This is a genomic window from Halorubrum aethiopicum (assembly GCF_001542905.1).
Classification (GTDB): domain Archaea; phylum Halobacteriota; class Halobacteria; order Halobacteriales; family Haloferacaceae; genus Halorubrum; species Halorubrum aethiopicum.
Genome location: NZ_LOAJ01000001.1, coordinates 1057893 through 1113003, shown reverse-complemented (window position 1 = coordinate 1113003; position 55111 = coordinate 1057893). Strand labels below are relative to the sequence as shown.

The 55111-nt window shown below is 69.6% G+C and carries 60 protein-coding genes, 1 tRNA gene and 1 pseudogene (1 of these 62 running past the window's edge); 32 read left to right on the top strand and 30 right to left on the bottom strand.

From position 1 onward, the window contains the following. The first annotated feature begins 37 nt into the window (after positions 1–37). The 6 genes from AXA68_RS05430 (at position 38) to AXA68_RS05405 (ending at position 4716) form a co-directional block, all read left to right on the top strand. A complete protein-coding gene (locus tag AXA68_RS05430) occupies positions 38–241 on the top strand; it encodes a hypothetical protein (RefSeq protein WP_066413852.1) in 204 nt (67 codons plus the stop codon). A 62-nt stretch (positions 242–303) separates the two neighbouring features. Then, positions 304–606: a glutaredoxin family protein gene (locus AXA68_RS05425; RefSeq protein ID WP_066418379.1), complete on the top strand. Its 303-nt coding sequence runs from the start codon at positions 304–306 to the stop codon at positions 604–606. 91 nt (positions 607–697) lie between these two features. After that, the gene (locus AXA68_RS05420) at positions 698–1921 is read left to right on the top strand and encodes an alanyl-tRNA editing protein (protein WP_066413850.1); all 1224 of its coding nucleotides are present in this window, start codon (positions 698–700) and stop codon (positions 1919–1921) included. Next, the gene (locus AXA68_RS05415) at positions 1918–2907 is read left to right on the top strand and encodes an AIR synthase family protein (RefSeq protein ID WP_066413847.1); all 990 of its coding nucleotides are present in this window, start codon (positions 1918–1920) and stop codon (positions 2905–2907) included. The genes AXA68_RS05420 and AXA68_RS05415 overlap by 4 nt, the downstream gene beginning before the upstream one ends. A 94-nt stretch (positions 2908–3001) precedes the next feature. Further along, on the top strand, positions 3002–4162 hold the full coding sequence (locus tag AXA68_RS05410; RefSeq protein WP_066413844.1) for an acyl-CoA dehydrogenase family protein: 1161 nt from the start codon (positions 3002–3004) through the stop codon (positions 4160–4162). Then, on the top strand, positions 4159–4716 hold the full coding sequence (locus AXA68_RS05405) for an HAD family hydrolase (RefSeq protein WP_066413842.1): 558 nt from the start codon (positions 4159–4161) through the stop codon (positions 4714–4716). The genes AXA68_RS05410 and AXA68_RS05405 overlap by 4 nt, the downstream gene beginning before the upstream one ends. Before the next feature lie 48 nt (positions 4717–4764). Here the strand turns inward: AXA68_RS05405 and AXA68_RS05400 are convergent, their stop codons facing one another. The 3 genes from AXA68_RS05400 to AXA68_RS05395 all read right to left on the bottom strand — a co-directional run bounded on the left by AXA68_RS05400 (position 4765) and on the right by AXA68_RS05395 (position 5817). After that, the gene (locus AXA68_RS05400) at positions 4765–5115 is read right to left on the bottom strand and encodes a type II toxin-antitoxin system PemK/MazF family toxin (RefSeq protein ID WP_066413841.1); all 351 of its coding nucleotides are present in this window, start codon (positions 5113–5115) and stop codon (positions 4765–4767) included. Positions 5116–5130: 15 nt separating this feature from the next. Then, entirely contained in the window at positions 5131–5400 is a 270-nt protein-coding gene (locus tag AXA68_RS15850) for an AbrB/MazE/SpoVT family DNA-binding domain-containing protein (protein WP_080505158.1), read from the bottom strand. Positions 5401–5544: 144 nt separating this feature from the next. Further along, on the bottom strand, positions 5545–5817 hold the full coding sequence (locus AXA68_RS05395) for a DUF5822 domain-containing protein (RefSeq protein ID WP_066413838.1): 273 nt from the start codon (positions 5815–5817) through the stop codon (positions 5545–5547). Positions 5818–5948: 131 nt separating this feature from the next. Here AXA68_RS05395 and panB point away from each other — a divergent pair, with 131 nt between their 5' ends. Together panB and AXA68_RS05385 are read left to right on the top strand one after the other, a co-directional pair. Next, on the top strand, positions 5949–6770 hold the full coding sequence (gene panB, locus AXA68_RS05390) for a 3-methyl-2-oxobutanoate hydroxymethyltransferase (RefSeq protein ID WP_066413835.1): 822 nt from the start codon (positions 5949–5951) through the stop codon (positions 6768–6770). 87 nt (positions 6771–6857) lie between these two features. Then, positions 6858–8435 carry an ATP-binding response regulator gene (locus tag AXA68_RS05385; protein ID WP_066413833.1) on the top strand — a complete coding sequence of 526 codons (1578 nt, stop codon included), beginning with the start codon at positions 6858–6860 and terminating at the stop codon, positions 8433–8435. A gap of 42 nt (positions 8436–8477) precedes the next feature. Here AXA68_RS05385 and AXA68_RS05380 read toward each other — a convergent pair whose 3' ends face one another. The 4 genes from AXA68_RS05380 to AXA68_RS05365 form a co-directional block, all read right to left on the bottom strand. Beyond that, a complete protein-coding gene (locus AXA68_RS05380; protein ID WP_066413832.1) occupies positions 8478–8669 on the bottom strand; it encodes a hypothetical protein in 192 nt (63 codons plus the stop codon). Between the two features lie 143 nt (positions 8670–8812). Then, positions 8813–9145 carry a 50S ribosomal protein P1 gene (gene rpl12p, locus AXA68_RS05375; protein ID WP_066413830.1) on the bottom strand — a complete coding sequence of 111 codons (333 nt, stop codon included), beginning with the start codon at positions 9143–9145 and terminating at the stop codon, positions 8813–8815. Positions 9146–9160: 15 nt separating this feature from the next. Then, positions 9161–10195: a 50S ribosomal protein L10 gene (locus AXA68_RS05370; protein ID WP_066413827.1), complete on the bottom strand. Its 1035-nt coding sequence runs from the start codon at positions 10193–10195 to the stop codon at positions 9161–9163. After that, positions 10192–10830, bottom strand: coding sequence for a 50S ribosomal protein L1 (locus AXA68_RS05365; protein ID WP_066413824.1), 639 nt, complete (start codon positions 10828–10830; stop codon positions 10192–10194). Before AXA68_RS05365 ends, AXA68_RS05370 begins: the two co-directional genes overlap by 4 nt. A 289-nt stretch (positions 10831–11119) precedes the next feature. On the opposite strand from AXA68_RS05365, the gene AXA68_RS05360 reads away from it, so the two are divergent. Beyond that, positions 11120–12664 carry an acyl-CoA carboxylase subunit beta gene (locus AXA68_RS05360; RefSeq protein WP_066413821.1) on the top strand — a complete coding sequence of 515 codons (1545 nt, stop codon included), beginning with the start codon at positions 11120–11122 and terminating at the stop codon, positions 12662–12664. A 1-nt stretch (position 12665) separates the two neighbouring features. Further along, positions 12666–12977: a hypothetical protein gene (locus AXA68_RS05355; RefSeq protein WP_066413818.1), complete on the top strand. Its 312-nt coding sequence runs from the start codon at positions 12666–12668 to the stop codon at positions 12975–12977. A gap of 33 nt (positions 12978–13010) precedes the next feature. Here AXA68_RS05355 and AXA68_RS05350 read toward each other — a convergent pair whose 3' ends face one another. Beyond that, positions 13011–13235 carry a hypothetical protein gene (locus AXA68_RS05350; RefSeq protein ID WP_066413816.1) on the bottom strand — a complete coding sequence of 75 codons (225 nt, stop codon included), beginning with the start codon at positions 13233–13235 and terminating at the stop codon, positions 13011–13013. A 111-nt stretch (positions 13236–13346) separates the two neighbouring features. On the opposite strand from AXA68_RS05350, the gene AXA68_RS05345 reads away from it, so the two are divergent. Then, entirely contained in the window at positions 13347–15239 is a 1893-nt protein-coding gene (locus AXA68_RS05345) for an ATP-binding protein (RefSeq protein WP_066413814.1), read from the top strand. A gap of 36 nt (positions 15240–15275) precedes the next feature. Here the strand turns inward: AXA68_RS05345 and AXA68_RS05340 are convergent, their stop codons facing one another. Continuing rightward, a complete protein-coding gene (locus tag AXA68_RS05340; protein ID WP_066413811.1) occupies positions 15276–15659 on the bottom strand; it encodes a hypothetical protein in 384 nt (127 codons plus the stop codon). Positions 15660–15775: 116 nt separating this feature from the next. Here AXA68_RS05340 and AXA68_RS05335 point away from each other — a divergent pair, with 116 nt between their 5' ends. From AXA68_RS05335 to pyrE, 9 genes are all read left to right on the top strand, one after another. Next, positions 15776–16846: an MBL fold metallo-hydrolase gene (locus AXA68_RS05335; RefSeq protein ID WP_066413809.1), complete on the top strand. Its 1071-nt coding sequence runs from the start codon at positions 15776–15778 to the stop codon at positions 16844–16846. A 124-nt stretch (positions 16847–16970) separates the two neighbouring features. Beyond that, a complete protein-coding gene (locus tag AXA68_RS05330) occupies positions 16971–17921 on the top strand; it encodes a DUF4129 domain-containing protein (protein WP_066413807.1) in 951 nt (316 codons plus the stop codon). Further along, a complete protein-coding gene (locus AXA68_RS05325; RefSeq protein ID WP_066413804.1) occupies positions 17921–18544 on the top strand; it encodes a DUF7269 family protein in 624 nt (207 codons plus the stop codon). The genes AXA68_RS05330 and AXA68_RS05325 overlap by 1 nt, the downstream gene beginning before the upstream one ends. After that, the gene (locus AXA68_RS05320) at positions 18541–20025 is read left to right on the top strand and encodes a DUF58 domain-containing protein (protein ID WP_080505157.1); all 1485 of its coding nucleotides are present in this window, start codon (positions 18541–18543) and stop codon (positions 20023–20025) included. The genes AXA68_RS05325 and AXA68_RS05320 overlap by 4 nt, the downstream gene beginning before the upstream one ends. A 256-nt stretch (positions 20026–20281) precedes the next feature. Beyond that, on the top strand, positions 20282–20602 hold the full coding sequence (locus AXA68_RS17510; RefSeq protein WP_321164563.1) for a DUF7519 family protein: 321 nt from the start codon (positions 20282–20284) through the stop codon (positions 20600–20602). A gap of 86 nt (positions 20603–20688) precedes the next feature. Next, on the top strand, positions 20689–21654 hold the full coding sequence (gene kdgK1 / locus AXA68_RS05310; protein ID WP_198530019.1) for a bifunctional 2-dehydro-3-deoxygluconokinase/2-dehydro-3-deoxygalactonokinase: 966 nt from the start codon (positions 20689–20691) through the stop codon (positions 21652–21654). Between the two features lie 161 nt (positions 21655–21815). Continuing rightward, positions 21816–24884, top strand: a complete 3069-nt coding sequence (locus AXA68_RS05305) for a PAS domain-containing protein (protein WP_232745052.1) — start codon at positions 21816–21818, stop codon at positions 24882–24884. Continuing rightward, a complete protein-coding gene (locus AXA68_RS17240; RefSeq protein ID WP_232745051.1) occupies positions 24881–25102 on the top strand; it encodes an ATP-binding protein in 222 nt (73 codons plus the stop codon). Before AXA68_RS05305 ends, AXA68_RS17240 begins: the two co-directional genes overlap by 4 nt. A 91-nt stretch (positions 25103–25193) precedes the next feature. Continuing rightward, complete coding sequence (gene pyrE, locus AXA68_RS05300) at positions 25194–25739, top strand: orotate phosphoribosyltransferase (protein WP_066413802.1); 546 nt, start codon at positions 25194–25196, stop codon at positions 25737–25739. A gap of 36 nt (positions 25740–25775) precedes the next feature. On the opposite strand, the gene AXA68_RS05295 is transcribed toward pyrE, so the two are convergent. After that, a complete protein-coding gene (locus AXA68_RS05295) occupies positions 25776–26744 on the bottom strand; it encodes an AAA family ATPase (protein WP_066413800.1) in 969 nt (322 codons plus the stop codon). A 118-nt stretch (positions 26745–26862) separates the two neighbouring features. Between AXA68_RS05295 and AXA68_RS05290 the strand changes: the two genes are divergently transcribed. Both AXA68_RS05290 and AXA68_RS05285 read left to right on the top strand, forming a co-directional pair. Beyond that, positions 26863–26947, top strand: a tRNA-Ser gene (locus AXA68_RS05290). Between the two features lie 116 nt (positions 26948–27063). Then, on the top strand, positions 27064–27429 hold the full coding sequence (locus AXA68_RS05285; protein WP_066413793.1) for a group I truncated hemoglobin: 366 nt from the start codon (positions 27064–27066) through the stop codon (positions 27427–27429). Between the two features lie 39 nt (positions 27430–27468). Here AXA68_RS05285 and AXA68_RS05280 read toward each other — a convergent pair whose 3' ends face one another. Continuing rightward, on the bottom strand, positions 27469–27780 hold the full coding sequence (locus AXA68_RS05280) for a hypothetical protein (protein ID WP_066413790.1): 312 nt from the start codon (positions 27778–27780) through the stop codon (positions 27469–27471). A gap of 123 nt (positions 27781–27903) precedes the next feature. Between AXA68_RS05280 and AXA68_RS05275 the strand changes: the two genes are divergently transcribed. Beyond that, complete coding sequence (locus AXA68_RS05275) at positions 27904–29550, top strand: alpha-amylase family protein (protein WP_066413787.1); 1647 nt, start codon at positions 27904–27906, stop codon at positions 29548–29550. A 464-nt stretch (positions 29551–30014) separates the two neighbouring features. Here AXA68_RS05275 and htpX read toward each other — a convergent pair whose 3' ends face one another. After that, positions 30015–30890 carry a zinc metalloprotease HtpX gene (gene htpX / locus AXA68_RS05270; RefSeq protein WP_066413785.1) on the bottom strand — a complete coding sequence of 292 codons (876 nt, stop codon included), beginning with the start codon at positions 30888–30890 and terminating at the stop codon, positions 30015–30017. 119 nt (positions 30891–31009) lie between these two features. Here htpX and AXA68_RS05265 point away from each other — a divergent pair, with 119 nt between their 5' ends. After that, positions 31010–31933, top strand: a complete 924-nt coding sequence (locus AXA68_RS05265; RefSeq protein ID WP_066413780.1) for an NAD-dependent epimerase/dehydratase family protein — start codon at positions 31010–31012, stop codon at positions 31931–31933. A 26-nt stretch (positions 31934–31959) separates the two neighbouring features. On the opposite strand, the gene flaJ is transcribed toward AXA68_RS05265, so the two are convergent. From flaJ to AXA68_RS05215, 10 genes and pseudogenes are all read right to left on the bottom strand, one after another. After that, positions 31960–33696, bottom strand: coding sequence for an archaellar assembly protein FlaJ (gene flaJ, locus AXA68_RS05260; RefSeq protein ID WP_066413778.1), 1737 nt, complete (start codon positions 33694–33696; stop codon positions 31960–31962). A gap of 27 nt (positions 33697–33723) precedes the next feature. Then, on the bottom strand, positions 33724–35397 hold the full coding sequence (locus AXA68_RS05255; RefSeq protein ID WP_066413775.1) for a type II/IV secretion system ATPase subunit: 1674 nt from the start codon (positions 35395–35397) through the stop codon (positions 33724–33726). A 54-nt stretch (positions 35398–35451) separates the two neighbouring features. Beyond that, positions 35452–36204 (bottom strand): ATPase domain-containing protein, encoded by a 753-nt coding sequence (locus AXA68_RS05250; RefSeq protein WP_066413772.1) that lies wholly within the window; start codon positions 36202–36204, stop codon positions 35452–35454. Next, positions 36205–36690, bottom strand: coding sequence for a flagellar protein G (locus tag AXA68_RS05245; RefSeq protein ID WP_066413769.1), 486 nt, complete (start codon positions 36688–36690; stop codon positions 36205–36207). After that, on the bottom strand, positions 36691–37152 hold the full coding sequence (locus tag AXA68_RS05240; protein ID WP_066413766.1) for a flagellin: 462 nt from the start codon (positions 37150–37152) through the stop codon (positions 36691–36693). Then, a pseudogene (locus tag AXA68_RS05235) lies at positions 37142–38949 on the bottom strand (FlaD/FlaE family flagellar protein). The gene AXA68_RS05240 and the pseudogene AXA68_RS05235 overlap by 11 nt, the downstream one beginning before the upstream one ends. Positions 38950–39041: 92 nt before the next feature. After that, positions 39042–39563: a chemotaxis protein CheD gene (locus AXA68_RS05230; RefSeq protein WP_066413764.1), complete on the bottom strand. Its 522-nt coding sequence runs from the start codon at positions 39561–39563 to the stop codon at positions 39042–39044. Continuing rightward, entirely contained in the window at positions 39560–40762 is a 1203-nt protein-coding gene (locus tag AXA68_RS05225) for a chemotaxis protein CheC (RefSeq protein WP_066413762.1), read from the bottom strand. The genes AXA68_RS05230 and AXA68_RS05225 overlap by 4 nt, the downstream gene beginning before the upstream one ends. Then, on the bottom strand, positions 40762–41118 hold the full coding sequence (gene cheY / locus AXA68_RS05220) for a chemotaxis protein CheY (protein ID WP_023498899.1): 357 nt from the start codon (positions 41116–41118) through the stop codon (positions 40762–40764). Before cheY ends, AXA68_RS05225 begins: the two co-directional genes overlap by 1 nt. A gap of 111 nt (positions 41119–41229) precedes the next feature. After that, the gene (locus AXA68_RS05215; RefSeq protein WP_157884782.1) at positions 41230–42852 is read right to left on the bottom strand and encodes a hypothetical protein; all 1623 of its coding nucleotides are present in this window, start codon (positions 42850–42852) and stop codon (positions 41230–41232) included. 238 nt (positions 42853–43090) lie between these two features. Here AXA68_RS05215 and AXA68_RS16635 point away from each other — a divergent pair, with 238 nt between their 5' ends. Together AXA68_RS16635 and AXA68_RS05210 are read left to right on the top strand one after the other, a co-directional pair. Beyond that, a complete protein-coding gene (locus AXA68_RS16635) occupies positions 43091–43705 on the top strand; it encodes a hypothetical protein (protein WP_157884781.1) in 615 nt (204 codons plus the stop codon). A gap of 155 nt (positions 43706–43860) precedes the next feature. Next, entirely contained in the window at positions 43861–44337 is a 477-nt protein-coding gene (locus AXA68_RS05210) for a zinc ribbon domain-containing protein (protein ID WP_066413755.1), read from the top strand. Between the two features lie 478 nt (positions 44338–44815). On the opposite strand, the gene AXA68_RS05205 is transcribed toward AXA68_RS05210, so the two are convergent. The 6 genes from AXA68_RS05205 to AXA68_RS05180 all read right to left on the bottom strand — a co-directional run bounded on the left by AXA68_RS05205 (position 44816) and on the right by AXA68_RS05180 (position 49196). Next, positions 44816–45454, bottom strand: a complete 639-nt coding sequence (locus AXA68_RS05205) for a DUF7500 family protein (RefSeq protein ID WP_066413753.1) — start codon at positions 45452–45454, stop codon at positions 44816–44818. An 84-nt stretch (positions 45455–45538) separates the two neighbouring features. After that, entirely contained in the window at positions 45539–46546 is a 1008-nt protein-coding gene (locus AXA68_RS17560; protein WP_269799187.1) for an archaellin/type IV pilin N-terminal domain-containing protein, read from the bottom strand. 2 nt (positions 46547–46548) lie between these two features. Further along, a complete protein-coding gene (locus AXA68_RS05195; protein ID WP_066413749.1) occupies positions 46549–47157 on the bottom strand; it encodes an archaellin/type IV pilin N-terminal domain-containing protein in 609 nt (202 codons plus the stop codon). 176 nt (positions 47158–47333) lie between these two features. After that, positions 47334–48059: an archaellin/type IV pilin N-terminal domain-containing protein gene (locus AXA68_RS05190; RefSeq protein ID WP_066413747.1), complete on the bottom strand. Its 726-nt coding sequence runs from the start codon at positions 48057–48059 to the stop codon at positions 47334–47336. Between the two features lie 2 nt (positions 48060–48061). Next, the gene (locus AXA68_RS05185) at positions 48062–48661 is read right to left on the bottom strand and encodes an archaellin/type IV pilin N-terminal domain-containing protein (protein ID WP_066413746.1); all 600 of its coding nucleotides are present in this window, start codon (positions 48659–48661) and stop codon (positions 48062–48064) included. 196 nt (positions 48662–48857) lie between these two features. After that, positions 48858–49196: a hypothetical protein gene (locus AXA68_RS05180; protein ID WP_066413744.1), complete on the bottom strand. Its 339-nt coding sequence runs from the start codon at positions 49194–49196 to the stop codon at positions 48858–48860. Positions 49197–49411: 215 nt separating this feature from the next. Here AXA68_RS05180 and AXA68_RS05175 point away from each other — a divergent pair, with 215 nt between their 5' ends. Further along, on the top strand, positions 49412–49753 hold the full coding sequence (locus AXA68_RS05175; protein WP_066413742.1) for a helix-turn-helix domain-containing protein: 342 nt from the start codon (positions 49412–49414) through the stop codon (positions 49751–49753). 99 nt (positions 49754–49852) lie between these two features. Here AXA68_RS05175 and AXA68_RS05170 read toward each other — a convergent pair whose 3' ends face one another. Then, a complete protein-coding gene (locus AXA68_RS05170; protein ID WP_066413738.1) occupies positions 49853–50581 on the bottom strand; it encodes an RAD55 family ATPase in 729 nt (242 codons plus the stop codon). 177 nt (positions 50582–50758) lie between these two features. Between AXA68_RS05170 and AXA68_RS05165 the strand changes: the two genes are divergently transcribed. The 5 genes from AXA68_RS05165 (at position 50759) to AXA68_RS05145 (ending at position 54689) form a co-directional block, all read left to right on the top strand. Next, positions 50759–51322: a HalX domain-containing protein gene (locus tag AXA68_RS05165; protein ID WP_066413735.1), complete on the top strand. Its 564-nt coding sequence runs from the start codon at positions 50759–50761 to the stop codon at positions 51320–51322. A 237-nt stretch (positions 51323–51559) separates the two neighbouring features. Continuing rightward, the gene (locus tag AXA68_RS05160) at positions 51560–52531 is read left to right on the top strand and encodes a spondin domain-containing protein (RefSeq protein ID WP_066413732.1); all 972 of its coding nucleotides are present in this window, start codon (positions 51560–51562) and stop codon (positions 52529–52531) included. Positions 52532–52534: 3 nt separating this feature from the next. After that, the gene (locus tag AXA68_RS05155; protein ID WP_066413730.1) at positions 52535–54028 is read left to right on the top strand and encodes a molybdopterin-dependent oxidoreductase; all 1494 of its coding nucleotides are present in this window, start codon (positions 52535–52537) and stop codon (positions 54026–54028) included. Positions 54029–54111: 83 nt separating this feature from the next. Next, on the top strand, positions 54112–54387 hold the full coding sequence (locus tag AXA68_RS05150; RefSeq protein WP_066413727.1) for a winged helix-turn-helix domain-containing protein: 276 nt from the start codon (positions 54112–54114) through the stop codon (positions 54385–54387). Between the two features lie 2 nt (positions 54388–54389). Further along, positions 54390–54689, top strand: a complete 300-nt coding sequence (locus AXA68_RS05145; RefSeq protein WP_066413725.1) for a hypothetical protein — start codon at positions 54390–54392, stop codon at positions 54687–54689. A 45-nt stretch (positions 54690–54734) separates the two neighbouring features. Here AXA68_RS05145 and AXA68_RS05140 read toward each other — a convergent pair whose 3' ends face one another. Then, a protein-coding gene (locus AXA68_RS05140; RefSeq protein ID WP_066413723.1) for a DHH family phosphoesterase crosses the window boundary here: on the bottom strand, positions 54735–55111 show its 3' portion. 1045 nt of this gene lie beyond the right edge of the window; 377 of the gene's 1422 nt are visible here — the last part of the coding sequence; its start codon lies beyond the right edge, outside the window; its stop codon occupies positions 54735–54737.

The following is a 55111-nucleotide window of genomic DNA, read 5'->3' as shown; positions in this document are numbered from 1 at the left end:
GCGAACGCTTATACCCCGCATCGGCCGATCCCACGCCATGGGCGAAGCCAACACGCTCGCCGTGCTCGCGGGCGGGGTCGGCGGCTCCGTCGGCGCGTTCGTCGGCGTCGCGATCGGCGGGAACCCGGTTCGGGTCACGCTGACCACGCTGGTCGTCGCGCTCGCCGTCGGCACCGCGGTCGTCGCCAGCGCGGTCATCGCCGGCGACGTGGAGTTCTTCGTGGACGCCGACGGCGAGTGACGAGGATCGGGCGGCGAGCGCGAACCGAAACGGACTGGCCCCTCGAGGCCCTTCTCGCGGTCGTGAGCGACACGGACGATCCGGACCGGTCCGCGTCGAACCCGAGCGACACGGACCCGGTCCCGGTCACCATCTACACCCGCGAGGACTGCTCGCTGTGCGTCGTCGCCCGCGAGACGGTCGAGCGGGTCGCGGCCGATCTGGCCGTCGAGGTCGACCTCGAGACGGTCGACGTCGACGAGGACCCCGAACTCGCCGAGGAGTACGGCGAGCGCGTCCCGTACGTGTTCGTCGACGGCACCCCGGCGTTCAAATACGAGGTCGACGAGCGGGAGCTCCGCTTGAAGCTGCTCTCGGCGTCGTGATCGGCGGGGGAACGCGCGAGGGACGGACGAGGGGGGCGAACGGCGGGCGCGACCGACCACCTATTTACCCGACCGCGACGACGACACCTCCATGACGGCATCACGCGCGCCGGCCGAGCCGGCGGTCCGCGAGTTCGAGTCGACGGTCGAACGGGTCGACGGCCGCGAGGTCGTCCTGGCGGAGACGTACTTCTACGCCGAGTCGGGCGGCCAGCCGGCCGACCGCGGCACCCTCGCGGGCGTCCTCGTCGACGACGTGGTCGAGCGCGACGGCGAGGTCGTCCACGTCCTCGCGGAGGACCCGTCCGCGGGAAGCGCAGGCGACGTGGAACCCGGAGCCACCGTGGCCGGCGTCGTCGACGACGACTTCCGCACGTACTGTATGCGCGCGCACACCGCCTCGCACGTCCTCTACGGCGCGGCCCGCCGGACCTGCGAGGACCTCGGCTACGCCGGCTTCGACATCTCGCCCGAGAAGGTCCGCGTCGACCTCACGACCGCCGACCCGCTCGACGACGAGGACCTCGTCGAGCTCGAACGGCTCTCGAACCGGGCGGTGTGGGACTCCCGACCCGTGTCCTGGGAGGTGCTCCCCGAGGCGGAGGCGCGCGACCGCGACGGGATCGCGTTCAACACCAAGACCGAGGAGGGCGCGATGAGCGGCGGCGAGTCGGTCCGCGTCGTCACCGTCGAGGACTGGGACGTGGCGGCCTGCGGCGGCACGCACGTCGAGAACACGGCCGAGATCGGTCAGATCACGGCGCTCGACCGGTCGAACCCGGGCGAGGGGGTGACCCGCGTCGAGTTCGCGGTCGGCCCGACCGCGATCGACCGCGGATCCGCGATCCACGCCGCCGCGCTGGAGGCGGCCGCCGCCGCCGACACCAACGTCGAGGACCTCCCGGAGGAGGTCCGGCGGCTCCGAAGCGAGGTCGACCGGCTCGACGCGGCGCTCCGGGAGGCGGAGTCGGACCTCCTCCGTGCCCGGCTCGGCGAGTTCCCGACGAGCGAGGTCGACGGAACGGTCTGGGCGGTCGGGACCGTCGCGGACGCCGACCCCAACGACCTCCGAGAGCCCGCGACGGCGCTGCTCGAGGCGGATCCCGACGTCGACGCGCTCGCGGCGGTCGGGGAGGGGGGCGCGCCGTTCGTCGTCGTCGCGGCCGCGCCCGACGCGGACGCGGACGCCGGCGCGGTCGTCGAGGCGGCCACCGACGAGTTCGGCGGCGGCGGCGGGGGCGGGCCGACGTTCGCGCAGGGCGGCGGACTCGACGCCGACCCCGACGAGGTCGTCGACTGGCTGCGGAGCCGATGACCGGGAAGGTCCCGCCCGACGCGCTCTCGGACCTGCTCGCGGCCACGGGGACGACGGACCCGGCGGTCGCGGTCGGCCCCGCCTACGGCGAGGATGCGGCCGCGATCGACCTCGGCGATCGGACGCTCGTCGTCGCCACCGACCCCCTGTCGCTCGCGGCCGACGCGGTCGGCCGGCTGGCGGTCCACGTCGCCTGTAACGACGTGGCCGCGAGCGGCGCGGACCCGCGGTGGCTGACGAACACCGTCCTCGTCCCCGACGACGACCCCGATCGCCTGGAGACGATCGCGGAACAGGTCGACGCGGCGGCGGCCGAGGTCGGCGCGGCGGTCGTCGGCGGCCACACCGAGACGGTGCCGGCGCTGGAGCGCCCGCTGCTCTCGATGACGGCGCTCGGGACGACCGATCGCTTCCTCTCCACCGGGGGAGCGTCGCCCGGCGACCGGCTGCTGCTCACGAAGGGCGCGGGTATCGAGGCGACCGCGATCCTCGCGACCGACTTCCGCGAGGAGTGCGCGGACGCGGGCGTCCCCGCGGAGACGCTGGAATCGGCGGCGCGCTTTCTCGAGGCGGTGAGCGTCGTCCCCGACGCCGCCGCGGTTCGGGGGGTCGCGACCGCGGCGCACGACCCGACGGAGGGCGGGGTCGCGGGCGCGCTCGTCGAGCTCGCGACGGCCAGCGACACCGTCCTCGAGGTCGAGCGCGAACGGGTGCCGGTCCGCCCGGAGACGCGCGCCTGCTGTGACGCGCTCGGGGTCGACCCGCTCCGCGCGTTCGGCTCCGGCGCGCTGCTCGCGGCGGTCCCCGAGGACCGCGTCGACGACGCGCTCGACGCGCTCGATGCGGTCGGAGTGTCGGCCGCCGGGATCGGGTCGGTCCGCGAGCCCGGAGCGGGCCCCGACGGCGAGCCGGCCGGCACCCTCCTCCTCGACGGCGAGGCGATCCGCGAGCCGCCGCGCGACGAGCTGTACCGGCTCTGGGAGTGACCGGCTTCCCCCCGCTACTCCCGACCCGCCCGACTCGCCCGACTCGCCCGACCCGCCCCGCGCGCTTTTGCCCGGCGGGGTCGAACGTCGGAACATGACTGGCGCGCGCGTGGGGTCGGCGCTCACCGACGAACAGCGGGCGGTCCGCGACCTCGTCCGCGAGTTCGCACGCGAGGAGGTTCGCCCGACCGCTCGGGAGGCGGACGCGACGGGGTCGTTCCCCGAGGACGTGTGGGACGGGCTCGCCGAGCTCGGACTCACGGGACTGGCCGTCCCCGAGGCGTACGGCGGGTTCGACGCGGACGCGACGACGTACGCCGTCGTCAACGAGGAGCTGGCGCACGGCTCGCTCGCGGTCGCGACCGCCCTCTCCGTCCACTGTCTCGTCGCGTCCTGTCTCGCCGAGTTCGCCACGGAGACCCAGCGGGAGCGGTGGCTTCCGGAGATGGCCGACGGTCGACCGGTCGGGGCGTTCTGCCTCTCCGAGCCGCACGCGGGGTCGAACCCGGCGGGCATGTCGACGACCGCCGAGCACGACCCGGACGCGGGGGAGTACGTCCTGAACGGCGAGAAACAGTGGATCACGAACGGCTCGCGCGCGGGCGTCGCCGTCGTCTTCGCGAAGGTCGACCCCGACGACCCCGACTCGATCACCCAGTTCCTCGTCCCCATGGACGCGGAGGGCGTCGCAGTCGGCCCGAAGGAGGAGAAGCTCGGTCTGCGCGCCTCCGACACGACGCCGATCACGTTCGACGGCTGTCGGATCCCCGCCGAGAACCGGCTGACTCCGGAGGGACGGGGGCTCGCGGCCGCGCTGGAGGTCCTGACCGGCGGCCGGATCGGCATCGCGGCGCAGGCCGTGGGCGTCGCGCGGGCCGCCCTCGAGGCGGCACGCGAGTACGCCGGAGAACAGGAGCAGTTCGGCGAACCGCTCTCGGAGATCGGGTCCATCCGCCACAAAGTGGCGGAGATGTCGACGGACGTCGCCGCCGCGCGGCTGCTCGTCCGGGAGGCGGCGAGGAAGGCCGAGGCGGGCGAGGACGCCCGCGTCGCCGCCGCGCGGGCGAAGTATCGGGCGAGCGAGGCCGCGATGTCGGTGACGAACGAGGCGATCCAGATCCACGGCGGCTACGGCTACACCCGCGAGTACGACGTCGAGCGGTTCTACCGCGACGCGAAGGTCACGGAGATCTACGAGGGGACGACGGAGATCCAAAAGGAAGTCATCGCTCGGGGCGTCTTCGACACACGATGACGACCGCCCTCGACGCGGCCGACGCGATCGTGTACGACCTCGACGGCACCCTCCTCGAACTCGCGGTCGACTGGGACGCCGTCGCCGACGACGTCGTCGGCGCGTACGCCGAACGCGCGTTGATCGCGCCGACGGACGACCTCTGGTCGCTGCTCGACGCCGCCGCCGACTACGACATCGAGGCGGTCGTCCACGAGACGATCGCCGACCACGAGCGGGCCGGCGCGCGCGAGTCGACGCTGCTGCCGCTCGGCGAGCGGCTCGCTGCCGACATCGACGCCGACCGCCCCGCGGCGGTCTGTTCGCTCAACTGCGAGGAGGCCTGCCGGATCGCCCTTGAGACCCACGACCTCGAGGAGGCGGTCGACGCCGTGGTCGGCCGCGACACCGTCGAGACGCACAAGCCCGAGCCGGAGTCGCTGCTCGCGGCGGTCGAGGCGCTCGGCGGCGAGCCGGAGCGCGCCGTCTTCGTCGGCGACTCCGAGAGCGACCGGGTCACCGCCGACCGCGCCGGCGTCCCCTTCGTCTCCGTCGTCGAGGCGCTCGGCGAGTAGTCACGCCGGATCGCTCAACTCAGACTATATACTGACGGAACGTTTCGCTCAAATGCCGAGGCTATCTTTGATTGCCGAGTCGATCTTCACCATATCCGATGACGGGACGGATCCAATGTTCTTTTTCACACGTTCATCGATGTCGACGACCCGGATTTGACTGAAATCTGCCACTGAATCGTGATCGAGGGGGGTATCCGAAGCCCGTACTTCCACCTCGAACGGATACGTGTCTCCGGACGTGTACTGCGTTGTGAACGGAGCGACGATGGTCGTCGGTGAGTACTGGTTCCCAACATCGTTCTGGATGACGACACAGGGCCGGCTCGTTCCTTGCTGCTCACTCCCTTTCGTGGGATTCAGTTCAACGATGACGATGTCGCCGCGGCGTATCTGCACACTTGACTCCAGTATTCATTCGCTCCAGCCGGGCGCGTCACCGAGATGCCCGGTTGCTTCTGCGGATACTTCTTCCATTTCTTCAGCCAACTCACGAGACCGCTCGGCCCTCTTTCGATATCCTTCAGCAAGTCGTTCCTCATCCGTCGGCGGTTTGAGTATGATCTCGTCATTCACTTCGACGAATTCGACTTCGTCACCGCCCTCGATGCCACGACGGTCCCGCAGTTCCTTCGGAATCGTCACCTGCCCCCGATCTCCGACTTTCCGTTTGTGTTCGGGCATATTCGTTCATACTTTTTTCATACTGATATAGATGTCGGTGACATGGTTATTCAACTCGCACGCAGGATATACTCGCTGTTTCAGAGCCGTTCACCGCGAAACGACGAGACTCGACGAATCCGGCGATCGGCCCGAACCCTCCTCTCACTCCTCGTCGTCTTCCCCGTCCGGATCCGAGTACCCGTCGCCGGCCTCGGTGCGTCTCGCGTACACTGCGACCGCGACCGCGGTGAGGAACCAGATGGGCGCGCCGACCCGGACCGCGAAGGCAGCGCGGGCCCCCCACGATTCCAGCGTGACGAAAAAAGAGAGCACGGCGACGACCGGGGCCCCGACGAGGATCGTGACGACGAACGTCGTCTGCATCACCCAGCCGTAGTCGACGCCCTCGACCTCGACCTCCTCGACGGGTTGCACGGGTGAGGTAGCGGGGCGAACGGACATATCGGTGGCGGTCGGCGCCGCGCTCGGTGGACGCCCCCGCAGGCGATCGACGCCTCGCTCGGGATCCCGGCGGTTTTAATCGGCCGGGGAACGACCGCCGATCGATGACCACGACGCGGGGACTCCGGGACCGCGAGGAGCCGATCACGATGCTCACCGCCTACGACGCACAGACCGCGGCGGTCGTCGACGAGGCGGGGATCGACGTCGTCCTCGTCGGCGACAGCATGGGCAACACCGCCCTCGGCTACGACTCGACGCTCCCGGTGACGATGGCGGACGTGCGCTCCCGGACCGCCGCCGTCGCGCGCGCGGTCGAGGACGCGCTCGTCGTCGCCGACATGCCGTTCCTCTCGTTCGGACTCGAGGAGGCGGAGTCGGTCCGCAACGCGGGGGAACTCCTCAAGGAGGCCGACGCCGACGCGGTGAAGATCGAGAGCGGGCCGCACACCGTCGAGACCACGCGGCGGATGACGGAGGTCGGAATTCCGGTGATGGCCCACCTCGGGCTCACGCCCCAGCACGTCAACCGGCTCGGCGGGTACACTCGACAGGGAACCGACGAGGAGGCCGCGGCGGAGATCCTCGATCTGGCCCGCGCCCACGAGGAGGCGGGCGCGTTCGCGCTGGTGTTGGAACACGTCCCGTCCAACCTCGCCGCCGCGGTGACGGAGGCCCTCGAGACGCCGACGATCGGGATCGGTGCGGGCTCCGACTGCGACGGGCAGGTGCTCGTGGTCGACGACGTGATCGGGCTCGGCGAGTGGTCGCCGCCCTTCTCCCGGCAGTTCGGCGACGTCCGCGGCGAGATGGAGCGGGCGATCGAGGGGTACAGGGACGCCGTCGAGAGCGGCGAGTTCCCCGCCGACGAGCACGCGCACGTCGAGGAGGACCTCGAGGACGTGTACCGTACGAACGACGAGTGAGTCCCGGCCGCGGATCCCCGGCGGCGGAGTCCCGCGTTCCCCCGATCCCGTCGAAGCGTATTTCCCTTGGAGTTCCGTGCTGTGGGCATGGACGTCCTCTGCGTCGACGGGGATCCCGACTCCTTCGAGCGGACGGCGGCGGGGTTGGAGCGGGAGCTCGCCGACGTCACGCTCCACCCGGCGTCCACGGCCGACCGGGCGCTCGAACTGCTCGCGGCCGAGCCGATCGAGTGCGTCGTCAGCGTCTACGAACTCCCCGATAGGGACGGCGTCGACCTCCTCTCGTCCGTTCGCGCGGAGTACGGCTCCCTCCCGTTCGTCCTCGCGCCGCGAGCGGGGAGCGAACGGATCGCCGCGGCGGCGGTGGCCGCCGGCGTCACCGGATACGTGCCGTCCGACGCGCCCGAGGACCGGAGCACGGCGATCGCCGCCCGCGTCGTCGAGGCGGTCGGCCGGCACGACGCCCACACGGCGGCCGACCGCGACCGACAGTTGGTCGCGCTCCACGAGGCGAGCGCGGCGCTCATCACTGCGACCACCAGAGAGGAGGTCGCGGAGGTGGCCGTCGAGGCGGTGAGCGACATCCACGGGCTGGTCGCGAGCACGGTCTACCTGTACGACGAGGAGGCGAACGTGGTCGAGCCGACCGCGTCGACGGAGGCCGCCCTGGAACTCTCCTGGGACACCGGCGAGCCGCCGACGTACGGACCCGGGGAGAGCATCGTCTGGCGCGCCTTCGAGCGGGGAGAGGCGGAACGGGTCGGGAACGTCCCGGCCGACCCCGACGCCGCCAATCCGGAGACGACGATCCGAAGCCAGCTCACCGTCCCGCTCGACGAGTACGGGGTCCTCGTGACCGGGTCGCACGCACCGAACGCGTTCGACGAGCGCGACGTGACGCTCGGACGGATCCTCGCCGGCAACGTCGTCGCCGCGCTCGAACAGGTCGACAGACGGAGGGAGTTGGCCCGCCGGAACGAGCGGCTGGACGAGTTCGCCAGCGTCGTGGGCCACGACCTCCGGAATCCGCTATCGGTCGCCAGCGGACGGCTCGACCTGGCGCGCGCGGACGTCGACCCCGACTCCCCCGCGAAGGAGCATCTGGAGGCCGCCAAGTACGCTCTGGATCGGATCGAGACGCTGATCGACGACCTGTTGCGGCTCGCCCGCGAGGCGACCGAGGAGCCCGACCTCGAGCCGATCCGACTGTCGGAGCTGGTCGACCACTGTCGCGGGGCCGTCGACACCGACGGCGCGACCCTCCGGGTGGCGACGGACCGGTCGATCTACGCGGACGAGAGCCGGATCCGCCAGTGTTTCGAGAACCTGATCCGGAACAGTGTCGAGCATGGTTCGACTGGCAGCCGGACTGCGTCCGGCGACGACGTCGAGCGCGCCGGCGACGACGTGACCGTCACCGTCGGCGAACTCGCCGACGGATCGGGTATCTATATCGAGGACGACGGACCGGGGATCGATCCGGAGCGGCGCGAGCAGATCTTCGACGCCGGCTACTCGACGAGTCACGAGGGCACCGGCTTCGGCCTGCGGATCGTCGAGCGGATCGTCGAGTCACACGGGTGGGAGATCGCGGCCGCCGAGAGCGAGACCGGCGGCGCGCGCTTCGAGATCACGGGCGTCGGGTTCGTCGACGACGCCGAGTGAGACCGCCTCCCCGCTCGAACCCGAAACCGACGTCGGCACCGGTCACCCGCCGAGATGCGTGATGTCCCGCCGCAGCGAGTACCCTCGGGGGACGCCGACGGCGTCGAGACACTCCGCACACAGCACCCGCTCGTAGTCCCGGTTCGTCTCCTTCTCGAGGAGCGACACCGCCTCGAGCGGGAGGACCGACTCGCACCGAGCGCACTCCGCCTTGTCGCCGTCGACGATCTTCATTCGACGGTCGGTTCGTCGAACCGGTATAAAAGCTCGCGGCCGAGGTTATCACTCGGCGGAACGGGACGGGTCGAAAAAAACGCGGTACTGCGGGGCGGTCTCGCCCCGGAACTCGACGCGGTGAAGCGGTGCTGGGGGCGGACTCAGCCGAAGAGCTCGCCGAGACCCTCGCCGCCGTCGCCCTCGTCCTCGTCGTCGTCGGCCTCCTCGGCCTCGGCCTCCTCCTCCTCGTCGTCGCCGTCGTCGGCCTCCTCGGCCTCGTCGGCGGAGCCGCCGGAGGCGGCGCCCGCGGCGGGGGCCGCGGCGGCCGTCTCGATGGCCTCCTCGATGTCGACGTCCTCCAGCGCGGCGACGAGCGCCTTGACGCGGGACTCCTCGACGTCGACGCCGGCGGCTTCCAGCACGCCGGTGATGTTGTCCTCGTTGATCTCTTCGCCAGTCTCGTTCAGGATGAGCGCAGCGTAAACGTATTCCATTGGTGTAACCTCGTGTTATCCGAACATCGCGCCGAGTCCCTCGCCGCCGTCGTCGCCGTCGTCGGCGTCGTCGTCGGTGGTCTCCTCGGCGTCTTCCGTCTCTTCGTCCGCCTGTTCCTCCTCGTCGTCGGCGTCGTCCGTCTCGGGAGCCGGGGCGGCTTCGACGCCCTGGAGCTCCTCGGGGAGCGCCTCCTCGTCGTCGATCTGTGCCGCGAGCGCACGGAGCTGGGCGTCGGCCTTCCCGATGAGGTCGGGCACGACGTCGGGGCTCTCGATCTCCGCGAACAGCCCGACCGACTTCGCCTCGCCGGCGGCCTTCGCGAGAAGGGTGCCGGCGGTGGCGGCCGTCGGGTAGGCGGCGTTGACGGAGAGGTTGCGCGCGGCGGCCGCGGCGGACTGGACGTCCGCGCGGTACTCGTCGACGTCGATGGCGAGCTCGTCCGGCTCGAAGAGGACACCCTCGGAGTAGACGCCCTTCAGGTCGAGCCCGACCTCCTTCGGCTCGATGCCGAGCTCGGTCAGGACGTTCGCGAGGTCGTCGTCGACGACCTCGCCCTCCTCGAGGACCTTCGAGTCCTCGGTGACCTTGATCGATCCGTCCATGATGCGCGCGGCCGCGCCGACGGTCTGGAGCTCGCCGACGAACGGTCCCGGGTCGACGCCGGTGTCGCCCTCGGGGATGATGACGTCGTTCGGGGCGACCTCGCCCGCGTTGATCGGGGCCGGCGTCTTCGAGGCCTCGAGCTGCTTGTAGAGCCCGAAGGGGTTGTCGTTGGTGCCGATGAGCGCCACCTGTCCGGCGACGTACTCGGTCAGCTCCTCGACGCCCTCGTCGACCTCCTCCAACGCGCGGACGGTGAGCGTGTTGCGGCTCATCCGGACGTCCGCGGAGCCGTGGAGCTCGCGGCGCATGGCCTGGAGCTGGCGGCTCGGAATGCCGGCGACGCCGACGATCCCGACGGAGTTGAACGAGTCGATGAACTCGACGAGCTCGTCGACCTCCTCGCGTTTCCACTGCGGGATCGTCTCGGTCTTGCGGGCGGAGCTCATACGGGCACCTCCTTGGCGGGACCCATCGTGGTCTTCACGAAGATCCCGTCGATGTTGAGCGGGCCCTTCTCGAGGTCGGCCTCGAGCCGGCGGATGATGACGTCGATGTTGCTCGAGATGTCCTCGGCGTCCATGTCCTCCGCGCCGACGCGCGTGTGGAAGGTGCGCCGGTCACGCGACCGGAGCTGCACCGTGTTCTTCATCCGGTTTACTGTCTCGACGACGTCGTCGTCCGGCTGTAGGGGAGTCGGCATCTTGCCGCGCGGACCGAGGACGGTACCGAGGTACCGACCGATGTCCTGCATCAGGTTGGCCTCCGCGACGAAGAAGTCGGTCTCGTCGGCCAGGTCCTTCGCGCGGTCGTCGTCGTCGCCGAGGTCGGCGAGCTCCTCGGCGTCGAGGACCTCGTCGGCGACTTCGGCGGCGCGGACGGCGGTTTCGCCCTCCGCGAAGACGACGATGCGTGTCTCCTGTCCAGTTCCAGCCGGCAGCACGACGGACTCGTCGACGCGATTCGACGGATCGTTGAGGTCGAGGTCTCGCAGGTTGATGGCGAGGTCCACCGTCTCGCGGAAGTTCCGCTCGGGGGCCTCATCGAGTGCGAGGGTCACGGCCTCTTGTATTGTGTCTGCCATTTTCACCTCCGTAGTACGCAGGTCGCTCCTACGGGTCAGTGAAACAGGCGAAGCCTGTCTCATCGGAGAGTGGCCCATCGGACGCTTAAAACCGTCGAAGCCCCCGTCCCCGTGTGAACCGGCGACAGTCCTCTCGGCGGCGGAACGCTGACGCGGCTCCGCTGGCGACGCGAGGGACGACCGCGGCGAATACGACGCGCGTCGAACCCGAGTCTCGTCGCGTAGGGGAACCCTTTTGGCGGCGGTCGCCGACCCGTGATCCAATGACTCAGGGTGGTCCGACGTGACGATGGACGAGCGGATCGAGGACCTCCGGGAGCGCCGCGAGCGGGCCGTGAAGGGCGGCGGCGAGGAACGGATCGCCTCCCAACACGAGAAGGGGAAGATGACCGCCCGCGAGCGGATCGACTACTTCCTCGACGACGGCACGTTCCACGAGTTCGACCGCTTCCGCACCCACCGGAACCACACGTTCGGGATGGAGGAAAAGCGGATCCCCGGCGACGGCGTGGTGACGGGGTACGGCGAGGTGAACGGGCGCAAGACGTTCGTGTTCGCACACGACTTCACCGTCTTCGGCGGCTCGCTCGGCGAGGTGTTCGCGGAGAAGGTGTGTAAGGTGATGGACAAGGCGATGGACGTCGGCGCGCCCGTGATCGGGCTCAACGACTCCGCTGGCGCGCGGATCCAGGAGGGCGTCGCCTCGCTCGGCGGCTTCGCGGAGATCTTCCGGCGCAACACGGAGGCCTCGGGCGTGATCCCGCAGATCTCGGCTATCATGGGCCCGTGTGCGGGCGGCGCGGTGTACTCGCCCGCCATCACCGACTTCACGTTCATGGTGAAGGACACCTCCCACATGTTCATCACCGGGCCGGACGTGATCGAGACGGTCACCGGCGAGGAGGTGAGCTTCGAGGAACTCGGCGGCGCGGTCACCCACACCTCGACGTCCGGCGTCGCCCACTTCGCCGAGGAGTCGGAGGAGGACGCCCTCGACGGCATCGCCCGGCTGCTCTCGTACCTCCCGCAGAACAACGTCGAGGACCCCCCGCGCGTCGAGTCGTGGGACGACCCCGAGCGCGCCGACGAGGAGCTGACCGAGATCGTCCCCGACGCCCCCCGGAAGCCGTACGACATGAAGGAGGTGATCGGGCGGGTCGTCGACGAGGGCTCCTTCTTCGAGGTACAGGAGAACTTCGCGAAGAACGTCGTCGTCGGCTTCGCCCGCCTCGACGGGCGCTCGGTGGGGATCGTCGCCAACAACCCCCGCGTGAACGCCGGCACGCTCGACATCGAGTCGAGCCAGAAGGCCGCGCGGTTCGTCCGCTTCTGTGACGCGTTCAACGTCCCGATCCTCACCTTCGAGGACGTGCCCGGCTTCATGCCCGGGACGGATCAGGAACACGGCGGGATCATCCGCCACGGCGCGAAGCTGCTGTACGCCTTCTCGGAGGCGACCGTGCCGCTTCTCACCGTGATCACCCGGAAGGCGTACGGCGGGGCCTACTGCGTGATGTCCTCGAAGCACATCGGCGGCGACGTGAACTACGCCTGGCCGACCGCGGAGATCGCGGTGATGGGACCGAAGGGAGCCGTGAACGTGCTCTACCGCGAGGAGCTGGAGGCGGCCGACGACACGGAGGCGCACAGACAGGAGCTGATAGACGAGTACCGCGAGGAGTTCGCGAACCCCTACACTGCGGCCGACCGCGGCTTCGTCGACGACGTGATCGAGCCGACCGAGACCCGCGCCCGCCTGATCGACGACCTGGAGATGCTGGCGGGGAAACGCGAGGAAGGGCCCGACAAGAAACACGGCAACATCCCGATCTGAGATGGCGACGGACGCACCCGCCGGGGAGACCGGCTCGTCGTCCGAGGATCCGCTCGCGGGGCGCGACCTGCGGATCCCCGACGACGCCGACGACGAGGAGGCCGCGGCCATCGCGGTCGCGGTCGCGGCGCACCTCCGCGACCGCGAGGTCGCCGCGGCCGACGAGGGCGAGGCGGCCGGCGACTCGGGGTGGCGCGGCGACCGCTGGGGGTTCGTCGGGCGGCTGGAGTCGGTGCGGGGCCGCCGCGCTCGCGTCCCGGAGACCGCTCCCTCGGACCCGTGGGCGGCGGCCGGCCGGCTCGACCGGTTCTGAGCTCGCGGCCCCCGGACCACCCTCGGCCCCCTCTCACTCCTCCGGGTCGGCGGCGGGATCGACCTCGGCGTCGCCCGCGTCCTCGCCGCGGACCGCCCCGACGACCCGGTTCACCACGACGGGGACGACGCCGGCGATGGCGAGGAGGACGCCGACCCGGACGAGCACGGATGCGTCGGTCAGAAACGAGAGCCCGAGGTAGACGGCCGCGCCGACGAGCACCGACGGCAACACGTAGGGGTTCCCTGCGGAGATCACATCCGGGGATCCGGGGACGATACCCCTTAACCGTCCCGGGAGCGCCCGGGGTCCCGCCGATCGCCCCGGACCGACAGAATGAGGTGCGCTTTCCGAGAAGGGTCGACAGGAATGTTCGACACGGTACTGGTCGCGAACCGCGGCGAGATCGCCGTCCGCGTGATGCGCGCCTGCGAGGAGCTGGGCGTCGACACGGTCGCCGTCTACAGCGACGCGGACAGACACGCCGGACACGTCCGCTACGCCGACGAGGCGTACAACGTGGGGCCGGCGCGCGCGGCCGACTCCTACCTCGACGGCGAGGCGGTCGTCGACGCCGCGCGCGCGGCCGACGCCGACGCGATCCACCCCGGCTACGGCTTCCTCGCCGAGAACGCCGACTTCGCGGCGCGCGTCGAGGCCGCGGAGGGGATCACCTGGATCGGCCCCGCGAGCGGCGCGATGGAGCGGCTCGGCGAGAAGACCCACGCCCGGCGCGCGATGGCCGACGCCGACGTGCCGATCGTGCCGGGGACGACGGAGCCCGTCACGGAGCCGGAAGCGGTCCGTGAGTTCGGCGCGGAGCACGGCTACCCGGTCGCGATCAAGGCCGAGGGCGGCGGCGGCGGCCGCGGGATGAAGATCGTCGAGTCGCCCGAGGAGGCCGAGGAGGCACTCGAGTCCGCCAGACGCGAGGGGGAGGCGTACTTCTCGAACGACTCCGTCTACCTCGAGCGCTACCTCGAGACGCCGCGGCACGTCGAGGTCCAGGTCGTCGCGGATTCGGGCCCGCGGGGAGACGGTCCCGCGGGCGAGAGCGACGTGGTCCACCTCGGCGAGCGCGACTGCTCGCTCCAGCGCCGCCACCAGAAGGTGATAGAGGAGGGGCCCTCCCCCGCGCTCTCCGACGAACTGCGCGAGCGGATCGGCGAGGCGGCCCGCCGCGGCGTCGCCGCCGCCGACTACACCAACGCCGGAACGGTCGAGTTCCTCGTCGAGGAGGACCCCGACCGCGACCCCGAGGAGCCGCTCGGCCCCGAGACGCCCTTCTACTTCCTCGAGGTCAACACCCGCATCCAGGTCGAACACACCGTGACGGAGGCGCTGACGGGCATCGACATCGTGAAAGAACAGCTCCGGGTCGCGAGCGGCGAGGGGCTCTCGATCGAGCAGGCGGACGTGGAACTCGAGGGGCACGCGATCGAGTTCCGGATCAACGCCGAGAACGCCGCAGAGGGGTTCCAGCCCGCCAGCGAGGGGTCGCTCGACACCTACGACCCGCCGGGCGGGATCGGCGTCCGCGTCGACGACGCGCTCCGGCAGGGCGACGACCTCGTCACCGACTACGACTCGATGATCGCGAAGCTGATCGTGTGGGGACGGGACCGCGAGGAGTGTCTCGCCCGCTCGCGGCGCGCGCTCGCCGAGTACGACCTGGAGGGGGTCGTCACGATCGTCCCGTTCCACCGGCTCATGCTCTCGGACGAGCGGTTCCTCGCCGGGACGCACACGACGAAGTACCTCGACGAGGAGGTCGACGCCGACCTGATCGCCGACGCGCAGGAGCGTTGGGGAACGGAGCCCTCGTCCTCGAGCGACGACGAGGGCGAGGAGGTGACCGAACGCGAGTTCACGGTCGAGGTGAACGGCAAGCGCTTCCGGGTCGACCTCGAGGAGCGCGGCGCGCCCGCGATCCCGACCGCCGGCGCCGGCGGATCCGCCGCGGGATCGGGCGGGGGCCGACGGCAGCGCCCCCCGCAGGCGACCGACGACGATGAGGGCGGCGACGGCGGCGTCGACGTCGCGGAGGGCGGCGAGGCGATCGAGGCGGAGATGCAGGGGACGATCCTCTCGGTGGACGTCGCGGAGGGCGACGAGGTCGCCGCCGGCGACGTGGTCTGCGTCCTCGAGGCGATGAAGATGGAGAACGACGTGGTCGCCGAGCGCGGCGGCACCGTCGCGAGCGTCCACGTCGCGGAGGGAGACGGCGTCGACATGGGCGACGTGCTCGTCGTCCTGGAGTGAGCCGTCTTGGGGTGAGCCGTTCCGGCCGGCGGCGAGCTACGGTCCCGCGACCACGACCGCGACCCCGTAGATCGCCAGCGCGCCGAGGCCGCCGGCGGCCAGCGACGTGAGGTTCAGGCGAACCGCACGCCGCCGGTCGGCCGCGAGCGCCTCCGGATCGTCGATCCGTTCCGTTCCCTCGCCCACGTCGAAGACCCCGATCCCGGCGAAGCCGACGCAGAACCGCTCGCGGTGCTGGAGGTACCCCATCGCCGTCCCGTACAGCGGGAAGACGACGAGGAGGAGCGTCCAGCGCGGCCAGCCCACGGCGACGGCCGCGACGACGTACGTGACCGCGGCCAGAAGCGAGACGACGCCGAGCAGGAGCCGTCGCCGCCGCTGGGTCGGCCCGATGTTACAGACCCCGGGTTGATACTCCATGTCGGATCGTCGGTCGCCGCGAGCAAAAGGGCGTCGCGACCGGGCGGGGGCGGTCGGCCGCGCCGACTCGAGCGCGCGGTAGCAACCCTGAAGGGTGATCCCGTCGATCGACGGACGTGAAACGGATCCAGCTCGGGAACACCGTCTTCGAGGGGGAAAACGACGCCTACCTGATCGAGGCGGACCGGACCACGCTCGTCGACACCGCCGTCGCGACCCCGGACGTACGCGCGGATCTGCGGGAGGGGCTCTCGGAGTACGGCGTCGAGTTCGCCGACGTCGACGCGGTGGTGTTGACGCACTGGCACCCCGACCACGCCGGGCTGGCCGGCGAGATCCAGGCGGAAAGCGGCGCGGCGGTGTACGTCCACGACGCGGACGCGCCGCTCGTCGACGGCCGGGAGCGCCCGTTCGCGAGGGACCCGGCGGTCCAGCGCGAGACGTTCGAGCGGTGGGGGATGCCCGCGGAGGCGCGAGAGCGCTTGACCGCGTTCTTCGAGCGCGCGGGAACGGACATCTACGGCCGCGAGGCCGACGTGACGCCGATCACGGACGGCGAGACGATCGACCTCGGCGGGGTGGCGCTGGAGACGGTCCACCTTCCCGGTCACACGGCGGGCCTTTGTGCGTTCGCGTTCGACCCGCGGACGGTTCCGGGACACGACCCCGTTCGGGGAAGCGACGGGGGGGCCGGATCGGGCGACGAGGGGGACGGCGCGAACCCCCCGGCGGAGGCGTTCACCGGCGACGCGCTGCTCCCGCGGTACACCCCGAACGTCGGCGGGGCGGACGTCCGCGTCGAGGAGCCGCTCGCCGCCTACGCCGACAGCCTCGTCCGGATGATCGAGCGCGACTGGGACGCCGCCCATCCGGGCCACCGCGAGCGGATCGACGAGCCGAGCCGGCGGGCCGCGGAGATCCTCGATCACCACCGCGACCGCACCCGGCGGGTGATCGGCGTCGTGGCGTCCGGACCGGCCACCGCCTGGGAGGTGTCGGCGGCACTGTTCGGCGACCTCGAGGGGATCCACACGCTTCACGGTCCGGGCGAGGCGTTCGCGCACCTCGACCACCTCGAGCGCGCCGGCGTCCTCGAGCGCGACGGGACCGCCTACCGCCTCGTCGATCCGGACCCGGACGTGGACGATCTGTTCCCGACGGCGACGCTCGACGCGGCGGGCCGATAGTTCGGTCACGTCGGAGGTCCGTCCGAGCGCTCCGAGCGCGACGACGAACGCGGCGGGGGCCGCCGTCGTCGAACGCGCCGCCGTCGCCGGAAAGCTATTCCCGCGCGAGCGCGCATGGTCCGTCGTGAAGCGGGAGACCCTCTCGACCGCCCTCCTCGCTCTCCTCGCGGTCGTCGCCCTCGGCGTCGCGGCCGCGACGCTCGACTCCGCGGTCGCCATCGACGGGGGCGGCGGGTTCAGCGGCGGCGTCGAGAGCGGTGCCGGGCCGACCGAGGAGTCCGGCGAGATCAGCCCCTCGGAGTCGCCTGGCGGCGCGACGACGCTGGCGCTGCCGCCGATCTGTTACCCCGTCCTGCGGCGGCCGCCGGCGCTGTTGCTCCTCGCGGCGGGCCTGCTCGCGATCGGCGCGTTCGCCTACCACGACACCGGATCGCGGTTCGCCGCGGCCGTCGTCGCGGGCACGGTCGGGTTCCCCGTCGGCGTGGTGTGGTACGGACTCGCGAGCTGTCGCGACCCCGAGACGGCCGGCGATCTCGACCTCGGGCTCGCGGGCGAGGAGGAGGGGCTGCTCCCGGCGGGCGGCGGTGGAGGAGCCGGGCTCAGCGGGGGCTCCGGAAGCGTCTCGACGCCCGAGGCGGTCTTTCTCGTCGTGATCGTGGGATCGATCCTCGTCAGCCTCCTCGTGTTGGTGACGGCCGCCGGAGACGACGACGACGCCGGGAGCGGCGGGCGCGCGGAGCCCGAGCCGGAGCCGACGGAGCCGGACCTCGCCGAGGTCGCGCGGACCGCGGGCACGGCGGCCGCCCGGATCGAGGGCGACGCCGGCGACAACGGGGTGTACCGCGCGTGGCGCGAGATGACCGAGGCGCTCGAGATCGATCGCCCCGCCTCCGCGACGCCGGCGGAGTTCGCGGCCGCCGCGGTCGAGGCCGGCGTCGACGAGGAGCCCGTCTCGGAGCTCACCGAGGTCTTCGAGCGGGTGCGGTACGGCGGCGCGGCCCCGACCGACGACCGGGAGCGGCGGGCCGCGGCCGCACTCCGCCGGATCGAGGCCGAACACGGGGGTGACGAGTAGTGCGCCCGCTCGCGGCCGTCGGGATCGCGGCGGTCGTCGCGGGCTTCCTCGTCGCCGTGGACCGGGGGCTCGCCGGGGCGCTCGACCTCTCGTTCGTCGTCGTCACGCTGATCGGGATCCTCGGCGTCCTCCAGGGCGTCCGGTACGCGAGCGCGCGGCGGGGTCGCGAGCGGCGGTCGACCGACCTCGGCGAGCCCGAGCGGCGGGAGCGGGCCGCGGTCCCCGGAAGCGACTTCGACGCCGCGGTCTCGCGCGCCGCGTCGGCCCGGCGACGGCGAGGGCGCACCGCCCGCGACGACGTGCGGTCGCGGGTGCGGGAGGCGGCGGTCCGGGCGGTCGCGCGGCGGCGGAACTGCTCGCGCGAGCGGGCCGCGGAGCTCGTCGACGACGGGACGTGGACCGACGACCGAACCGCCGCGGCCTTCCTCTCGCGGTCGACCGCGTACCCGGTCCGCGACCAGGTCCGGGGGAGCCTGCCCGGCCGGTCGACGTTCCGGATCGGGACGACCGCCGCCGTCGACGCCCTCGAGCGGACGTCGGTCGAGATCGACGGCGCGGAGGCTCCGGAGGCGCTCGACGGCGACGGACACCCCCGGACGACGGTCGAGGAGGGGAGCCGATGACGGCCGCCGAACGGGAGCGGGCCGACCCGACGGCGACCGGCCCGGTCGACGGCGGAACGGACTCGGACGACTGCGGAACGGACCCGGACGACGACGAGGGGACGACTGACGACGAGGAGATGACCGGCGACGAATCGACGGCGGTCGGCGGTCGCTCGAGCCGCGAGGCGGACCGCGACGACCGCCCGACCGACCGCCGGGCGCTTCGCCCGTTCGACACGGGGCGATGGGTGGGAGTCACCGGCGTCGCGCTCACTCTGGTCGGGTTCGGCGTCGCACTCAGGCAGCCGGCGATGGTCGTCGTCGGGGCGGCGGCGGTCGGGTACGGGCTGTACGCGCGCCTCGGCGAGGCGGGCGAGGCGGAACTCGCGCTCGACCGCGAGGTGAGCGACCGGACCCCGGACCCGGGCGACGAGGTGACCGTCACGGTCCGCGCGCGAAACGCCGGGGACGCGCCGTGTCTCGACCTCCGCATCGTCGACGGGGTGCCGCCCGGCCTCGAGGTGGTCGACGGGCCCGCGCGGGTCGCCACCGCGCTCCGTCCGGGCGCGAGCGTGACGTTCTCGTACGTCGTCCGGGCGAGCCGCGGGGACCACGAGTGGGGGACGGCGCGGGCGGTGGTCCGCAACGCCGCCGGCTCGCGCGAGCGCCTGACGGAGCTCGAGACGCCGACCCGGCTGACGTGTACGCCGGAGCTGGCGGCGGGAGCCGACCTCCCGCTGCGGGGACTCACGACCGTCTCGCACGGTCGGGTCCCGACCGACGTGGGGGGGTCCGGCGTCGAGTTCCACGCCACCCGCGAGTACCGGCGGGGCGACCCGCTCAAGCGGATCGACTGGAACCGGCGGGCGCGGACCGGGGAGCTGGCGACGCTGGAGCTCCGCGAGGAGCGCGCCGCGACGGTCGTCCTGCTCGTCGACGCCCGCGAGGAGGCGTACGTCGCGGCGCGGCCGGACGCCGACACCGCGGTGGAGGCGAGCGTCGAGGCCGCGGGGGCCGTCTTCACCGCGCTGCTCGCCGGCGGCGACCGGGTCGGGATCGCGACGATGGGGCCGCGGGACTGCTGGCTGCCGCCGGGCGCGGGGACCGACCACGAGGTCCGGGGACGCGAGACGCTGGCGACGGACCCGGCGCTCGCGCCGACGCCCGCCGAGGACCGGTTCTACCGCACCCTCTGGCGTCGCCGGTTCCGCCGGCGGCTTCCGGGCGACGCCCAGGTGCTGTTCTTCACGCCGCTCGCCGACGACGTTCCCGTCGACACCGCGCGGCGGCTCGACGCGTACGGCCACCTCGTCACGGTCCTCTCGCCGGACCCGACCGCGTCGCCGTCGGGGTCGACGACGCCCGGCCGGAGGCTCGCCGCGATCGAGCGGCGCGAGCGGATCCGGACGCTCCGGGGCGCGGGGATCCGGGTCGTCGAGTGGGGCGACCGGTCCTTCCCGGCCGCGGTCGCGAGCGCGAGCGGGCGGTGGTCGCGGTGAGCGCGGACCGCGGCCGCGGAGCGGGTTCGGGCGGGACCCGCGGCTCGGGTGCGGGCCGAGGGGGCGAACCGGACGCGGAGGGGAGCCGCGAGCGCGACTCGCGCCCCCCGATCCTCGCGGTCGTCGTGAGCCTCGTCGCCGCGGCGGTCGCGACGCTCGCCGCGCTCGTCGCCGATCCGACGGGCGGAGCGGTCGTCGGGGCGTCGATCGTCGCGTTCGCGGGCGGGTCGCTCCTCGGGTCCGCGCGCGTCCTGTCGTGGGGGCGGCCGCGGGGATCGGCGGGATCGCGCTCGCCGCGGGGTTCGGCGGGGGCGCGGAGCCGCTGCTCGTCGCCGGCGTCGCGCTCGCGGTCGCGTGGGACGTCGCCGACCACGGGCTCTCGCTCGGCCGCCAGGTCGGCCGAGGGGCCCGGAGCCGCCGGAACGTGGCCGTCCACGCCGGGACGAGCCTGCTCGCGGGGACGATCTCGGCCGGCGTCGTCTACGGGACGTACGTGACCGCGGCCGGCGGCCAGCCGATCGCCGCGCTCGCGCTGCTGTGTTTCGGCGGGGTCGTGTTGGCGTCGGCGTTCCGGTGAGGACTCCGCCGGGTCGGGATCGGCGTCGCTTTTGTACCCGGCGGTCGACGGACGGACATGGACACCGACGCGACCGCGCCGACGGGGTGGTCGGCGTGACGGACCTCGTGACGTTCGGCGAGACCATGCTCCGGCTCTCGCCGCCGCGGGGCGAGCGGCTGGAGCGGACCCGCGATCTCGACGTCCAGGCCGGCGGCGCGGAGAGCAACGTCGCGGTCGGCGCGGCCCGGCTCGGCGCGGACGCGGTCTGGTTCTCGAAGCTCCCCGACTCGCCGCTCGGCCGCCGGATCGTGAGCGAGCTCCGGAGCCACGGCGTCCGGACGGGCGTGGCGTGGGACGATGCCGACTCGAGCCGCGTCGGCACCTACTACCTCGAGCACGGCGGCGAGCCGCGGGGGACGAACGTGATCTACGACCGCGCGGACGCCGCGGTCACGACCGTCGAGCCGTCCGAACTGCCGACGGGCGCGCTGGAGTCGGCCGCGTACTTCCACACCACCGGGATCACTCCGGCCCTCTCGGAGACGACGCGGGAGACGACGCGGACGCTGTTGCGAACGGCGGGCGAGGCGGACGTGACCCGGACGTTCGACCTGAACTACCGGGCGAAGCTGTGGGACCCGGCGACCGCGCGGGAGACCTACGAGGCGCTGTTCGCGGACGTCGACGTGCTGTTCGTGCCGCGGCGGGACGCCCGCGAGGTGCTCGACCGCGAGGGCGACGCGGTCGAGATCGCCCACGGCCTCGCCTCCGAGCACGGCTTCGAGTCCGTGATCGTCACCCGCGGGAGCGGCGGGGCGATCGCGCTCCGCGACGGCTCGGTCCACGAGCAGGGCGTCTTCGAGGCGGAGACGTTCGATGCGATCGGCACCGGCGACGCGTTCGTCGCGGGCTACCTCGCCGAGCGGATCGACGGCGGCGACGTGCCCGCCGCCCTCGAGCGCGCGGCCGCGACCGCGGCTCTCAAACGCACCGTCGGCGGCGACATCGCGGTCGTGACGCCCGAGGAGGTCGACCGCGTCATCGACGGTGGAGCCGGGATCGACCGGTAGCGTCAGCCGATCGTCCGGTCGTCGGATCGCCCGGTCGTTCGATCGCTCGGTCTCCCGGTCGCCCGGTTCTCGCGTCCGCGAACCACGGGAAAACGATTAAGAGACGCTGCCGCGAGGGACGTACGTGATCGGATCGACACGTCGGCGAGCGGTTTCGAACGATGGGGCCTGAGCGTCGAATCCTCCACGTCGGCCCCGTGGCCGACGCGCCGTGGAGCGACCTTCCCGAGGGAACGCGAACTGCGGCGGCGCTTCCGGAGACGCCCGCCACCGGGAGCACGGACGCCGTCGTCGTCCGCCTCGACGGGGGCGGCGGTGACGAGAGCGACGGCACCGAGGGCGACGGAAACGGCACCGAGGACGACGAATCCGACGCCGACGGCACCGAGAACGACGAACCCGACGCCGACGGCACCGAGACCCTCCTCGATCGGGTCCGCGACCGCTTCCCGGCAGCGCCCGTCCTCGCGTACACCGTCGAGGACGACGTCGACGCCGCGATCGCCGCGGGACGCCGGGAGGCCGAGTACGTCTCCGGTCGCCGGCTCGCGGCCGACGGCGAGACGCTCGCGGACCGGGTGGGACTCGCGGTCGACGGGGGCGGGAACGACGAGTTCCTCGAGCGGTTCCTCCGGATCACGGCCGACCGCTCGGCGGACGTCGAAACGAAGGTGGACCGCCTCCTGAACCTCGGCCGCGAGCGGCTCGACCTGACGATCGGGTTCACCTCCCGGATCGACGACGGCGAGTTCGAGCTGACCCGGCAGCTGGGTGCCGACGAGCTGTTGCGGTCGTTCATCGAGGCGGGGTCCGTGGACCCCGACGGCACCCTCCCGCTCGAGACGACGTACTGTCGCCGCACGGTCGAGGACGGCGGCGTCACGGCGTTCTCGGACGCCGACGAGGCGGGCTTGGAGGACGACCCGGCCCACGAGCTGTTCGGGCTCGAGACGTACATCGGCGGCCGGGTGGTCGTGAACGGCGAGGTGCTCGGAACCCTCTGTTTCGCCGACGAGAGGCCGCGGGACCGACCGTTCGACGACGACGAGCGGCTGTTCGTCGAGCTGCTGGCCGAGTGGCTGGGCCAGGAGTTCGAACGCCGACGGGCCCGCGAGGACCGCGAGGCGGCGACCGAGCGCCTGGAGAACACCCTCGAACGGATCGACGACGCCTTCTTCGCGGTCGACGACGAGTGGCGGTTCACCTACGTCAACGGGAAGGCCGCGGCGCTGCTCGAACGCGACGCCGACGACCTCGTCGGCAGCGACGTCTGGTCGGAGTTCCCGGAGGCGCTCGGCCAGCGGTACGAGTCCGCCTACCGCGAGGCCATGGAGACGCAGCGGTCGGTCTCCTTCGAGGACCACTACGAGCCGCTGGATCTGTGGACGAAGGTCCGAGCGTACCCCTCGGAGGAGGGGCTCTCCGTCTTCTTCGCCGACGTGACCGACCGGAAGCGACGCGAGGAGCGACTCGAGCGGCTCCTCGGGACGGCCGAGGGACTCCAGCGCGCGGCGTCCACGGAGGAGATCGCGGAGCGCCTCGTCGACGCCGCCGAAGAGGTGCTCGGCTACGGGATAAACGGCGTCAGGCTGTACGACGCCGCCGCCGACGCGCTCGAGGTGGTCGCGTTGAGCGACGGGGCCGAAGCGCGGCTCGGGGTGCGGTCCGCGAGGGAGACCGGCGACGGCGTCATCGGCGAGGCGTTCGAGACGGGCGAGCCCGTGATCGCTCGGGACGTCTCGTCGCGCGACGACGGGCGGGACTACGGCGGCGTGCGCTCCGCGATCGCCGTTCCGCTCGGGGAACACGGCGTGTTCGCCGTCGCGGCGACGGAACCGGACGCGTTCGACGAGTCGGACGTCTCGATCGTCAAGCTGCTGGCGACGAACGCGGCGGCCGCCTTCGATCGGGTCGAGAGACAACGGCGGCTGCGGACCTACGAGCTGGCGCTGGAGAACGTCGACGACATGGTGTGCGTGCTCGACGCGGACGGGACGCTCACGTATGCGACGCCCCCGTTCGCCGCGTGGCTGGGCGTCGACCGCGAGGCGCTCGTCGGCCGGCCGCTCCCGGCGCACTTCGACGAGCCGGACGCCGGCGGGATCGAGGACGCGATCGGCTCCGTCGCGAACGGGGATGCCGGCGAAGGGTCGAGCGGGGGCGGCGCGACGACGGTAGACGTGCGGATCGAGGACCGCGTCGCGGAGGGCGGGGCGGGCGACCGGGGCAGGGCGGGGGACGGGAGCGGGACGGGCGACGGAGCCGGGATGGGCGAGGGGGACGCGGGCCCCCGTCGGGGCGAGCTCCGCCTCTCCGGGCTCGGCGACGAGTCCACGGGCGTCGTCGGGTCGCTCGTCGACACGACCGACCTCTACCGCGCCCGAAGCGAGCTCTCGTCGGAACGCGACCGGTTCAACCGGCTGTTCGAGCGGCTCCCCGACCCGGCGATAGAGGTGATCCACCGCGCGAACGACACGGTCATCCGGGCGATCAACCCCGCGTTCGCCTCCCGGTTCGGCTACGAGGAGTCGGGGATCCGGGGGCGGTCGGTGGCCGAGCTCGACCTCCGGTACGACACGCTCGACGACGAGGGGGAGACCGCGGAGGAGTCGCTCGACCGCCGCGTCCGCGAGGAGGGGTTCGTCACCGACGAGGTCCGCCGACGGACCGTCGACGGCCCCCGCGAGTTCCTCTTTCGCGGGTTCACCTACGAGGCGTCCGACGAGATCCACGCGTTCGGCATCTACACGGACATCACGGAGCGGAAACACCGCGAGCGCTACCTCACCGTCGTCAACCGGATCCTCAGACACAACCTCCGGAACGAGCTGAACGTCGTCTTCGGGTTCGCGAGCGAGATCAAGCGGCTCGCGGGCGACGACCGGGTGGTCGACTACGCCGAGCGGATCGAGACGACCGCGAAGCGGCTCACCAGCCTCGGCGACGGCGCGCGGGAGATCAAACGCGTCGTCGACGAGGGGCTCGAGGGCGAACCCGGACGCGTCGCGGTCGCGTCGGTCGCGGAGCGCGTCGCCGACCGCTGGAGGGAGGAGCGGCCGGACGCCCGCATCGAGACGGAGGTGCCGGCGTCGGTCGAGATCCGCGCCGACGACAGGTTCGAGCGGGTGCTCGATCACCTCGTCGAGAACGCGATCGTCCACGGGGATTCAGCGTCGCCGCGGGTGCGGATCGGGGCGGAGCGCGACCCCGACGGCGGGGGGTCACGGTGACCGTCGCCGACGACGGCCCCGGGATCGCCGAGGGGATCCGCGAGGTCGTCTCCGGCGACGCGCCGGTGACCCAGCTCCGGCACAACTCCGGGCTCGGGCTGTGGATCGTCGCCTGGGTGGTCGAGGCGTACGGCGGGAGCGTCCGGTTCGACGCCGGGATCGACGGGGAGGGAACGACGGTCCGGCTCCGCCTCCCGACCGCCGACGGATTCGAGTGAGGCGACATCCGCGTCGGCGCGCCGACGAACGGTCCCCGGCCGTCTCCGGCGTTCCGACCGGTTTATACGCCCTCCGCGTGCCGGATCGGACATGACCGACGACGACCGACGGGACGAGCTGATCGCGGCGCTGCGCGCGGCCGACGCGGTTCGGTTCGGCGAGTTCGAGCTCTCACACGGCGGCACGAGCGACTACTACGTCGACAAGTACCTCTTCGAGACCGACCCCGAGTGTCTGGGCCGCATCGCCGACGCGTTCGCCGACCGGCTGGCGGAGACGGACGCGAAGCTGGCCGGCGTCGCCCTCGGCGCGGTCCCGCTCGTGGCGGTGACCGCCGAGAAGCTCGGCCGCCCGTACGTCATCGCGCGCAAGCAGGCCAAGGAGTACGGCACCGGGAACCGGATCGAGGGGCGACTCGAGGACGGCGAGGAGGTCGTCGTCCTGGAGGACATCGCGACGACCGGGCGGTCGGCCGTCGACGCGGTCGAGGCGCTCCGGGAGGCGGGCGCGACCGTCGAGCGCGTCCTCGTCGTCGTCGACCGCGAGGAGGGCGCCGCGGAGCTGCTCGCCGACCACGACGTGGAACTCGAGGCGCTGTTGACGGCCTCGGAGCTGCTCGCCGACCGGGACGCCTGAACCCGGCTTACTTCGTCGATCGCGTCGTAGAGAGCGTCACGCCGTCGATTCCGGCGACTCCACCGTCGGCACCGCGACCCGGTCGAGCGCGTCGGCGATCACGTCGGCCTTCGCCACGTCGTTGACGGTCGCGTCCGGCGTCAACACGAGCCGGTGTGCGAGCGTCGGCTCCGCGACGCGTTTCACGTCGTCCGGGGTGAGGAAGTCGCGACCGGCGACGGTGGCGCTGGCGCGGGCGGCCTCGAAGAGCCGCTGGGTCCCGCGCGGGGAGACGCCGACCTCGACCCGGCGGTCCTCGCGGGTCCGGTGGACGATGGAGGCCATGTACGCGAGGAGATCGTCGTCGACGCGGACCGTCTCGGGGACCGTCCGGAGGTCGGCCACGTCCGCGGGGTCGAGCACGCGCTCGACCGTCGGGCTCCGGTCGGTGCGGCCGGCGCGCCGGCGGAGGATCTCGGCCTCGCCGGCCTCGTCGGGGTAGCCGAGCGACGTCTTGATCATGAACCGGTCGAGCTGCGCCTCGGGCAGCGGGAACGCCCCCTCGCTCTCGACCGGGTTCTGGGTCGCGATGACGTAGAAGGGGTCGGGGAGGTCGTGGGTCTCGCCGTCGGCGGTGACCTGGCCCTCCTCCATCGCCTCCAGGAGGGCGGCCTGCGTCTTCGGCGGGGCGCGGTTGATCTCGTCGGCGAGCACGACGTTCGCGAATATCGGCCCCGGCGAGAAGGTGAAGGAGCCGTCCCGCTCGTCGAAGACGTTCGTGCCGGTCACGTCGGAGGGGAGCAGGTCCGGCGTGAACTGGATCCGCGAGAACTCCAGGCCGAGCGCGGTCGCGAACGACCGCGCCGAGAGGGTCTTTCCGGTTCCGGGCACGTCCTCTAAGAGGACGTGGCCGCGGGCGATGATGCCGAGCGTGACCCGCTCGAGGAACTCGCGGTCGGCGACGACCGCGGATCCGATCTCGTCTATCACCCGCGAGCAGGCCTCGGCCGCGTCGGGGACGTCCATACGAGCGTCAACGGCGGAGACGGCAAAAGGGTTGTCGCGGGCGGCGGGTTCGGGGACGGGAGGACGGACCGACCGCGATCGAAACCCATAACATCGGAAGCGCCGAACCGGGAGACGAGCCGAGGTAGCCTAGCCTGGCCAAGGCGGTAGATTCGAAATCTACTGTCCATTCGGACACCGGAGTTCAAATCTCCGCCTCGGCGCTTTCTCGCGACCCTCGAACCGATAGCCACGCGGTCGAGAGGAGACGCGTGCGAGAGCGACCGTGTCCGGCTCCAGTCGGCGAAAGAGGGATACGGCCGGGACGTGACCGGACCGTATGTCCGACGGAACGCTGTACGACCGCCTCGGCGGCGAACCGGCCGTCGGGGCGGTCGTCAGCGAGTTCTACGACCGCGTGCTCGCGGACGAGCGAGTGAGTCACCACTTCGACGACGTCGACATGGCCGACCAGCGGTCACACCAGACGAAGTTCCTCTCCGCGGTCACCGGCGGCCCGATGCGGTACGAGGGCGAGGAGATGGACGTCGCCCACGAGGGGCTCGCGATCACCGACGCCGAGTTCGACGCGGTCGCGGAACACCTCGACGACGCGCTCCGGGAGTTCGACGTGGACGACGCCGACCGCGGGGCGGTGATCGAGGCGGTCGAGGAGTATCGCGACGCGACCGTCGAGGAGGCGTAGCGGGCCGGATCGGACCGGCCCGGACCCGGCCTCTCGGACTCAGAGCGGGCTCTCGAGGGACGCCTGCTCGGGGTCGGCGTCGCCGCGGAGCCGCCGCCGGCGCTTGTCGTAGGCCGCCTCGAGCTTGGCGTTCGTCGCCCGCGAGAGCAGATAGAGGTCCGCGTCCCCGTCGTCTCGGGGATGGGCGGCGGCGACCCAGACGTGGCCGTCGCCCGCCGAGAGGTCGTCCGCCCACCGCTCCGCGGCCTCGCGGCTCTCGAAGGCGTGCCGGGGGCCGTCCTCGAAGACGATCCGGCCGACCTTCGCGTTGCGCTTGCGGGCGGAGGGTTTGACCGCGACGACGACGCTCACGACCGGTACTGGGGGCTCATCGATTAAAAACCCCGTCAGACGGGGGGCGGCCCGAGGAAACCGAGCGCCCGCGGGTTCGGCGGATCGAAAGGAATCACACCCCCGGCCGCCCTAGCGGCTCGTATGAGCGATCCGGACTGGTACGAGGACGCGACCGTCTACTCGTTCGACGTGAAGACGTTCGACGACGGCGACGGGGACGGGTGGGGGGACTTCCGGGGGGCGATCGACCGGCTGCCGTACCTCGAGGAGCTCGGCGTCGACGCCGTCTGGATCCGCCCGTTCTACCCGAGTCCGCTCCGGGACAACGGGTACGACGTCGCCGACTACTACGGCGTCGACGAGCGGCTCGGGACGCTCGCGGACTTCCGCGAGTTCGCCGATCGGGCGCACGACCGCGGGATCCGCGTGATCACCGACCTCGTCTTCAACCACACCTCGATCGACCACGAGTGGTTCCGGCGGGCCCGCGAGGACCCCGACTCCGAGTACCACGACTACTACCTGTGGACGAGCCACCTCGAGGACGCCCACCACCGCGGCAACATCTTCCCGGAGTACGAGGACGGCGTCTGGTCGTACGACGAGCTCGCGGGGAAACACTACTTCCACCAGTTCTACTCCCACCAGCCCGACCTCAACGTGGCGAACCCCGCGGTCCGCGAGGAGCTGTACGACGTGCTCCGCTTCTGGCTCGACCAGGGCGCGGACGGGTTCCGGATCGACGCCGCCCACCCGATGCTCATGCCGAAGGGGCACAACGCGACGACGCTCGAGGACACCGAGCTCGACGAGCCGATCGACCTCTTCAAGCGCATGCGCGAGGTCGTCGAGGCCGAGCAATCCGACGCCGTCCTGTTGGCGGAGGCCGACGACGAGCCGGAACACCTCGACTACTACTTCGGCGACGGCGAGGCGTTCCACCTCCAGTTCAACTTCGTGATGAACGCGCACCTCACGTACGCGGTCGGCGTGCGCGACGCGTGGCCGCTCTACCGGGCCCACGAGATCCTGCCCGAGATCGAGGGGGTCGGCACGTGGGTGAACTTCCTGCGGAACCACGACGAGTGGAACCTGCTGAAGCTGCCCGAGGAGGCGTTCGAGCACGCCCGCGAGTACTTCGGCGACGACGCGGGCGACTCGTGGATCTTCGAGCGGGGCCACAGGCTCCGGCTCGCGGACCTGTACGACGGCGACCGCGACCGGATCGCGCTGGCGCACGCCCTGCTGTTCGCGCTGCCGGGATCGGTCGCGCTCCAGTCGGGCGACGAGATCGGCATGGGCGCGGACCTCTCGCTGCCCGAGCGCGAGGCGGTCCGCACGCCGATGCAGTGGGACGACTCGGCGAACGGCGGCTTCTCGACGGCCGACCCCGACGACTGTTACAACCCCGTCGTCGACGAGGGCGAGTACGCGTACGACCGGGTGAACGTCGCCGCCCAGCGCGACGACCCCGACTCGCTGCTCTCGCGGGTTCGCGAGCTCTCGCGCGCCCGCGACCGCTGCCCCGAGATCGCCCGCGGCGACTTCGGGATCGTCGACGCGGAGCCGAAGGAGGTGTGGGCTCACCGCTTCGACCGCGAGGGGACGGTCCTGCTGTGCGCGCACAACTTCGCCGCAGAGCCCCGCGACGCCGTCTTCGGGTTCGACGTCGACCCCGACGCGGCCGAGCGCGTCGTCGGCGAGGGCGACTACCGGGTCGCGGACGGCGGCATCACGGTCGAGTTGGGGCCGCACGAGTACGTCTGGCTGCGCGGCGAGAAGCGGTAAAGGGGCAGTATGAGAAGGTACCGGGGGCGAGAGCAACGGACCACGTTATACGTCCCCTGGAATCACGGTGGATCACTCAGTACAGATGAAGAAACGAGCGATCGCGGTGGCGCGCCGGTGAGCGGGCCGAAGGCCCGCGAACCGCCCGCGAGGGACGCGGTGAGCGCTCGGAGAGCGCGAACCGCGAGGCTGGGGAGGTATGAGGTGCGGGGCTGTGCGGGGTGGGACTCAAAGGGGCAGCCGTCTCCGGGAAGACGGCTGGGGCTTTGAAAGAGTTCACCGCCCCGGCAACGATCTCTTTTTCGTCACCTCGATCACCGATGAAATACCCGTTCTATAAGCACTTCGACCCTAGTGGATGATCCACTGAACGGCCTTCCGGAACGAACGTCTCGTGAACCGATCCGCGAGATCCGCGGAAATCGGTCGGTTCGTCGCGAACGAAGGAGCGCTCGCCTCCCCGATCAGGCCGTCTCCATCTCGCGTTCGAGCTCGCGGAGCCGGTCGATCCGCTTCTCGGTCGGCGGGTGCGTGGAGGCGATCCGGCTGAGGAAGCCGGCGCTGATCGGGATGATGAAGAAGGCGTTCATCTCGGCGCTGCCGTCGCGGAGGTCCTGATCCGGAACCCGATCCATCCGGCCGTCGATGCTCACGAGCGCGGACGCCAGCGCGCCGGGCTTGCCGGTGATGACCGCCGCGCCGCGGTCGGCGGTGTACTCGCGGTACCGGGAGAGCGCGCGGATGAGCAGGAACGAGACGATCCAGACGACGATCGACACCGCGATGGCGACGATCACGGGCGCGCCGCCCTGCCGGTTGTTCCCGCCGAAGAGCCACCCCCAGCGCACGATGAAGAAGGCGATGGTCGAGAGGAACGACGCGATGGTCATCACCATCACGTCGCGGTTCTTGACGTGCGCGAGCTCGTGAGCGAGCACGCCGTCGAGCTCGTCGTCGTCGAGGGTGCGGAGCAGGCCGGTCGTCACGGCGACGGTCGCGTTCTTCTTGTTCCGGCCGGTCGCGAACGCGTTCGGGACGTTCGTGTCGGCGACCGCCACCGTCGGCTTCGGGAGGTCCGCCTGCTGGGAGAGGCGCTCGATCCGACGGTGAAGCTCCGGGTACTCGTCGGCGCTCACCTCGCGCGCGCCCATCCCCCGGAGCGCGAGCTTGTCGCTGAAGAAGAACTGGGCGATCGCGAACCCGCCGAGCATGATCATCGGGAACAGGAAGTCCCCGAAGTACACGGTCAACACCCCGACGAACACGACGTAGAGGGCGAAAAGCAGGAACATGGTGAACGCCATGCGCCCACGCAGTCCCCAGTCGGTGTCCCACTGCATGCCCGGAGATAACCGCTCGGCGCGGTAAAACCTACCGGAGGCGGGCGATCCGCGGGGAGTCCCGACGCGCGCGTCCCGAACACCGTCGTCCTTTAGTCCGGCTCGGCCGAGCCTCGGGCATGGCAACGGTCCTGGTCACGGGCGGGCTCGGGGCGTCGGGGCGGTGGGTGGTCGACCGGCTCGCGGACGAGCACGCGGTCGTCGTCGTCGACCGCGAGCATCCGGGGCTCGGCGTCGACCCGGCCCCGAACGTCTCGTTCCGCGCGGCCGACCTCGCCGAGCGCGGGGAGGCGCTCGACGTCGTGGGCGCGGTCGACCCCGATGCAGTAATCCACTGGGCGGCGATCCCGGTCGCCGGCACCCACCCCGAGGGGCGCGTCTTCGAGACGAACGCGCTCGCCGCCCACAACGTCCTGACGGCCGCGGGACGCGCCGACGCCCCGGTCGTCCAGGCGTCGAGCGACGGCGCGTACGGCTTCTTCTTCGCCGACCCCACGCCGCTGCCGGACGAACTGCCGGTGACCGAGGCGCACCCGCTGCGACCCGAGGACCCCTACGGGCTCTCGAAGGTGGCCGCGGAGGAGACGGCGGCCGCGGTCGCCCGGCGGGACGGGGTCCCGGCGGTCTCGGTCCGCCCGTCGTGGATCCAGTACCCCGGCGCGTACGCCTGCCGGGAGGCGGAGTACGTGGAGGAGCTCGCGGCCGGCGCGGGCAACTTCTGGTCGTACGTCGACGCCCGCGACGTCGCCGACCTCGTCGCCGTCGCGGTCGACGACCTCCTCGGCGACGACCCCGCCGTGGATCCGGGACGCCACGAGGCGGTCAACTGCGTCGCCGCCGACAACGCGCTCGGCCGCCCCCTGCTCGACCTCCTCCGCGAGAGGTACGGCGGCGTCCCCGACGAGTGCGCGGTCGCCGAGGGCGACGACCGGGGCGCGTACGCGGTCGCGAAGGCCGAGGCGCTGTTCGGCTGGGAGCCGGATCACTCCTGGCGGGAGGCGGCGGAGGCGGACGTGGCGGAGCCGACGCTGTTCGACGCGTAGGCCGGGAGCGACCTCGAGCCGACCCGTCAGATCGAGAGGATCGCGTTCACGAGCGTCCGGGTCGCGATCGCGGTCGCCGCACCGAGCCACGTCAACAGTACGAAGTGGATGTAGCCGTTCGCGGGGTTGCCGCCGTCGATCTTGCGGATCATCTGCGAGGAGAGCGCGGCGTTGAAGAGGACGACCGTGAGGAGCAGGTACTCGATGAGCGGGATGTCGTACGCGCCGGGGTAGACGATCTGGCCGATGTCCATCTGGTCGATCCCGAAGTCCGCGGTCAGGTCCGCGAGGATGGCGACGATCTCCAGCCCGATGAAGAAGGCGAACGTCGCCGCCGCCGTGATCCCGTACAGGAGTCCGATGAACGTCACCGCCGACTGTCGGCGCTGCTCGCGGAGCTGGTTGACGGCGTTCATGTTCGCCGAGATCAGCTCGCCGAGCAGCTTCGGGTCCCCGCCCATCCGTCGGCCGACGAGGTACATCTCGGAGAACTTCTGGATGAGGTACGACCGCGTGTCACGCGAGAAGGCGCGCCAGGCCCCCTCGGTGCTGATCCGCATGTTGAGCCGGCGGTACAGCCGGGTGATGGACGGCGAGAGCGCGCCGAAGTCCTTGTCGCGGAGCGTGGTCAACACGTCGGAGGTCGTCGACTGCTTCGCGCTCTCGGTCGCGCCGAGCGCCCGGACGAACGAGGGGAACTCCGCGTCGCGGGCGGTGATGGCCCGCTCCTCGGTCCGGAGGATCACGCCGGTCAGGAAAAGCGGGGTGATCGGGACCGCGACGTACAGCGGGAGCCGCACGTCGTCGAGGAAGAAGAGGAGGCCGGGAAGTCCCGGGCCGTAGCCGAACATCCCGGCGGCGGTGAAGCCGATGAGCAGAAACGAGAGCCCGGCTCCGATCCCCAGCGACGCCCACAGCTTCAGGTCGCCGGGCGCGCGCTCCTCGGGGTGGTACCAGATCGGGTCGTACGGCGAGGTCGCCCGGATCATCGCGTAGAAGCCGAGTTGGACGAAGACGAAGAGGACGATGACGGCCGCGACCGTCGCCGTCGGGTCGTTGCCCGTCAGGATCGGGAGCACGATGGCGAACACCAACGCGAACGTCATCGAGAGGATCATCGACATGTACAGGTCCTTCATCACCTCCAGGTTCGACAGCGACGACTCGTAGAGCGTCTCGTACTTCGCGAGCATGACGTCCTGTTCGGAGACGAGGAAGTCCTCGAGCGACTGGCCGGCCCCGAGAGTGTAGCCGAGCCGGTCGAAGAAGTCGGCCATCGCGTCGGAGGGGACCTCCTTGGCGCGGCGGCGACACGCGTCGTCGAGGCTCTGGTTCCAGGTGTCGACGAGGTGGACGACGCGGGCGATCTCCTCGGCCGCGACCCCGTACTCCTCCTCGCGCGCCAGCGTGCGGAACACCTCCATGCGGTCGATGTTCGTCGTCGACAGCACCGTCATGTGGGTCATCACGAGGTGGAGCTGGTTGTCGATCCGGTTCTCGACGCCGCTGAGGTAGATCTTCGGGTAGACGACCGCCGACACGAGCGTGAGCGCGCCGAACATGGGGATCGGCACCCGGGCGGCGACGGGAAGGGGGAGGACGAACGCCCCGACCACGGTGGCGGCGAAGACGACGACCGCTGGGACGAGCACGTACCCGACGTACTGTCGCTTGGAGATGTCGAGCTTCTCGTAGGAGTCGAGCACCTCCTCCGTGAGCCGCATCGCTGTCGCGAGCCCGTCTCCCGCCGCCTTCACGTTCATCGACTCACCTGGTCCATACGCGTGAACTCACCTGACGTTCCGGTGCATCTCGAAGGGGAGCCCCTCGACGCCGTCGCGCTGGAAGGCGTCTATCGCCCCGTTGACCTCGTGGTAGCCCAAGATCCCCTCCTGGATCATCCGCTCTATCAGCTCCGCGCGGAACTCGAGGTCGTCGTAGATGTCGCGGGTGTCCGCGTACCCCAGGAGCGTCGCGATCTGCTCTTCTAACACGTAGGAGTTGTTCATCCCCTGGAAGACGATCTCGTCCTCAACGGGGTCCCAGCTGAACACCTCGCGGGTGACGACCCCCTCCATCTCCTTCGAGTACCCCTCGATCTCCTGGACGCTCGTCACCCGCCGGAGCACGTCGTCGCCCTGTTTCACCCGGTTCTGGAACAGCGCCACGTCGGCGTTGTCCATGAACGTCTCCGGGACGTTGATCGGCTCGGAGGTGAACCGCTGGATCATCGAGACGATGTCCGAGGCGTGGAACGTCAACATCACCGGGTGGCCCGTCTGGGCCGCCTGGAACGCCATGCGACCCTCCGCGCCCCGGACCTCGCCCACGATGATGTAGTCGGGACGAGACCGCAGCGCGGCGGCGACGAGGTCGAACATGTCGACATCGGAGGATCCCTCGCCGCCGCCCTCGCGGGTCAACAGCTGCTGCCAGGTGTTGTGCGGCGGGACGACCTCCGCGGTGTCCTCGGCGGTGTATATCTTCGAGTCCTGCGGGATGTACGAGAGGATGGCGTTCAGCGTCGTCGTCTTCCCGGACGCGGTCTCCCCGACGACGAAGACGGTCTGTTCGTTCTCCAGACAGAGCCAGAGGTACGCCGCGAGCTGCGGCGAGAGCGTCCCCCAGTTGGTGATCTGGTTGACCGACAGCGGAACGTCCTCGCCCTGCCGGATCGTGAGCGAGGAGCCCTTGAGCGAGACGTCGTCGGAGTAGATGATGTTGATACGCGAGCCGTCCGGCAGCGTCGAGTCGACGATGGGGTCGGAGTCGGAGAGCGGGTCGCCGATCCGCTCGCCCATGTTGCGAAGCCAGTTGTCGAACTCCTGGGGCGTCCCGAAGTCGACGGTGGTCTCGAGCATGCCGAACGTGCCGTGATCGACGTGACACTCGTGGGGGCCGATCACGTGGATGTCCTCGTTCGCCGGGTCGCGCATCACGGGTTCGAGCGGGCCGAGCCCCACGATGTCGCGGTTGAGCCGGTACCGGATGCTCTCGTAGGTCTCCTCGGTGACCGACAGCTTCCCGACGTTGAGGAGCTTCGAGACGGTCGACTTCCAGCCCGTCCGACCGTTCTGGATGTAGGTGACGTCCTCCAGCAGCTCCTCGATGAGGTCGTCGTACTCGGCCTCGGAGGCCGGCGCGGTGTGGTCGCCGCTTGCGGCGAGCAGTTTGTTCTTCACCCGGTCGAGGACGGTTGCCTGCGGCCCGGACATCTCCGGCTCGATGGCGTAGTACTTCGTCTCCTGGCCGAGGTCGCCGTACACGTGACAGTAGATCGGCCCGCCCACGGGGTAGAGCACGTTCGGCCGGTTCGACTCGTACTCGCTTTTCGGCTCCTCGATGAAGAGGGGGAACTCCCCGGTGATCTGTTTGAACTCCTTGAGGTGTTCCCGGAGGTGCGGCCGGCGCATGGCGGCCTTCCGGAGCTCGTCGGACGGTTTCGCGGTGCCGTGTTCGGTCATCGTTCGTGTCTCGTGATGTCGGTTCTCGACGGGGACGCTTCCTCGACGGGCGCCTCAGGCGACACTGCGGCTCTCGATGACGATCCCCGTCCCCGATCGGACGGAGAAGCCGATGGTGTCGCCGACCTGTTCGCCCATGCCCGCGAAGCGTTTCACGTTGATCTGCCGGCGGATGTCGTTGCCGACCTCGATCATCTGGAGCTGGATGAAGACGTCGGCGATCGACCGGAACGGCCCGATCGCGTCGTCGTCGACGGCGGACGGGTCGACCGTGAGGACGACGATCTTCCCCTGGGAGATGATCTCCCGGAAGAAGGAGATGATCTCGAGTGCCGCCTGTCGCTCCTCGTTCTTCCGGACGAGCGCCTCGAAGGTGGGGTCGTTCCGGAAGATGGCGTCGAAGGTGTCGAGGAAGATCACGTCGGAGTTCCACATCGCCTCCGCGTTCATCAGCCGCTTGAGCAGCTCCTTGCGCTCGCCGTCGTCGTCGGAGAAGGCCCCGCCGGAGTCGAAGTCGGCGTGTAAAAAGAGGAGCTCCTCGTTCAACAGCGGCTTCACCACGTCGTACTCCAGCGAGTGCATCTGGTCGATGAACCCGCGGACGGTGAGCTCCGTCGACATCAGCGTCACCGACGCCCCCTCCTGGACGAGCCCGTAGGAGAACCGCTGGGACATCGCGCTCTTCCCCGCGCCGTAGTCGCCCTCGACGAGCACGATGCTCCCGCGGGGGATCCCGCCGCCGAGCTCCTTGTTCAGCCGGTCGCGCTCGCCTAAGCCCAGAGACAGCAGGTTGTCGGCGCGGGGCATCTACGCCTCCACCCGGAACCGGAACAGCTCCTCGTCACCGTTGACCGTGAGGTACACTCGGTGGTCGCTCGTCCCGCCCGCGGGGTCGACGCCGACCACGTCGAGGTCGATAGTGAGCCGGAGCACGTCGCCGCGGCTCCAGGCGGTCGCGCCGTCGACGGAGACGACCTCGCCGGTCGTCGCGTCCGGCCGCACGTACTGGCCGTCGAAGACGACGTCGACCCCGGAGCCGTCGGGTGCCAGCCGCTGTGTACCGGTGTTCTTCACGAGAAGAGTCACGTTGTTCTCGGTCCCGTTGTACACCCCGCCGTTCGGATCCGAGATCACCGTCACGTCGGTGCGGAGCTGCTGGGTCGCGTCGAGGCTGCCGTCCTCGACGGCCGAACTCACCCGGTCGACGCCGGTGGTGACCGTGCCGACGACGCCGGCGGCGATCACGAGGCTGGCGACGAACAGGATGAGGTGGGAGACCGGAACGGACGCCATCTACGCGCTCACCCCCGTGGCGGACCTGACGCCGGACTCGACGACGAGCACGACGCGGGAGTCGCTCGTGACCGTCGTCTCGAGCGACGTGGCGTCGACCTCGATCGAGAGCGTCTCCCCGCCGAGCCAGAGGTCCGTGTCGCCGTCGCCGTCGACGGTCGTGGTCGCCTCGGCGACGTCGACGTACTCGTTGTCGACGACCAGCGTGGCGTCGACGACGACGAGCCCGACCGAGCCCTCGTTGGTCGCGTTCACCACGAGCAGGTCGTTCCCGCTCGCGTTGAACGTCGCGGAGTCGACGGAGAAGGCCGTGTTCTGTCGTTCGAGCGCCCGCTCGTGGACGTCGCGTTCGCCTTCGGTGACGCGGTCGAACCCGTTGGCCGCGACGGGGTAGAAGGCGGTAAAGGCGAAGAACATCCCCGCGACGATGATGGCCGTCGACGCCGAGACGCTAACGCCCATCTCCCCACCCTCCGTCCGCCGGGTCGGCTCGGTCGGGATGCGGATCCGGGTCGTTCATCGGTCGGGGGGACCCGCCGTTCCGGCCGCGACCGTCGCCCGTCCGCGAGCGACGACCGGTTCCGTCCCGCGTATCCGTCCCGTTCGACCGCTCTCCGGCGGTCTCCGCGGTTCCGTTGGACGGCGCTCCGCGTCGGTCCCGGCCACGGGAGCCACGGGGCGCGGCCGGCGGTCCGCCGCCGACCATCGATCCGCCCGCGAGGTCGTCCCATCGGTCGAGGAGGACGAGGTGGCCGCCCGTCCCGTTGAGCTGGGTGATGTACCGCAGACTCCGCGTGTGGTGTTCGCGGACGAGCCGGTCGGTTCCCGGCCGGTCGACGAGGTTGCGGTCGATCGTGCCGAAGCCCGAGAGGAAGTCGCGGAGCCGCGCGGCGGCGTCGGAGCCGACCCACTCGATGCGCTCGTAGTAGTTCACCGCCCGCACCGCGTCGGTGACGTCGCTCTCGGAGACGAGGAACTCCAGCCACTCCATCACGAGCAGGTCGCCGACGTAGTCGCCGGGCAGCTCGGTGAGGTACGGCTTGCCGCGCCGGCCCGAGAGGTCGTCGCGGCCGACGTACTCGAAGCCGTCCCCGTTCGCCTCGGCGGGGTCGCCGCCCGGCTTCGGGCCGGGGGAGGCGGCGGACTCCCCGTGCGGATCCGTCCCCGGTCCCGGCTGCGTCTCGACGGCGTCGTCCTCGAACTCCCCGTCGGCGTCGGATCCGATCCCGTCTCGGGAGTCCTCGTCGAGGCCGTCGTTGCCGATGCCGTCCTCGAAGTCGTCGTCGAAGTCGTCGTCGAACGGGTCCGTCCCGTCCTCGAAGGCGTCCTCCCCGGACGCCGTCTCGTCGCCGGCGTCGTCGGCCCAGTCGGCCTCCCCGGCGTCGTACTCCTCTTTGAGTTCGCTGAAGCTCTTTCCGTCGTCGTTCATGTCGTCGTCTTCCTCCGCCGGGTCGGTCTCGGACGCGGCGTCGGCGGGTTCGCCGTCGTCCGGTTCGCCGCTCGATTCGCCCCCGTCGTCCGCCTCCTCGAGGTCGTCGAAGTCGTCCTCGAGGTCGTCGTCGAGCAGCTCCTCGTCGAAGAACCCGTCCGCGTCCGCGCTCGCGACGTCGTCGTCGAGCTCCGCTTCGGCCTCGTCGTCGCCGTCGTCGTCGAAGAGGCCGAAGGAGTTCTCCGCGGCACCGCCGCCGTTGAAGCCGCCGGACTCGTCGACGAAGGGGTTGATCCCGCGGGTGACCATCTCGTAGATGTCGAGGAGGTTCCGAACGTCCTCCTCGATGTCGTCGACCGCGGCGGAGATCTCCTCGTTCTCCGAGCGCACCGTCGACACCGTCGAGGAGAGGGTGGCGACCTCCGCCTCGAGGTCGTCGAGCCGCTTCTCCAGCTCGTCGGTGCCGGAGCCGCTCCCGTCCCCGCCGTCGCCGAAGTCGTCGTCCCACTCGTCCATCCCGTCGAAGTCGTCGAAGCCGCCGCCGCCCATCCCGCCACCCATTCCGTCGCCTCCCTCCATACCGCCACCGCCTCCCCCATACCGCCACCGCCTCCCCCCATACCGCCACCGCCCATCCCGTCGCCGCCTCCCATACCACCGGCCATGCCGCCGCCTCCTCCTGTTCCGCCGCCGAAGACCTCGTCGCCACCGTCCGCGTCGTCGCCGTCGTCGTCGAGGAACCGGTCGAGAACGCTCGCACCGACGAGCCCCAGCGTGGCGACTGTCCAAGCGACCGTCGAGACGCCCCACGCCGATAGTTCGAGGCCCATTGATCACAGCAACCGCCAGACGACACTTCAACCCACCCCTCAAAATATCAGGCGTGAGAACACGCGCGGGACGGGAGCGCCCCCGGCGGCCCCTACAGCGTCCGTTCGAAGCCGTCCGCGGCCCGCACGGCGAGGTCGCCGCCGGACAGGAACCGCACCGTCCGGCCGACGGCGTCGCCGACGTCCGCGGCGACGATCGGGATCCCGGCGCGCTCCAGGCTCTCGCGGGCGCGTTCGACGTTCCGCGGACCGACCGCGGCCGTGAGGTCGAGCATCTCCGCGCCGCCGACGAGCCGCGCCTCGAGCCGACCGGGCGACGCGCCGGCCGACGCCAGCTCGTCGAGGAGCGCGTCGAGCCCCGCGTCGACGTACTTCGCCGGACGGGGCGTGCGGGAGGCGTCCCCGTCGGCGGACGGGAGCATCGCGTGGAGGAGTCCGCGCGTGTCGGTCTCCGGGTCGACGATCGCGATCGCGACGCAGGAGCCGAGCCCGCTCGTCGTCAGCGTGGCCCCGTCGCTCGCGACGGCGAGGTCGCCGACGCCGACCTTCACGCGTCGGGGGGGATCGCCCCGGTCCGGAGCGGTCCCGTCTCCCGACGGCGTGAGGTGGGTCATGTCCCGGAGAGTCGCTCCAGCGCCGCCGCCAGTTCGCGCTCGTCGGGGAGCGCGTACACGTCACACCGCGCCTGGACCCCCTCCGTCCGGATGGCGGCGTCGATGACGAAGCCGTAGTCCTGACGCCGGCTCAGCGAGGCGACGAGCGGGCTGACCGTCGCCGACCCGATGTCGTGGACGAACTCCGGCGGCGAGTGCGAGATGGACGTGCCGAGGACGTTCGCCCAGCCGTCGATGAAGCCGCTCGTCATCACGTTGCCGAGCTCACAGAGCGCGTTCTCGGCCATGTCGCCGAGCGGCTCGTCCGGCTCCATCGGGAGCATCGCCTCGGCGATCGCGGCCGCCGACTCCTCCGAGAAGAGGATCGCGAGGTAGCCGCTCGGCTCGCCCCGAAGCTCAAACACCGTCCCCGCGTGCGGCTCCGTCCCGACCTCGCTCGGCACGTCCGCGAGCGGGACGAACCGGAGCCGGCTCACGTCGACGGTGGTCTCGAGGCCGGTCATCATGGCGATGTTGTCGGCGGCGTTCGCCGAGCCGCGCTTCGCCAGCGACGCGAACGTCGAGAGCGACTCGTACGGGACCGCAGTGGCGCTCGTGCCCCCGGCGGAGCCGCCGGCACCCTCCGCGCCCGCGGTCGCCGCCGCGGCGGTCTTCCCGACCACGAGGTCGCGGAAGGGCCCCGAGTCGGGCAGCATGTAGATCGAGAAGTCGAGGTCGGTCCCCGTCGCGTCGAGCCGGCTCTCGAAGAGGAAGACGCCGTCCCCGGCGAGCGCGCCGTCCGGCAGGACCGCCGCGCCGTCGGCCTCGAAGTAGCGCGGCGGGGTCATGTCGATCGCCCGCCCGAGGTAGTTGGCCCAGCCGTCGAGGAAGCCGCCGAGCGCGATGTTGCCGACCTCCGTCACCGCGCTCCGACCCATCGACGCGCCGCCGGGTAACACCGAGAGCAGCCCGTCGATCTGCTCGGCGTCGAACGCGAGCACGGCCGCGCCCTCGAGGCCGCCGTCGAGCCCGACCCGCACGCCGATCGACTCGCGGCCGGCGAACGCCTCCGCGAGGTCCTCGCCGGTGGCGACGCTCGCGCCCGTCACCTCGACCGCGAGGTCCGACCCCGTCAGCTCGCCCAGCGCGTTGGCGGCGCGTTCGGCGCCGCGTTCCGCGAGCCGGTTACACGCGCCGAGCGCTCGAACGTCGACGCGCATCAGACCGCCGACCCGATGGCGTCGAGGACGTTCGGCTTCTGAAACGGCTTCGTGATGTACCCCTCCGCGCCGGCCTTGATCGCCGCCTTCATCTTCTCCTCCTGGCCGACGCTCGTACACATGATAACCGTCGCCTCCGGATCGTCGCCTTTGATCTCCGTCGTCGCCTCGATCCCGTCGCGGATGGGCATCACGATGTCCATCATCACGAGGTCGGGGCCGTGTTCGTCGTACATGTTCACCGCTTCCACCCCGTTCTCCGCCTCGCCGACGATCTCGAACTCCCCCTCGAGTATCTCACGGAGCAGGTTCCGCATGAACTCCGAATCGTCCGCGATGAGCACGCGCGTCGCCATATACACGAACTCGGCGCAGGCGTCCACTTAACCGCTCGCCCGCGGTTCTCATCGTTGAGAACGGTCGCCGAGCGGCGCGCGATCGATACGCGATCGGCGCGCGGCCGACGCTCACACCCAGTGACCGATCAGGTACGTCGCGCCCACGACGACCGTCCCGCCGAACGCCTCGCGGGTGCCGACCGGAATGAGGGGAGTCGACGCCGGCCCGGCGGGAGTTCCCGGGTTGTCGCCGTCGTTTCCGTCGGGAGCGGGTTCGGCTCCGGCCGCGGTGCCGTTCGCGGTTTCACCGTCGTTTCCGGAGTCCGCGTCGTCTCCGGACGCCGCGTCGTTCCCACTCCCGGTGCCGTCTCCGGGGTCCGTTCCGTTCCCGGAGTCGGGTTCGCTTCCGGATCCCGTGTCGTCGGGCTCCGTGCCGTTCGCGACGTTGGTTCCGTTTCCGGTCCCCGTCCCGTTCGCGTCGTCCGCCTCGCCGCCGTCCGTCCCGTCGTCGATCTGGGTCACCGCGGGATCGGGCTCGACTCGCAGGGTGCCCGTCGTCTCGTCGCCGTCGATCGCCAGCGTGTACGAGTACGTGCCGGGGTCGAGATCGACGGTCGTCCCGTCGAACGTCTCGTTTTCCGGCTCGTCCGGAGCGACGGTCACGTACCGCTCCTCGTACAGTTCCCCGCCGGCGACGTCGAGCGACAGGAGTTCTCGGTTCTCGACGACGCCGGCGTTTCGAACCGTCACGGACAGCTCGGAGAGCGTGTCGCCGCGGGTCACGTTGAGATCGGTCGTCTCGTTGGCGAGCCGCAGCCGGTCCGGCTCCTCGGCGTCCGCGACGACGATCGCCGTCCTGCTGTCGTAGGGTATCGAATCGGCGTACAGATCGACGGTTAGACGATCGCCGGGCTTCGCCTCGCCGATACCCGGATCGACGCTGAAGTTTCCACCGTCATCGATCCGGACCGTCGACTCCGAGGTTCGCGGCGTCTCGCCGCCGTCGTAGGCGAACACGGCCGTCAGCTCGGTTGCGGGCAACAGCGTGGTGGTTCCGGTGACGCCCTCGCCGTCGACGAGGATCTCGCCGTCGTCGGTGACGTGGTCGTACCGGAGGTATCGCTCCTCGACCGAGAACGTCGCCTCGGCGGAGACGCCCGTCTCGTCGGTCGAGAGGTACGGGAACTGCTCGGGAGTCCCGTCGTCGCCGACGGAAGCGGCGGCGAAGGGAGGATCGGCGTCGACGGCACCGGGATCCTCGGCAAAGCGATACCGCTCGCCGTCGACTCCCTCGAGCCCGAACTCGACGCGATACTCCTCGCCGGGATCGAGCCGGTCGCCGATCGCGTTCCCGTCGCTCGTGTCGATCACGAGATAGAGACGGCCGGCGGTCGGGTCGTCCGGTGCCGACTCGAGTTCGTTCGCCGACTCGAAGATCAGCGTGGCGTCCTCGAGTTCGTCAGGTCCGATCGGAGTCGCGTGATTGGGTCGGTTCGTTTGCTCGATTCGTAGGCGAATTCCCTCCTCAGCAGTGAGAAGATCGGCGAGAATCGCACCAGTTGCGTTCCCGCCAGCAGTGACCGGTCCCGCATCCCGGTCGTCGGCGAGGTGTGACATCGCACCCCAGATCCCGGCGGCCTCGACGCCGATCACGAGGCGATCTCCCTTCGTGACGGCCGATCGCTCGAGGCCCGCGCTCCGCAAGGAACCGATCGACTCGATGCCAGAATCTGATTCCGGATCGGCCGGCATCGTTGTGAATACCTCAACTTCCTCCATCATCTGTCGTTCCGGCTCGATCACGACGAGATCCGCCCGACTGGAGCCGGCTGCGGGAGCAACGATACCGGTCTCGTCGACGGTGAACGTCGCATTATCAACGATCGATAGACGGTAGCGCTCTGAGGCGAGCGGGCGGACCAATCCGTCCGCACCCGCCCTCGACGGAAGCTCGGAGAGGGAACTTCCGACCGGCTCGCCGTCTTCGTCGATGAACTCGAGCGAGCAGCTGGAGACGGAGCAGCTTGACGCGCTCCCTTCCTCACTCGTGACGGAGACGTACTCCACCCCCGTTCCGGCCGTACGGGTGTTGAGCGTCAGACTGATCGATCCCTCGCCGTTAATCTCGATCACGTCGACGAACCCCACCGGCACGTTCGGATCACTCAAACGATTCCCGCCGATGAGAAGGTACTTGGGCCCGTCTTCGACGCTCACGGTCATCTCGACGAGATCACCGGCTGTCGTGGTGTACGTGTCAGACCCGAACGAGGCGTTGATCGTGGCCGGGCCGTCTGCCGCTCCCGCGTCGAGCGCCATCGCGTCGGCTCCGGCGTCAACGGACGTCCCTTCACCTGCGGGAGAAGACATCCCGACGACCGGGATCGTTCCGATGAGTAGGAGGCCAAGGAGGACGACGACGAGGAGAACGCCACGGAGAAGCGACGCACCGATAGATCCGCTGTCGAGGGAGGGCGAGTCGTCCGAGAGACCGGACGCGTTCGTCGATGGGGGCAGGGGTGGCTGTGACATTAGCGTGGTCCGCGCGGCCGGCCGGACGGCGGGCCGCCAGTCGATGGAGACGACTCGACCGCGTGCCGACTAAAACGTGCCCCCCTGATTATCAGATCGGAAAACTATCGGATCGGTCGTGTACCGTCGATAGAGGGGTCGAAGACCCAAATGAACGAAACGAGATCGTAGTCGATCCGCGATACGGACCGAAGAGTTAAGCCCGACCGCGGTGCCGTTCCGATGAGGATGAAGTCCTGTCCCCGCTGTGAAGCGTCGATCGACGACTCCGCCCGGTTCTGCTCGCAGTGCGGCGCGCCGCAGAACGAGGAGGCCGCCGAGGAGCTCGACCAGTACGTAAAGCGGCAGGCGAAGCAGATGGCCGCGGAGTCGGGCAAGGGAAGTGGTACTGGCGGAGCCGGCGGGGGTGGAAGCGGCGACGTCACCGCGGCCGACGTCTTCGGCGTCGCGGCCGAGGAGCTCACCGAGCGCGAGCAGCTGTGGCGGCGCGGGAGCTACGTGCTCGGATACGCGACGATCGTGATCGCGCTCACGCAGATCACGAACCCCGGCGCGTGGTTCCTGCTTCTGGGCGGGATCGCGATCCTCCCGCCGACCCGGCGGCTGCTCGGGCTGCCGGTCGGCGGGACGTTCAAGCGCGAGGCGATGGCGGGGCTGTACGCGGTCCTCGTGATCCTCGGCGCAGTGCTGTTCTTCGTGCTATAGTTCAAGACGAGATAGATACGCGGTGCGGTTGGCGTCGCCGGCGCTGCGCGCCGGCTTCACGCGAGAGCTTCGCTCTCGCCCTGCGCCCGGGAGTGAGCCGAAGGCCCGCGACCGGAACGCGAGGGAGTCGGCCGGCCGAAGCGAAGCGGAGGGCGGCCGACGAGGCTGGGGAGGCGTGAGGTGCTGTGCGGAGCGGTTGGGTGGGACTCAAAGGGGCAGTCGCCGGCGGCAACGCCGCCGGCTTCCAGAGGCGCGTAGCGCCTCGCTGCCGTGAGGACGAAGCACGGCGAAGGAAGCACCGCAGCGAAGGAGCGATAGCGACTGAGCGAGGACCGTGGTTCGAGAGAGCTTCGCTCTCTCGTCATCACGAGACGGCGAAGCCGTCTCGAACGACAACGAGCCGCGCGAGTCCTCACGGCTGGGGCTTTGGCGGTGTTCAGTGCGTTAGAATAGACCGCGACCAACTGATCGCCCGATCTCACTCGATCCGGAAGCCGCCGGCGTCCTCGGCGGCCCGGATCAACTCGCCGATGGAGTCGTCGGCGGAGAGACCCTGGCTCGCCGCGAACCGCTTGATCACCACCGGCGGCAGGTCGATCGGCGTGTCGGCGGCGACGAGCAGCAGGCCGAGCGCCTCGGCCGGGTCGGTTCCCGGTCCGGCGTTGGCGACGAACCACGAGAGGGTGGTGTCGAACGTCGCGGTCACGTCGTTCGAGACCATACGGTTGCGGGCGGTCGAGCCGTTCGCGTGGAGCGTCACGTCGACGCCGTAGTCGAAGCCGTCGCCGTCGAAGGACTCGGCCAGCCACCGGCTCACGGCTTGGCGGTCGACATCCGCGTCCCCGCCCGTGGAGCCGCCCGCACTGCTCACACCGCCCGCGTCGTCCCCGCCGGCGACCGGCTCGCGCTCGGCGGGAGACGCTGGATCCGCAGGTGACCGGAACTCCGAGCCGTCCGCCGGGCCGGGATCGGATTCCGACTCGGCGGATCGCTGCCGGACGTTTGGCCGGCCGTTGGTTCCGACGACGTACCGGCCCTCCCCGATCTCGACGACGTTCTCGTCGTCGGTGAAATCGAGATCGTCGGGGTCGGCCGGCGGTGCGTCGTGGTCACTCATGGCGTAGGCGTTGTCGCGCGAGAAAATAGGTGTTCCGGGCGGACGTGCCGCCGGGAAAGTGGTTAGCGGGCGGTTCGAAGCTCGTTAGAGCCTGACCGCTTCGCCGTTGGTGTTGAACAGGTCGGGAGCGCGGAGTTCGACCGAGGTTGTCGCACCCGCGGGCGAAACTATGTCGAGGGTGGCGCTCTGTCCCTCACCGAAGGGGCTGTCGTCATCGTTTTCGAGCGCGCCGGCGTCGGGATTGATCAGGATCGTGTAGTCGTTCTGATCGTCAAGTACCGGCGACGACTCGAAGCTGCCGTCAGAACCGACGGCGAATTCATTCGGACCGAGGTTAGCCACACTGTTGCCGCCATCAAGAGTGGTAGACTCGGCGAGACTGCCTCCAACAACTGCCGTGACAGGGCTCTCTTCAAGCACAGTGCTATCGGAAGTGTCCTGTAAGTCGAACGTGAATTCGTCACCGTCGGCAAGAGATCCTCCGGTGTTGATCTCACTGTCGCCTGTACCACTCGAGTCAAAGGTAATCGTTTGGCCGTCAAGGGCCGTCCCCGTTACCGTGGTAGTGTCTTCTACCGAACCATCACCACCAGCGTCATATTCGACAACCAGATCTTGATCGGAATCACCGGAAGCGAGTCCATCAATGTTGTCGTAATTGATAGTTACGCTAGTGGTGGAGTCACCTGTTGATATTGCTGGAACAGATAGCTGTGTTACTTCGTTTGCGTTTGAAGCCGAGCTTGTGAACACAAGATTCTCCTGCCCACCAGGCCCGACAGCCTGAATAGTGGTTTCAGTTAGATCGATTTGGTCGGCACCGGGTGCGCCCGAAACACTCAGACGGATCTCCGATAGCTCACCGTTGGCCTCGCTACCCACGATACCGACTTCGCTCGTCACGTCGATCCGCTCGGAGACGAGGTCCGTACTTTCTTGTCCCGTTGCTTCCGCCTGTGACTGAAGGAATCCGGCCGTGTTGATCAGGACGCCAGCGGCGATCGCCGCCACCAGCACCATCGCGATGAACACGATGAGCGTCCCGATGCCCACCTGACCGCGCTCTTCAGGGTTGGTGATGAACTCAAACATTGTTACAGCCTCACGGAATCACTGACGACGGTACTTGGCACGCGGATCTCCGTCGTCGTCGTCGCACCGCTCGCGGTCGTGAACGTCACCGTAAGCGACTCACCCTGTTCAAGAACGTAGGCGCTACTACCTGCGTTGTTGTCGACCAAGGTACTACTCGAATCAAGTCCGATCGTCACTTGGGCGCGGTCACTGCTGTCGGTTAGGACGGGTGAGTTCTCACCTTTGAACATGTCAATACCGGTCCCATCATCAGCAGTAGTGAGTGTGAACGTCTCCTGACCGTCCTGTCCGATGAGTTCGACCGAAGTCTCACTCAGATCAACGTTGGATGCACCCGGTGACTGAGCAAGCACGAAATCAAGCTCGACAATCTGCCCTGGGTCAAGAGCGTCGTCAAATGTTCCGGATTGGCTCACGACTTGGAGCCGATCGCTCACCTGTGCTGTACTCTCTTCGCCCGTTGCCTCTGCCTGTGTTTGAAGAAACCCGGCAGTGTTGATCAGGACGCCGGCGGCGATCGCCGCCACCAGCACCATCGCGATGAACACGATGAGCGTCCCGATGCCCACCTGACCGCGCTCTTCCTCGTCCAGTATTGTTTCGAACATCGTGTGTTTGCGCCCGTGAGTACCGATCTCGGGCCGTACTCATGAGAAATATGAACAGTCATATAAGCGGTAGGTCTAGATTATCTATATCGATAACAAGCAAGAACCATCCGATTAGAATGCTTCTAAAACGTGGCAGATTTTAGAAACAAAAGAGACAGTCGAAAGAAGAGCCGTTACAGCCGAACCGCTTCGCCGTTGGTGTTGAACAGATCAGGTGCCGTCAGTTCAACCGATGTCGTCGCCGAAGACGGCGAAACGATGGTGAGCGAAGACGTTTCTCCCTCTCCAAAGATATTGCTCGGGTCGCCAGCGATGGCATTGAATTGGCTACTACCGTACACTGACGAAGCAGTATCACCGTCATCTAAAGAACCGAACGGCTGGGCTGCGGGATTCACGACGATGGTAAACTGGTCCTGATCACCGAGAACTGCGTCGCTGTCAGTAGCGATAGAACCATCACTTTTCAGCACCGCGAATTCGCCTTGCTCGATTTTGTAGGCGAAGTCCGCATCACCCGAACTGAGGTCTTGGTCATCTGCGTCAACGGATGTAAAGACGAGATTTGCCTGTCCGTTGGGACCGACTGCTTGAATCGTCGTCTCACTCAGATCGATCTGGTCAGCACCGGGCGCACCCGAGACGCTCAGACGGATCTCAGCTAGTTCGTTAGTGTTACTCGACGAGACGATACCGACCTCGCTCGTCACGTCGATCCGCTCGGAGACGAGATCGGTACTTTCCTGTCCCGTTGCCTCCGCCTGCGTCTGGAGGAACCCGGCCGTGTTGATCAGGACGCCAGCGGCGATCGCCGCCACCAGCACCATCGCGATGAACACGATGAGCGTCCCGATACCCACCTGACCGCGCTCTTCAGGGTTGGTGATGAACTCAAACATTGTTACAGCCTCACGGAATCACTGACGACGGTACTTGGCACGCGGATCTCCGTCGTCGTCGTCGCACCGCTCGCGGTCGTGAACGTCACGGAGAGTGAATCACCTTCTTGTAGTACGTAGCCGCTACCGATCTGATCAGGATTGGATCCTCCATCGTCGAGATTGACCGTCAGTTCAGCTCGATCGCTAGTATCCGTCAGGACGTTTGTATTATCTCCCTTGAAAATGTTAATATTAGTTCCGGAATCTCCCAAAACGAACGTCTCCTGACCATCAGTACCGATGAGCTCAACAGAGACCTGCGAGAGATCAACGTTAGTAGCCCCCGGTGATTGAGCGACAACGAACTGGAGCGTGTCGATCTGGCCAGGAGTGAAACTACTGTCGTCGAAGGTTCCGGATTGGCTCACTACCTGGAGCCGATCGCTCACCTGGCTCGTACTCTCCTCGCCCGTTGCCTCCGCCTGCGTCTGGAGGAACCCGGCGGTGTTGATCAGGACGCCGGCGGCGATCGCCGCCACCAGCACCATCGCGATGAACACGATGAGCGTCCCGATCCCCACTTGACCGCGCTCTTCCTCGTCCAGTATGGTTTCGAACATTGGTTGTTGTGTGGGCCCGCGGTCCGCCCGGCGGGCGTTATCGCTACGGAGCGGGAATCACCTATTAAAGACACGGGGCTGGTTATTCAATCTGATAAACAACTGCTGTCGTGCGGTTTTTGGGATTATATTACATAAGTAATTACAGAAAAGAAGAACGAAACAGGGAACCGACTATCAGATCTGGATCCGCGACTCACCGCTCTCGAAGCTCGGCCATCTCCGACTCCGAGATCACGAACTCGCGCGTGCCGGGCTCGTAGACCGCGAGGCTCCCCGCGACGAGCGCCATCGACCCGGCGAGCAGCCCGGTGTTGACCAAGAGCAAGGCTCGGGGGTTCGCGAACGCGGTCCGGAACGCCGCGAGGGGCGTGGCGAGCGCGGCGACGACGACGAGGCCGAACCCGACGGCGAGGTACGCCATGGCGGTCCGCCCCGAGGAGCGGTACGCCGTCACCGCGAACGCCGACAGCGTCGCGCTCGCCCCCGCGAGCACGACGGTCGTCACGAGATACAGGCCTTCGATGGGGTCCATACGCGGCCTGCCCGTCCGGCCACGATAAACCTCCGGTAACGCGTATCAATACCGATAATATTCCTGTATCTCGATCGCCCGATCGCGACCGAGCACCGCACGACCGCAGACACCCAAATCCGACCGTTCTGCGTCGACGACTCGACGAGCACCGGCGGCGACGAGAGTACCTACCGATATCTTTTTGGGTCGGAAACTCACAATTGATAACGATAATGGTGGGGGACGACCTGATCACGGTGCTCGGGAACAAGTACAACACGGACATCCTGACAGCGACGGGCGACGCCAAGTCCGCACAGGACCTGAGCGAGGAGCTGGACGTGCCCATCGCGACGTGTTACCGGCGGATCAACGAGCTGGAGGAGGCGGACCTGCTCGAGCTTCACGACCGACCGCTCTCGGACGAACACCGCCGCGTGAAGGTGTACCGCCGGAAGGTCGACGGCGTCGACGTCGACTTCCGGGACGGGCTTACCGTCGAGGTCGAGGAGCGCTCCGCGGTCAAGAACCGCCTCGACGACGTGTGGCGCGACCTCTCGGCGAGAGGGGACTGAAGGGTAGATCGGACCGGATCTTGGACCGTACCGAGCCGCGAACCGGACTGAACCACGAACCGTCCCAAGCCGATCGGACCGGCGCTCCCCCGCCGCCGGTCAGAACGACGGCTCGTCCGACCGGCTCATCATCGAGAAGCCGCCCGCCCGCTCGTGGACCGTGATCCCGCCCTGCCCGATCTCCATCGGGAAGATGTCCGTGTCGATGTCCTGTTTGCGCATCTTCGCGACCCAGACGTAGCGGTTCACTCCCGAGTCCGTCGGCGTCTGGATGAAGTAGATGTTGCCGTCGGTGAGGAAGTTCTCCAGTCCGACCTCGGTGTCGGGGAACACCGCTCCCTGCTCGTTGATGAGAAGCGAGGTCAGTCCGTTGGCCTTGAGGATATCCGAGAACTTGAGCAGGTACGTCCGCTTCTCCTGTTCGTTCTCGAAGAACAGCTGGAACATCGACAGCGAGTCGAGCACGAGCCGGTCGAAGTCCTCGCCCTCGATGGTGTCGAGCAGCTTGTCGACGGCCGTCGAGAAGTCGGTCTCGCGAAGCATCTGCCGTTTGTCGAGGATCACGATCTGGTCGTCGTCGACCAGCTCGCCGAAGTCGTCGAACCCGACCGACTCGGCGGCGGCGCGGATGTCCGCTTCGTCCTCCTCGAAGGAGACGTACACGCCGCGCTCGTCGTGGTCGGTGACGCCCGTGTAGAGGTACTGGATCCCGAAGATGCTCTTTCCGGTGCCGGGGTTGCCGGAGACCAGAACGGTCGACTGCTCCGTGATGCCGCCGGTGAGGATCGAGTCGAGCCCCTCGACTCCGGTAGAGACGAGTTCTGACATTCGCGTCGGTCTTCGCGGCCGGAGTACATAAAAGACGATCCGTTCGAGTCGCTGTGGAGCCGGGAGACGACCGGATTTTTGCGGGTGGACAGACGGCGACAGCTTTATTCGTCGACACGCCGCCACGTCCAGTATGTTCGGTGAAGCGTATCCCGTCGTCTCCGACGGTGATCGACGGTGAGCGAAGCGACGGTCCTCGTCGTGGAGGACGAGCCGGATATCGCGGCGCTGTACGCCGGCTTCCTCGAGGAGCGCTACGACGTCACCGTCGCCGAGACGGCCGCCGAGGCGAAAGACGTCGTCGACGAACGCGTCGACGCCGTCCTCCTCGACCGTCGGCTCCCCGACGGCAGCGGCGACGACGTGCTCGAACACATCCGCGCGAAGGGCCTCGACTGCCGGGTCGCGATGGTGACCGCGGTCGAGCCCGACTTCGACATCATCGGCATGGGTTTCGACCTGTATCTGACCAAGCCGGTGAGCCGGGCGAACCTTCTGGCCGCGCTCGAGACGCTCTTGACCCGCGACGAGTACGACGACCTCCTCCAGGAGGCCGCGTCGCTGGCGACCAAGCGGGCGGTCCTCAAGGCACAGAAGCCGGCCGCCCAACTGGACGGCAACGAGGCGTTCGCCGAACTCGTCGACCGGCTCGAGGAGATCGACGCCGACATGGACGCCATCGCGGAGTCGCTGTCGACGGACGACTACCGCGCGATGTTCCGGGACATCGGCGAGGCGTGAGGCCGCGCGGTCGGGACGGCCGGAACCGCGGCGAGCGGCCCTCGTTCCGGCTTCGGTTCCGTGACCGTTGGTTCCGAGACCATCTTTTCGTCGCGTGCCCCGATCGGCGCGACCGTTTCGGGGCGAAGTTTGAACGGAGTTCGAAGGGCGTTCGGACCGACGCCGATCCGACTCCGAACGGAACCCGCCCGATCCTTGAAAAACGTACTTTCCGGTCCCCGTCGAGGCGGCGAGTGTATGTCCGATCACGTACCACGGCGGCGGCTGTTGGGAGCGGCAGGGAGTCTCGCGGCGCTCGGGCTCGCCGGATGTCTCGGTGACGACGGGAGCAGCGAGAGCATGAACGACGGCGAGGGGATGAACGGGAACGAGAGCACGGACGGCGAGACGGGCGACGGTATGGACGGCGACGGAGAGGACATGGACGGCGACGGGGAGATGGGTGACGGCGAGGGAATGGACGACGGCGGAGGGATGGAGGAGGACGGAACTGACGACGGCGAGGGGAACGCCGAGCCGCAGACGTTCGGCGTCAGGATCGAGAACGTCGCCTCGACGGACGTCTATCCCGACGACACGTCGACCGGGGGGCAGGTCTGGCTCACTCCCGGTGCGTATGGAGTCCACACGGGCGAGAACCCGATCTACGCGGTCGGGGAGCCGGCCTCGATCGGGCTCGAAGCGCTCGCCGAGGCCGGGCCGCCGACGGGCTTCGAGGGCGAGGACGGACTCGTCGACGAACTCGCCGCGTCGATGGAGGTCCACGACGCGGGGGCGTACACCCCCGCCGACACGGTCGCGGACCCGAACGATCCGACGGGCGAGGTCCCGGGGGCCCCGCCGGTCGCGCCGGGCGGCGCCTTCGAGTTCGAGGTGGAGGCGGCGCCCGGCCAGCGGCTCTCGTTCGCCTCGATGTTCGTCCCTTCGAACGACGTGTTCGTGTCGCCGGGCGAGGCGGGGATCGAACTCCGGCCGGCGGACGGCGACCCCGTCGAGGGGGACGTCACCGACGACGTGGCGCTGTTCGACGCCGGCACGGAGCCGAACGCGGAACCGCCCGGAACCGGCCCCGATCAGGCACCCGCACAGGACGCGCCCGACCAAGGTGACGACGAGGACGGCGTCGTGCGCCGGCTGAGCGACGTCGACGACGGCCACGAGTATCCCGCCGTCGAGGACGTTATCCGGGTGACCGTGAACCCGAGGTAGACCGTGATCGACGACATCGAACGGCGAGACGCGTTGCTCGCGGCGGCGGCCGGCACGGCCGCGGTCGCCGGTTCGTATCTCGTCACGGGATGGTCGCCGTCGTTCGTCGTCCGGCCCGTCGATCGGGTCATCGTCGATCTCACGCCCGGACCGATCGTGACCGCCGCGATCGAGACCGTCGGCGACGCGGGACACCTCCTTCACGTCGCGATGGCGATCGCGACCGCGATCGGACTGTTCGGCGCGGTGTCGTTCGTCGGACGACGCCTCGCCGATCGGGTCGGCTCCCGGCCGCTCGCCGGCGTCGCGACCGGCGCGGGCGCGTGGCTCCTCGCGGCCGGACTGACGGGAGAGCCGGCGCTCGCGATCGGACCGGCCCTGCCCGCGGCGGCGGTCGTCGCGATCGGCGACGGTCCGATCGCGAGCGCCGACGGTTCGTCGACGTCGGTCGACTCGGCGCGCCGACGGACGCTCGGGGCGGTCGCGGGAGCGCTCGGGTTCGTCGTCTCGTCGGTCGGCGGGCGGCGAGCGCTCGCGACGGAGGACGATCCGCTCGCCGGCGCGCCGCGGTCGGCGGGCGCCGAGTCGCGGATCCGGGATCTGGGGTCGGCGTCGCTCGAGCTCGAAAGCGACGACCTCCACGGACTGGTGAGCCCCATCGACGGGTTCTACAACGTCGACATCTCGGAGTTTGACCCGGAGGTCACCACCGAGGAGTGGTCGCTGACGTTCACCGGCGAGACCGGGGCGGAACGAACGGTCGCGTTCGACGACCTGATCGACCGACCGGTCGAACACCGGGCGATCTCGTTGCGGTGCGTCGGCGAGCCGCTGAACGGACGGAAGCTAGACACCGCCGTCTGGACCGGAACGCCGATCCGGCCGCTGCTCGAGTCCGTCGATCCCTCGGGCGACTGCGACTGCGCGATGTTACACGGGGCGGACGGCTACTACGTCCAGTTCCCGGTCGAGGTCCTCGCCGACGGCTTCCTGGCGTGGGGGATGAACGGGCGGGAGCTTCCCCCGAGTCACGGACATCCGGTTCGCGTGCTCATCCCGGGCCACTGGGGCGAGACGAACGTGAAGTGGCTGACGGAGATCGAGCTGCTGGAGACGGAGGAGGAGGGCTACTGGGAGGAGCGCGGCTGGGAGGGAACGGGCGAGGTCGAGACCGTCGCGAAGCTCTGGGAGGAGGGTATCACGGACCTCCCCGACGGACGGATCGAGCTCGCCGGTCACGCGTACGCCGGGACGCGCGGGATCGACCGCGTGGAGGTCTCGACGGACGGAGGGGAGTCGTGGACCGACGCGACGCTCTCGGAGCCGCTCGCGGACGAGGACGTCTGGCGACAGTGGCGTCACGTCTTCGAACCGGACGGGACACACGAGGTGGTCGTCCGGGCGACGGACGGGACCGGGACGCTCCAGACGCACGAGAGGTCCGACCCCTCGCCGACCGGCGCGTCCGGGTGGGTCCGGCGGACGGTCGGCGGGTGAGCGGGGACGGCCCGTGGACCTTCGAGCGAACCCGCGGACGTCGAAACGACTTTGACCGCCCCCGAGACACTGACACACACCAAATGGAGAAGGCCCTGTGGTACCTCTTCGCCGCGAGCCGCGGTGGCGCAAACAGGGTCCGGATCGTCCGCGAACTGCGGAACCGGCCGCGGAACGCGAACGAGCTGGCCGAGAAACTGGACGTCGACTACAACACGATCACACACCACATGGAGATGCTAGAGGAACACGACGTCGTCGAGCCGAGCGACCACGACTACGGGAAGCTGTACTTCCTGACCGACCGGTTCGAGCGACACGCCGACACCTTCGAGGAGATCACGGAGCGGGTGACGTGACGATGGCCATGGGAGCGCCGACGCTGGCCGGGATCCTGCTCACCGGCGTCAACAGCGTGCTGCTCGCGGTGTTGGCCGCCGTCTGGCTCGACAACTACCGCCAGTTCCGCTCGACGCTGGTGCTCGGACTGGTTGGGTTCAGTGCCGTCCTGCTCGTCGAGAACCTGGTCGCGATCGCGTTCTTCTTCAGCAGCATGAACACGCTCTACGCCATGGACCCGCTCGTCGGACGGGTCGTCCTGGGGATGCGCGTGCTCGAACTGCTCGCGATCTCGTTTCTGACGTACGTCACCCTGAAGTGACGGGTCCCGTTTCGGCGGGGTTTCGCCGGACTCGCCGCCGGTCGCTTACGAGAGCTGATCCCCGACCAGCGCGTCCGCCGACGCGAGGAACGCGTCGCGTTCGCCGCTCGGGATCGTCGCGCCGGCGGCGACGTCGTGGCCGCCGCCGTCGCCGCCCACGGACCGGCTCGCCTCCCGCATCACGGCCGAGAGGTCGAGCCCCCGCCGAACCAGCCGTCCGGTCCCGCGCGAGGAGACCTTCAGCTCCTCCGCGTTCTTCTCCGCGAACGCGATCACGGGCTTCGAACGGTCGACGGCCGGCGAACCGGCGGCCATGCCCGCGACGATCCCGACGATCGTCTCGCGGATCCGCGAGCCGGCGTCGAACCACTGGAGGTGCTCCTCGTGGGTCACGCCCTCGGATTTCACCCACTGGAGCCCCT

Excerpts from the sequence above, each read along its gene's own strand:
- AXA68_RS05225 (WP_066413762.1), bottom strand. The coding sequence starts at position 40,762 with ATGCGCGTCGACGTTCGAGCGCTCGGCGCGTGTAACCGGCTCGCGGAA.
- AXA68_RS05160 (WP_066413732.1), top strand. The coding sequence starts at position 51,560 with ATGTCCGATCACGTACCACGGCGGCGGCTGTTGGGAGCGGCAGGGAGT.
- AXA68_RS05180 (WP_066413744.1), bottom strand. The coding sequence starts at position 49,196 with ATGGACCCCATCGAAGGCCTGTATCTCGTGACGACCGTCGTGCTCGCG.
- AXA68_RS05245 (WP_066413769.1), bottom strand. The coding sequence starts at position 36,690 with ATGGCGTCCGTTCCGGTCTCCCACCTCATCCTGTTCGTCGCCAGCCTC.
- AXA68_RS05210 (WP_066413755.1), top strand. The coding sequence starts at position 43,861 with ATGAAGTCCTGTCCCCGCTGTGAAGCGTCGATCGACGACTCCGCCCGG.
- AXA68_RS05420 (WP_066413850.1), top strand. The coding sequence starts at position 698 with ATGACGGCATCACGCGCGCCGGCCGAGCCGGCGGTCCGCGAGTTCGAG.
- AXA68_RS05265 (WP_066413780.1), top strand. The coding sequence starts at position 31,010 with ATGGCAACGGTCCTGGTCACGGGCGGGCTCGGGGCGTCGGGGCGGTGG.
- AXA68_RS05185 (WP_066413746.1), bottom strand. The coding sequence starts at position 48,661 with ATGTTCGAAACCATACTGGACGAGGAAGAGCGCGGTCAAGTGGGGATC.
- AXA68_RS05385 (WP_066413833.1), top strand. The coding sequence starts at position 6,858 with ATGGACGTCCTCTGCGTCGACGGGGATCCCGACTCCTTCGAGCGGACG.
- AXA68_RS05215 (WP_157884782.1), bottom strand. The coding sequence starts at position 42,852 with ATGCCGGCCGATCCGGAATCAGATTCTGGCATCGAGTCGATCGGTTCC.
- AXA68_RS05255 (WP_066413775.1), bottom strand. The coding sequence starts at position 35,397 with ATGACCGAACACGGCACCGCGAAACCGTCCGACGAGCTCCGGAAGGCC.
- AXA68_RS05175 (WP_066413742.1), top strand. The coding sequence starts at position 49,412 with ATGGTGGGGGACGACCTGATCACGGTGCTCGGGAACAAGTACAACACG.
- AXA68_RS17560 (WP_269799187.1), bottom strand. The coding sequence starts at position 46,546 with ATGTTTGAGTTCATCACCAACCCTGAAGAGCGCGGTCAGGTGGGCATC.
- htpX (WP_066413785.1), bottom strand. The coding sequence starts at position 30,890 with ATGCAGTGGGACACCGACTGGGGACTGCGTGGGCGCATGGCGTTCACC.
- AXA68_RS05360 (WP_066413821.1), top strand. The coding sequence starts at position 11,120 with ATGGACGAGCGGATCGAGGACCTCCGGGAGCGCCGCGAGCGGGCCGTG.
- AXA68_RS05430 (WP_066413852.1), top strand. The coding sequence starts at position 38 with ATGGGCGAAGCCAACACGCTCGCCGTGCTCGCGGGCGGGGTCGGCGGC.
- pyrE (WP_066413802.1), top strand. The coding sequence starts at position 25,194 with ATGACCGACGACGACCGACGGGACGAGCTGATCGCGGCGCTGCGCGCG.
- AXA68_RS05410 (WP_066413844.1), top strand. The coding sequence starts at position 3,002 with ATGACTGGCGCGCGCGTGGGGTCGGCGCTCACCGACGAACAGCGGGCG.
- rpl12p (WP_066413830.1), bottom strand. The coding sequence starts at position 9,145 with ATGGAATACGTTTACGCTGCGCTCATCCTGAACGAGACTGGCGAAGAG.
- AXA68_RS15850 (WP_080505158.1), bottom strand. The coding sequence starts at position 5,400 with ATGCCCGAACACAAACGGAAAGTCGGAGATCGGGGGCAGGTGACGATT.
- AXA68_RS05145 (WP_066413725.1), top strand. The coding sequence starts at position 54,390 with ATGGCCATGGGAGCGCCGACGCTGGCCGGGATCCTGCTCACCGGCGTC.
- AXA68_RS05295 (WP_066413800.1), bottom strand. The coding sequence starts at position 26,744 with ATGGACGTCCCCGACGCGGCCGAGGCCTGCTCGCGGGTGATAGACGAG.
- AXA68_RS05275 (WP_066413787.1), top strand. The coding sequence starts at position 27,904 with ATGAGCGATCCGGACTGGTACGAGGACGCGACCGTCTACTCGTTCGAC.
- panB (WP_066413835.1), top strand. The coding sequence starts at position 5,949 with ATGACCACGACGCGGGGACTCCGGGACCGCGAGGAGCCGATCACGATG.
- AXA68_RS05195 (WP_066413749.1), bottom strand. The coding sequence starts at position 47,157 with ATGTTCGAAACAATACTGGACGAGGAAGAGCGCGGTCAGGTGGGCATC.
- AXA68_RS16635 (WP_157884781.1), top strand. The coding sequence starts at position 43,091 with ATGAACTCGAGCGAGCAGCTGGAGACGGAGCAGCTTGACGCGCTCCCT.
- AXA68_RS05365 (WP_066413824.1), bottom strand. The coding sequence starts at position 10,830 with ATGGCAGACACAATACAAGAGGCCGTGACCCTCGCACTCGATGAGGCC.
- AXA68_RS05250 (WP_066413772.1), bottom strand. The coding sequence starts at position 36,204 with ATGCCCCGCGCCGACAACCTGCTGTCTCTGGGCTTAGGCGAGCGCGAC.
- AXA68_RS05190 (WP_066413747.1), bottom strand. The coding sequence starts at position 48,059 with ATGTTTGAGTTCATCACCAACCCTGAAGAGCGCGGTCAGGTGGGTATC.
- cheY (WP_023498899.1), bottom strand. The coding sequence starts at position 41,118 with ATGGCGACGCGCGTGCTCATCGCGGACGATTCGGAGTTCATGCGGAAC.
- AXA68_RS05150 (WP_066413727.1), top strand. The coding sequence starts at position 54,112 with ATGGAGAAGGCCCTGTGGTACCTCTTCGCCGCGAGCCGCGGTGGCGCA.
- AXA68_RS05345 (WP_066413814.1), top strand. The coding sequence starts at position 13,347 with ATGTTCGACACGGTACTGGTCGCGAACCGCGGCGAGATCGCCGTCCGC.
- AXA68_RS05370 (WP_066413827.1), bottom strand. The coding sequence starts at position 10,195 with ATGAGCTCCGCCCGCAAGACCGAGACGATCCCGCAGTGGAAACGCGAG.
- AXA68_RS05405 (WP_066413842.1), top strand. The coding sequence starts at position 4,159 with ATGACGACCGCCCTCGACGCGGCCGACGCGATCGTGTACGACCTCGAC.
- AXA68_RS05320 (WP_080505157.1), top strand. The coding sequence starts at position 18,541 with ATGACGGCCGCCGAACGGGAGCGGGCCGACCCGACGGCGACCGGCCCG.
- AXA68_RS05355 (WP_066413818.1), top strand. The coding sequence starts at position 12,666 with ATGGCGACGGACGCACCCGCCGGGGAGACCGGCTCGTCGTCCGAGGAT.
- AXA68_RS05205 (WP_066413753.1), bottom strand. The coding sequence starts at position 45,454 with ATGAGTGACCACGACGCACCGCCGGCCGACCCCGACGATCTCGATTTC.
- AXA68_RS05305 (WP_232745052.1), top strand. The coding sequence starts at position 21,816 with ATGGGGCCTGAGCGTCGAATCCTCCACGTCGGCCCCGTGGCCGACGCG.
- flaJ (WP_066413778.1), bottom strand. The coding sequence starts at position 33,696 with ATGAACGTGAAGGCGGCGGGAGACGGGCTCGCGACAGCGATGCGGCTC.
- AXA68_RS05380 (WP_066413832.1), bottom strand. The coding sequence starts at position 8,669 with ATGAAGATCGTCGACGGCGACAAGGCGGAGTGCGCTCGGTGCGAGTCG.
- AXA68_RS05170 (WP_066413738.1), bottom strand. The coding sequence starts at position 50,581 with ATGTCAGAACTCGTCTCTACCGGAGTCGAGGGGCTCGACTCGATCCTC.
- AXA68_RS05285 (WP_066413793.1), top strand. The coding sequence starts at position 27,064 with ATGTCCGACGGAACGCTGTACGACCGCCTCGGCGGCGAACCGGCCGTC.
- AXA68_RS05340 (WP_066413811.1), bottom strand. The coding sequence starts at position 15,659 with ATGGAGTATCAACCCGGGGTCTGTAACATCGGGCCGACCCAGCGGCGG.
- AXA68_RS05415 (WP_066413847.1), top strand. The coding sequence starts at position 1,918 with ATGACCGGGAAGGTCCCGCCCGACGCGCTCTCGGACCTGCTCGCGGCC.
- AXA68_RS05230 (WP_066413764.1), bottom strand. The coding sequence starts at position 39,563 with ATGACCCACCTCACGCCGTCGGGAGACGGGACCGCTCCGGACCGGGGC.
- AXA68_RS05240 (WP_066413766.1), bottom strand. The coding sequence starts at position 37,152 with ATGGGCGTTAGCGTCTCGGCGTCGACGGCCATCATCGTCGCGGGGATG.